This is a genomic window from Celeribacter ethanolicus, assembly GCF_001550095.1.
GTDB classification, from domain to species: Bacteria; Pseudomonadota; Alphaproteobacteria; order Rhodobacterales; family Rhodobacteraceae; genus Celeribacter; species Celeribacter ethanolicus.
In genome coordinates this window covers 1-55,800 of sequence record NZ_LRUC01000052.1, presented here as the reverse complement: position 1 = coordinate 55,800, position 55,800 = coordinate 1, and the positions used below count along the sequence as shown (strand labels likewise).

Annotated in this window: 57 protein-coding genes (1 of these 57 only partly in view); 31 read left to right on the top strand and 26 right to left on the bottom strand. The window is 61.8% G+C overall.

Annotated elements, in window-relative coordinates; all coding sequences use genetic code 11:
- The 5 genes from NH195_RS19820 to NH195_RS19800 form a co-directional block, all read left to right on the top strand.
- A protein-coding gene (locus tag NH195_RS19820) for an ABC transporter permease (protein ID WP_066711188.1) crosses the window boundary here: on the top strand, positions 1–27 show its 3' end. Its footprint begins 807 nt before the window's first position; the window shows 27 of its 834 coding nt (coding positions 808–834); the start codon falls outside the window, past its left edge; the stop codon is at positions 25–27.
- Between the two features lie 45 nt (positions 28–72).
- Entirely contained in the window at positions 73–630 is a 558-nt protein-coding gene (locus tag NH195_RS19815; RefSeq protein WP_066711186.1) for an OsmC family protein, read from the top strand.
- 73 nt (positions 631–703) lie between these two features.
- A complete protein-coding gene (locus NH195_RS19810) occupies positions 704–1,816 on the top strand; it encodes an acyl-CoA dehydrogenase family protein (RefSeq protein WP_066711184.1) in 1,113 nt (370 codons plus the stop codon).
- An 89-nt stretch (positions 1,817–1,905) separates the two neighbouring features.
- Complete coding sequence (cynS, locus tag NH195_RS19805; RefSeq protein WP_066711182.1) at positions 1,906–2,358, top strand: cyanase; 453 nt, start codon at positions 1,906–1,908, stop codon at positions 2,356–2,358.
- 51 nt (positions 2,359–2,409) lie between these two features.
- Positions 2,410–3,636 carry an NAD(P)/FAD-dependent oxidoreductase gene (locus NH195_RS19800; RefSeq protein ID WP_066711179.1) on the top strand — a complete coding sequence of 409 codons (1,227 nt, stop codon included), beginning with the start codon at positions 2,410–2,412 and terminating at the stop codon, positions 3,634–3,636.
- A 19-nt stretch (positions 3,637–3,655) separates the two neighbouring features.
- On the opposite strand, the gene NH195_RS19795 is transcribed toward NH195_RS19800, so the two are convergent.
- From NH195_RS19795 to NH195_RS19735, 13 genes are read right to left on the bottom strand one after another with little or no spacing between them, the layout of a single operon-like run.
- On the bottom strand, positions 3,656–4,150 hold the full coding sequence (locus tag NH195_RS19795; RefSeq protein ID WP_066711177.1) for a ferritin family protein: 495 nt from the start codon (positions 4,148–4,150) through the stop codon (positions 3,656–3,658).
- Entirely contained in the window at positions 4,147–5,955 is a 1,809-nt protein-coding gene (locus NH195_RS19790) for an FAD-dependent oxidoreductase (RefSeq protein ID WP_066711175.1), read from the bottom strand. Before NH195_RS19790 ends, NH195_RS19795 begins: the two co-directional genes overlap by 4 nt.
- Before the next feature lie 6 nt (positions 5,956–5,961).
- Positions 5,962–7,140, bottom strand: coding sequence for an NADH-quinone oxidoreductase subunit D (locus NH195_RS19785; RefSeq protein WP_066711174.1), 1,179 nt, complete (start codon positions 7,138–7,140; stop codon positions 5,962–5,964).
- A complete protein-coding gene (locus NH195_RS19780; RefSeq protein WP_066711173.1) occupies positions 7,140–7,697 on the bottom strand; it encodes an NADH-quinone oxidoreductase subunit C in 558 nt (185 codons plus the stop codon). The genes NH195_RS19785 and NH195_RS19780 overlap by 1 nt, the downstream gene beginning before the upstream one ends.
- A gap of 2 nt (positions 7,698–7,699) precedes the next feature.
- Positions 7,700–8,389, bottom strand: a complete 690-nt coding sequence (locus tag NH195_RS19775; RefSeq protein ID WP_202906538.1) for an NADH-quinone oxidoreductase subunit B — start codon at positions 8,387–8,389, stop codon at positions 7,700–7,702.
- Positions 8,390–8,393: 4 nt separating this feature from the next.
- Complete coding sequence (locus NH195_RS19770; RefSeq protein WP_066711171.1) at positions 8,394–9,311, bottom strand: respiratory chain complex I subunit 1 family protein; 918 nt, start codon at positions 9,309–9,311, stop codon at positions 8,394–8,396.
- Complete coding sequence (locus NH195_RS19765) at positions 9,308–12,433, bottom strand: proton-conducting transporter transmembrane domain-containing protein (RefSeq protein ID WP_066711169.1); 3,126 nt, start codon at positions 12,431–12,433, stop codon at positions 9,308–9,310. The genes NH195_RS19770 and NH195_RS19765 overlap by 4 nt, the downstream gene beginning before the upstream one ends.
- The gene (locus NH195_RS19760) at positions 12,427–12,786 is read right to left on the bottom strand and encodes a sodium:proton antiporter (RefSeq protein WP_066711167.1); all 360 of its coding nucleotides are present in this window, start codon (positions 12,784–12,786) and stop codon (positions 12,427–12,429) included. The genes NH195_RS19765 and NH195_RS19760 overlap by 7 nt, the downstream gene beginning before the upstream one ends.
- A complete protein-coding gene (locus NH195_RS19755) occupies positions 12,783–13,496 on the bottom strand; it encodes a Na(+)/H(+) antiporter subunit B (protein WP_066711165.1) in 714 nt (237 codons plus the stop codon). Before NH195_RS19755 ends, NH195_RS19760 begins: the two co-directional genes overlap by 4 nt.
- The gene (locus tag NH195_RS19750) at positions 13,493–13,744 is read right to left on the bottom strand and encodes a hydrogenase subunit MbhD domain-containing protein (RefSeq protein WP_066711163.1); all 252 of its coding nucleotides are present in this window, start codon (positions 13,742–13,744) and stop codon (positions 13,493–13,495) included. Before NH195_RS19750 ends, NH195_RS19755 begins: the two co-directional genes overlap by 4 nt.
- The gene (gene mnhG, locus NH195_RS19745; protein ID WP_066711161.1) at positions 13,741–14,079 is read right to left on the bottom strand and encodes a monovalent cation/H(+) antiporter subunit G; all 339 of its coding nucleotides are present in this window, start codon (positions 14,077–14,079) and stop codon (positions 13,741–13,743) included. The genes NH195_RS19750 and mnhG overlap by 4 nt, the downstream gene beginning before the upstream one ends.
- Positions 14,076–14,339, bottom strand: a complete 264-nt coding sequence (locus NH195_RS19740) for an MrpF/PhaF family protein (RefSeq protein ID WP_066711159.1) — start codon at positions 14,337–14,339, stop codon at positions 14,076–14,078. Before NH195_RS19740 ends, mnhG begins: the two co-directional genes overlap by 4 nt.
- Positions 14,332–14,871, bottom strand: a complete 540-nt coding sequence (locus tag NH195_RS19735; protein ID WP_081424040.1) for a Na+/H+ antiporter subunit E — start codon at positions 14,869–14,871, stop codon at positions 14,332–14,334. Before NH195_RS19735 ends, NH195_RS19740 begins: the two co-directional genes overlap by 8 nt.
- Positions 14,872–15,187: 316 nt before the next feature.
- On the opposite strand from NH195_RS19735, the gene NH195_RS19730 reads away from it, so the two are divergent.
- Positions 15,188–16,141 (top strand): 2-hydroxyacid dehydrogenase, encoded by a 954-nt coding sequence (locus tag NH195_RS19730; RefSeq protein ID WP_066711157.1) that lies wholly within the window; start codon positions 15,188–15,190, stop codon positions 16,139–16,141.
- A gap of 128 nt (positions 16,142–16,269) precedes the next feature.
- On the top strand, positions 16,270–16,578 hold the full coding sequence (locus tag NH195_RS19725; protein ID WP_238379814.1) for a hypothetical protein: 309 nt from the start codon (positions 16,270–16,272) through the stop codon (positions 16,576–16,578).
- Positions 16,579–16,696: 118 nt separating this feature from the next.
- On the opposite strand, the gene NH195_RS19720 is transcribed toward NH195_RS19725, so the two are convergent.
- The 3 genes from NH195_RS19720 to NH195_RS19710 form a co-directional block, all read right to left on the bottom strand.
- A complete protein-coding gene (locus NH195_RS19720) occupies positions 16,697–17,368 on the bottom strand; it encodes a L,D-transpeptidase (RefSeq protein ID WP_066711153.1) in 672 nt (223 codons plus the stop codon).
- Between the two features lie 224 nt (positions 17,369–17,592).
- Entirely contained in the window at positions 17,593–21,228 is a 3,636-nt protein-coding gene (gene nifJ, locus NH195_RS19715) for a pyruvate:ferredoxin (flavodoxin) oxidoreductase (protein WP_081424039.1), read from the bottom strand.
- A complete protein-coding gene (locus NH195_RS19710; protein ID WP_081424038.1) occupies positions 21,221–22,888 on the bottom strand; it encodes an NAD(P)-binding protein in 1,668 nt (555 codons plus the stop codon). Before NH195_RS19710 ends, nifJ begins: the two co-directional genes overlap by 8 nt.
- Positions 22,889–23,216: 328 nt before the next feature.
- Between NH195_RS19710 and NH195_RS19705 the strand changes: the two genes are divergently transcribed.
- The 15 genes from NH195_RS19705 to NH195_RS21855 all read left to right on the top strand — a co-directional run bounded on the left by NH195_RS19705 (position 23,217) and on the right by NH195_RS21855 (position 36,999).
- Positions 23,217–23,900 carry a TetR/AcrR family transcriptional regulator gene (locus NH195_RS19705; protein ID WP_066711151.1) on the top strand — a complete coding sequence of 228 codons (684 nt, stop codon included), beginning with the start codon at positions 23,217–23,219 and terminating at the stop codon, positions 23,898–23,900.
- The gene (locus NH195_RS19700; RefSeq protein ID WP_066711149.1) at positions 23,893–24,855 is read left to right on the top strand and encodes an HlyD family secretion protein; all 963 of its coding nucleotides are present in this window, start codon (positions 23,893–23,895) and stop codon (positions 24,853–24,855) included. Before NH195_RS19705 ends, NH195_RS19700 begins: the two co-directional genes overlap by 8 nt.
- Positions 24,852–25,793 carry an ABC transporter ATP-binding protein gene (locus NH195_RS19695; RefSeq protein ID WP_066711147.1) on the top strand — a complete coding sequence of 314 codons (942 nt, stop codon included), beginning with the start codon at positions 24,852–24,854 and terminating at the stop codon, positions 25,791–25,793. Before NH195_RS19700 ends, NH195_RS19695 begins: the two co-directional genes overlap by 4 nt.
- Complete coding sequence (locus tag NH195_RS19690) at positions 25,790–26,935, top strand: ABC transporter permease (protein WP_066711146.1); 1,146 nt, start codon at positions 25,790–25,792, stop codon at positions 26,933–26,935. Before NH195_RS19695 ends, NH195_RS19690 begins: the two co-directional genes overlap by 4 nt.
- Before the next feature lie 206 nt (positions 26,936–27,141).
- Positions 27,142–28,395 carry an imelysin family protein gene (locus tag NH195_RS19685; RefSeq protein ID WP_066711145.1) on the top strand — a complete coding sequence of 418 codons (1,254 nt, stop codon included), beginning with the start codon at positions 27,142–27,144 and terminating at the stop codon, positions 28,393–28,395.
- Positions 28,396–28,499: 104 nt separating this feature from the next.
- On the top strand, positions 28,500–28,739 hold the full coding sequence (locus NH195_RS19680) for a (2Fe-2S)-binding protein (RefSeq protein ID WP_066711144.1): 240 nt from the start codon (positions 28,500–28,502) through the stop codon (positions 28,737–28,739).
- Positions 28,740–28,742: 3 nt separating this feature from the next.
- A complete protein-coding gene (gene bfr, locus NH195_RS19675; RefSeq protein WP_066711142.1) occupies positions 28,743–29,228 on the top strand; it encodes a bacterioferritin in 486 nt (161 codons plus the stop codon).
- A gap of 40 nt (positions 29,229–29,268) precedes the next feature.
- Positions 29,269–30,798: a di-heme oxidoreductase family protein gene (locus NH195_RS19670; RefSeq protein WP_066711140.1), complete on the top strand. Its 1,530-nt coding sequence runs from the start codon at positions 29,269–29,271 to the stop codon at positions 30,796–30,798.
- An 11-nt stretch (positions 30,799–30,809) separates the two neighbouring features.
- Entirely contained in the window at positions 30,810–31,835 is a 1,026-nt protein-coding gene (locus NH195_RS19665; RefSeq protein WP_066711138.1) for an imelysin family protein, read from the top strand.
- 56 nt (positions 31,836–31,891) lie between these two features.
- Positions 31,892–32,983 (top strand): DUF1513 domain-containing protein, encoded by a 1,092-nt coding sequence (locus tag NH195_RS19660; protein ID WP_066711135.1) that lies wholly within the window; start codon positions 31,892–31,894, stop codon positions 32,981–32,983.
- Positions 32,984–33,289: 306 nt separating this feature from the next.
- On the top strand, positions 33,290–33,913 hold the full coding sequence (locus NH195_RS19655; protein WP_066711133.1) for an ATP-dependent Clp protease proteolytic subunit: 624 nt from the start codon (positions 33,290–33,292) through the stop codon (positions 33,911–33,913).
- Positions 33,914–34,178: 265 nt separating this feature from the next.
- Positions 34,179–35,450 (top strand): ATP-dependent Clp protease ATP-binding subunit ClpX, encoded by a 1,272-nt coding sequence (clpX, locus tag NH195_RS19650; RefSeq protein WP_066711131.1) that lies wholly within the window; start codon positions 34,179–34,181, stop codon positions 35,448–35,450.
- A 147-nt stretch (positions 35,451–35,597) separates the two neighbouring features.
- Entirely contained in the window at positions 35,598–35,981 is a 384-nt protein-coding gene (locus tag NH195_RS19645; protein WP_066711129.1) for an NADH:ubiquinone oxidoreductase subunit NDUFA12, read from the top strand.
- Positions 35,981–36,442 carry an outer membrane lipid asymmetry maintenance protein MlaD gene (mlaD, locus tag NH195_RS19640; RefSeq protein WP_066711127.1) on the top strand — a complete coding sequence of 154 codons (462 nt, stop codon included), beginning with the start codon at positions 35,981–35,983 and terminating at the stop codon, positions 36,440–36,442. Before NH195_RS19645 ends, mlaD begins: the two co-directional genes overlap by 1 nt.
- Positions 36,439–36,999 (top strand): DUF2155 domain-containing protein, encoded by a 561-nt coding sequence (locus NH195_RS21855; protein WP_081424036.1) that lies wholly within the window; start codon positions 36,439–36,441, stop codon positions 36,997–36,999. The genes mlaD and NH195_RS21855 overlap by 4 nt, the downstream gene beginning before the upstream one ends.
- Here NH195_RS21855 and aat read toward each other — a convergent pair.
- From aat to accB, 3 genes are all read right to left on the bottom strand, one after another.
- The gene (gene aat, locus NH195_RS19630) at positions 36,962–37,591 is read right to left on the bottom strand and encodes a leucyl/phenylalanyl-tRNA--protein transferase (protein ID WP_066711277.1); all 630 of its coding nucleotides are present in this window, start codon (positions 37,589–37,591) and stop codon (positions 36,962–36,964) included. The two genes, NH195_RS21855 and aat, sit on opposite strands and share 38 nt — an antisense overlap.
- 86 nt (positions 37,592–37,677) lie before the next feature.
- A complete protein-coding gene (gene accC, locus NH195_RS19625; RefSeq protein WP_066711125.1) occupies positions 37,678–39,024 on the bottom strand; it encodes an acetyl-CoA carboxylase biotin carboxylase subunit in 1,347 nt (448 codons plus the stop codon).
- A gap of 11 nt (positions 39,025–39,035) precedes the next feature.
- Positions 39,036–39,524, bottom strand: a complete 489-nt coding sequence (accB, locus tag NH195_RS19620) for an acetyl-CoA carboxylase biotin carboxyl carrier protein (RefSeq protein WP_066711123.1) — start codon at positions 39,522–39,524, stop codon at positions 39,036–39,038.
- A gap of 295 nt (positions 39,525–39,819) precedes the next feature.
- Between accB and NH195_RS19615 the strand changes: the two genes are divergently transcribed.
- Both NH195_RS19615 and preA read left to right on the top strand, forming a co-directional pair.
- Complete coding sequence (locus tag NH195_RS19615) at positions 39,820–41,157, top strand: NAD(P)-dependent oxidoreductase (RefSeq protein ID WP_066711121.1); 1,338 nt, start codon at positions 39,820–39,822, stop codon at positions 41,155–41,157.
- 3 nt (positions 41,158–41,160) lie between these two features.
- Entirely contained in the window at positions 41,161–42,462 is a 1,302-nt protein-coding gene (gene preA / locus NH195_RS19610; RefSeq protein ID WP_066711118.1) for an NAD-dependent dihydropyrimidine dehydrogenase subunit PreA, read from the top strand.
- Between the two features lie 225 nt (positions 42,463–42,687).
- Here preA and NH195_RS19605 read toward each other — a convergent pair whose 3' ends face one another.
- Positions 42,688–43,254, bottom strand: a complete 567-nt coding sequence (locus NH195_RS19605; protein WP_066711116.1) for a hypothetical protein — start codon at positions 43,252–43,254, stop codon at positions 42,688–42,690.
- 158 nt (positions 43,255–43,412) lie between these two features.
- Positions 43,413–44,045, bottom strand: a complete 633-nt coding sequence (locus NH195_RS19600) for a TetR family transcriptional regulator C-terminal domain-containing protein (protein WP_081424035.1) — start codon at positions 44,043–44,045, stop codon at positions 43,413–43,415.
- A 285-nt stretch (positions 44,046–44,330) separates the two neighbouring features.
- Between NH195_RS19600 and NH195_RS19595 the strand changes: the two genes are divergently transcribed.
- The 6 genes from NH195_RS19595 to NH195_RS19570 all read left to right on the top strand — a co-directional run bounded on the left by NH195_RS19595 (position 44,331) and on the right by NH195_RS19570 (position 50,937).
- Complete coding sequence (locus tag NH195_RS19595) at positions 44,331–45,581, top strand: Zn-dependent hydrolase (RefSeq protein ID WP_066711114.1); 1,251 nt, start codon at positions 44,331–44,333, stop codon at positions 45,579–45,581.
- Between the two features lie 105 nt (positions 45,582–45,686).
- The gene (hydA, locus tag NH195_RS19590) at positions 45,687–47,138 is read left to right on the top strand and encodes a dihydropyrimidinase (RefSeq protein WP_066711112.1); all 1,452 of its coding nucleotides are present in this window, start codon (positions 45,687–45,689) and stop codon (positions 47,136–47,138) included.
- Between the two features lie 95 nt (positions 47,139–47,233).
- Complete coding sequence (locus NH195_RS19585) at positions 47,234–48,010, top strand: ABC transporter ATP-binding protein (protein WP_066711110.1); 777 nt, start codon at positions 47,234–47,236, stop codon at positions 48,008–48,010.
- A 181-nt stretch (positions 48,011–48,191) separates the two neighbouring features.
- Positions 48,192–49,055 (top strand): ABC transporter permease, encoded by an 864-nt coding sequence (locus NH195_RS19580; RefSeq protein WP_066711108.1) that lies wholly within the window; start codon positions 48,192–48,194, stop codon positions 49,053–49,055.
- Positions 49,052–49,888, top strand: a complete 837-nt coding sequence (locus NH195_RS19575) for an ABC transporter permease (protein WP_081424034.1) — start codon at positions 49,052–49,054, stop codon at positions 49,886–49,888. Before NH195_RS19580 ends, NH195_RS19575 begins: the two co-directional genes overlap by 4 nt.
- A gap of 65 nt (positions 49,889–49,953) precedes the next feature.
- Positions 49,954–50,937, top strand: a complete 984-nt coding sequence (locus NH195_RS19570) for an ABC transporter substrate-binding protein (protein ID WP_066711105.1) — start codon at positions 49,954–49,956, stop codon at positions 50,935–50,937.
- 77 nt (positions 50,938–51,014) lie between these two features.
- Here NH195_RS19570 and NH195_RS19565 read toward each other — a convergent pair whose 3' ends face one another.
- Together NH195_RS19565 and NH195_RS19560 are read right to left on the bottom strand one after the other, a co-directional pair.
- The gene (locus tag NH195_RS19565; RefSeq protein WP_066711103.1) at positions 51,015–51,608 is read right to left on the bottom strand and encodes a PRC-barrel domain-containing protein; all 594 of its coding nucleotides are present in this window, start codon (positions 51,606–51,608) and stop codon (positions 51,015–51,017) included.
- 126 nt (positions 51,609–51,734) lie between these two features.
- Entirely contained in the window at positions 51,735–52,196 is a 462-nt protein-coding gene (locus tag NH195_RS19560; RefSeq protein WP_066711100.1) for a MarR family winged helix-turn-helix transcriptional regulator, read from the bottom strand.
- An 82-nt stretch (positions 52,197–52,278) separates the two neighbouring features.
- Here NH195_RS19560 and NH195_RS19555 point away from each other — a divergent pair, with 82 nt between their 5' ends.
- The gene (locus tag NH195_RS19555) at positions 52,279–52,602 is read left to right on the top strand and encodes a DnaJ family domain-containing protein (protein ID WP_066711098.1); all 324 of its coding nucleotides are present in this window, start codon (positions 52,279–52,281) and stop codon (positions 52,600–52,602) included.
- 19 nt (positions 52,603–52,621) lie between these two features.
- Here the strand turns inward: NH195_RS19555 and NH195_RS21365 are convergent, their stop codons facing one another.
- From NH195_RS21365 to acs, 3 genes are all read right to left on the bottom strand, one after another.
- Positions 52,622–52,792, bottom strand: coding sequence for a hypothetical protein (locus tag NH195_RS21365; protein WP_155846249.1), 171 nt, complete (start codon positions 52,790–52,792; stop codon positions 52,622–52,624).
- On the bottom strand, positions 52,789–53,508 hold the full coding sequence (locus NH195_RS19550) for a hypothetical protein (protein ID WP_066711096.1): 720 nt from the start codon (positions 53,506–53,508) through the stop codon (positions 52,789–52,791). Before NH195_RS19550 ends, NH195_RS21365 begins: the two co-directional genes overlap by 4 nt.
- A gap of 402 nt (positions 53,509–53,910) precedes the next feature.
- Positions 53,911–55,800 (bottom strand): acetate--CoA ligase (gene acs / locus NH195_RS19545; protein ID WP_066711094.1); only part of this gene is annotated, 1,890 nt, incomplete at its 5' end.

The window sequence follows — 55,800 nt, the reverse complement described above, 5'->3', positions numbered from 1 at the left end:
AACTGGGTGCGCTCCGATTGGCACTAAACCCCGCACCCGCAACCTTTAACCCACCAGACGAAAGGAATTCCCATGTCTGAACCCGTAACCGCTCTCACCGGCTGTCTTGCGCCGGATGTTGACGGGCTGGACCCGATCTCGAAAGAGGGGCTGGAGGCGCTGATCGCCTCTGGCAAGGCCAACCCGAAGGCGATCAAGACGCTGAAATGTAAAACCGTCGCGGAAGGTCGTTTCCGTCACGCCAACTACATCCGCGATCTCGAACCCTACATCGTGGACGAGCCGCCGGGGCTTCTGGGCGACGACACCGCGCCGAACCCGTCCGAGGCGTCTCTGGCCGCTCTGGGCTCCTGTGTGGCCGTGGGTCTCCACGCCAACGCCATCGCCCGCGGCATCAAGATTCAGAAGCTTGAACTCGAACTTGAAGGCGATCTGAACATCACCGCCGTCTGGGGCACGGGCGACGTGTCCGAGAAACCCGTCGGATTCACCGATGTGCGCATCAAGGTCGATATGGAAGCCGATTGCCCGCAAGAGGAAATCGACGCCCTGATCGCCCATGTCACGCAATGGTCGCCGGTGTTCAACACCTTCTCGCGCCCTGTGAACATGATCGCCGAAAGCGTCTGACGCATCCGGGGGCCGTCCGAGAGACGCGCATAGGGCGGCCCCCGCTTTGAAACCCAACCTCTGGAGAGATGAGATGAACGTCGCCACCTCCCTCACGGCTTACGATTTCGATGAGATCGACCGTATTTCCCGCGAAGATCTCGCAAGCATCGTCCAAAAGATCGACGACGAACGGATCTACGCCGAAGACATCATGCGCGCATACGGCAAGGCCGGCGCTTACGGCACCCATGTGGGCGGGATTGACGGCAATGTCGATCTGACCTCGGCGGTTCTGTCCATGGCGCGGACCTCTGAGGAATGTCTTTCGACCGGCTTCTGTGTCTGGTGTCAGGACACGCTGGCCTGGTATATTTCCTCGTCTGACAACGAATTTCTCAAATCCGAGATCCTGGCCAAGGTGATCAAGGGTGAAGCCCTCGGCGGCACTGGCATGTCCAACCCTATGAAGGCCATGGGCGAGATCGAAAAGATGCGCCTCAAAGGCACCAAGGTCGAGGGCGGTTATACCGTCAAGGGCCTCTTGCCTTGGGTCTCCAATCTGGTCGAAGATGGTTATTTCGGCTCGATGTTCCATGTGGATGTCGAGGGCGAGGACGTCCCGAAACGCGTCATGGCGATTTTCCATGCCGGGTGGGAGGGGATCAAGCTCAAACTCGACCACGACTTCGTCGCCATGGGCGGCACCGCCACTTGCAACGTGCAATGCCGCGACGTGTTTGTGCCGGATGAGTATATCCTCGGCGATCCGGCGATGGAGTTCGTCAAACGCATCCGCCCCGGTTTCACCATCCTGCAATGCGGTATGGCGGCGGGGATCATCAAGAATTGCATTGAGCTGATCGAACAGGTCGAGGCGCCTTTGGGTCATGTGAACCAGTATCTCGACAAACAGGCCTCTGACCTGCGCGCCGAGTATGACGCGCTGGTGGCTGAGGTCTTGGAGCTGTGTAAAACGCCCTATGACCTGTCCGATGCCTTCTACTTGCGTGTGCTCAAGGCGCGTTTGCGCGGCGGCGAGTTGGCCATGGAGACCGCGCATTGGGCGCAGCTTCACATGGGCGCGCGTGGATACGTCACCAACGGTGCCGCGCAACGCCGCCTGCGCGAGGCCTATTTCGTCGGCATCGTCACCCCCGCGACCAAGCACCTCAAAATGCTGATCGCGCAAATGGAATCCGCCTGAACCCCTTCCAAAGACTTTCTACACCCGGTCGGACGCCCCCCCCCCGTGTCCGCCCTCTCTCAACCTGTGTCTCAAGACGGAGAAAACACATGACCACCCGTGCAGAACTCACCGAGAAAATTATCGCCCACAAGGTGTTCAACGACATCAAATGGGCCGATGTGGCCGCGGCTGTCGGCCAGTCCAAGGAATGGACCACCGCCGCGCTGATGGGCCAGATTTCCCTGACCAAAGACCAAATTGCCAAGGTCGACAACGCCATGGGGATCAATTTCTCGGACGAGGAAGTCGCCCTTTTGATGACCGTGCCTTACCGCGGCTCTCTGCCGAGCGCCGTTCCGACCGATCCGCTCATCTATCGCCTTTACGAGGTGGTGAACGTCTACGGCACCACGATGAAAGCGCTGATCGAAGAGGAATTCGGCGACGGCATCATGTCCGCCATCGACTTCACCATGGACATCTCCCGCACCGAGGATCCGAAGGGCGACCGGGTGAAGATCGTGCTCGACGGCAAATTCCTGCCCTACAAAATGTACTGATTTTTGCGGGGCGCGGGGCAATCCGCGCCCCTTTCTATCCGAGGAAAAACCATGACGCATATCGCCGTGATCGGAGCGGGGCAGGCCGGGTCTGCGCTGGCCGCCAAACTGCGGGCTTTGGGCTATGAGGGGCGGTTGAGCCTCATCGGCGCGGAACCTGTGCCGCCCTATCAACGCCCGCCTTTGTCAAAGAAATACATGTCCGGCGAGATGGAGTTGGAGCGGTTGTTCCTGCGGCCCGAAAGTTTCTATGCGGAGCAGGGGATTGATCTCCTGACCGGCACGCGGGTGAGCGGCATTGATCCCGAGACGATGGTGATCACCTTTGCGGACGGGACGGAGATGCCGGTCGATCAGATTGCGTTGACCACCGGGGCTGACCCGATCTGCCTGCCGCCTGTCATGGGCGGCGGGGAGGGCGTTTATACCATGCGCTCGCTTGCGGATGCGGACGCCATGGCGCATGAATTCACCCCCGGACGGCGCGTGTTGATCGTCGGCGGCGGTTATATCGGGCTGGAGGCGGCGGCGGTCGCGGCGCTCAAGGGGCTTGAGGTCACTTTGGTCGAAATGGCGCCGCGCATTCTGGCGCGGGTGGCCTCCGAAGAGACCGCCGACTGGATCAAAACCATGCACGGATCGCACGGTGTGGATATTCGGGAGGGCTGTGGCCTTCAGGGACTGAGCAAAAGCGCCGCGAGCTTCTCTGCGACCCTATCCGACGGCACAGCCTTGGAGGTCGATTTCGTGATCTGCGGCATCGGCGTGCGGCCCGGAACTGCGCTGGCGGAGAGGACGGGGGTCGAGATCGACAACGGCATCAAAGTGGACGAGTTTGGCCGAACCTCGCATCCCAAGATTTTTGCGGCGGGCGATTGCGCCTCCTTCCCGTGGAAGGGCGCGCGCATCCGGCTAGAGAGCGTGCCGAACGCAATCGAACAGGCGGAGGCGACGGCGGCCAGCATGCTGGGCCAAGGTGCGCCTTATGTCGCAAAGCCGTGGTTCTGGTCGGATCAATATGACGTCAAATTGCAGATCGCCGGACTCAATACCGGGTTCGACGATGTTGTGGTGCGCCCCGGCGACAAACCGGGGACGCAAAGCCATTGGTATTTCAAAGGGGCGGAACTGCTCGCGGTCGATGCGATGAACGACCCGCGCGCCTATATGCAGGGCAAGCGCTGGATCGAGGCCGGACAATCGCCGGAGAAAGCCGCCTTGGCGGACATGGGCGTGTCTCTGAAATCCGTGCCGGTGATGGGCGTGGAACTCGCCTGACTGCTGAACCGGGTGGGGCTCACGCCTCGCCCGAATGCACCAGATCGTCGTAGATTTTTTCAAGCTCTGCCTTGTGCTCTGCTTCCTCCTTGGCGAGAAAGACAAAAGCGTCTTTCAGCGGACCTTCAGGTGCGGTTTCGGCCAGTTCGGTATATTGCTCCATCGCCGCATTCTCGCGCCAGAGCGCGTATTGCAACACAGCCTGATCGTCCGGCGCTTCGCCCAGATCGGGGGAGTGCACGCAATCGGAGAATTTGGTGTCGGCACTCGGACGGTCGATCTTTTGCGACATCACCTCCGAGACTTTCGGATCATTGGCGAGCTTGGTGAAGAGATCGACGTGGCCCTGTTCCTCCTCGGCCAGTTCTTCGACCAGCCAGCGGAAGTTCTTCGACACTTTCGGGGCGAGCGCGGTGTAGAAATCGCGTGCCACGATCTCGAATTGCGTGGCCGTGGTCATGATCTCGCGCACGGTGGTCACGTCGCGCAGTTTTTCCTTGTTGGCTTCACTCATTGCACGGTCCTCCCGGCTTGCAGATACAGGTTGATGCTGGCGGCGATCCGGTGCCCGTCGGCCACCGCGTTGATCACGTCCGGCCCGTTGACTGCATCGCCCCCGGCCCAGAGCCACGGCTCGGACGTGCGTCCCGCTGCATCGGTTTTCAGAGAACCGCGGTTCCAGTCCAGCGCTTCGGTCAGCGCCTCACCCAGAAGCGAGATATCGGCTTGCTGGCCCGTGGCCTCGACGACCATCCCGGCGGGGAGCACGACGTTGTCCTGCTCATAACTCGGATCGAACCGGCCTTTTTCGTCCCAACCGGGCACCACTTGCCAGGTCCGCAACCCGCAGACACAGCCCGCGTTGTCGCCCTCTTCATGCAGGGTCATCTCCTGCGGCGCGCGCAGTTCGATGATTTCGACGCCTTCTTCCAGCGCTTCCTCGATCTCTTCGGGGTCGGCGCGGAACATGGAGATGTCTTTGCGGGCACAGACCGTGGTGCCGACCTGACCGTATTTCTGTTTCTGCAACCGTGCCATGGTGCGGGCGATGTCCATCGCCACGTTCCCGGCGCCGATGACCACGGCCTGTTCGGGGACAGGGATGTCCTTGCCCTCGGTCACGCGGCGCAACAGGTCGATGGCGTTTTCCGCCCCCGGCGCGTCACAGCCCGGAATGCGGGTCGAACGGCTGGATTGCAGACCGATGGCCATGACCACCGCATCGTAATCGCGTTTGAGATCCTCCATCGAGATGTCGGTGCCGACGCGGGTATTCGTGCGGATTTCGACGCCCATTTCACGGATGACCGCAATGTCGCGATCCAACGCATCATAGGGCAGGCGGTATTCCGGGATGCCGTGACGCATCATGCCGCCGGGTTCATCGAGCGCCTCGAAGACCACGACCTTGTGACCTGAACGTGCCAGATCGTAGGCGGCGGTCAGACCGCCGGGCCCCGCACCGATCACCGCCACCGATTGACCGCTCTCCGGCATGTCGGGTTTCCTGATCAGCTCAAGCCGGTGCTCCAGCGGCACCTCGTCGATGATGTGGCGTTTGAGCCAGCGGATGGCGATCGGGTCGCCCTCATGCACGGCGGCGCAGGTTTCTTCGCATTTATGGGTACAAACGCGGCCACAGACCTCCGAGAACGGGTTGGTTTCATAGAGAAGTTCCACGCCCTTGTCGTAATCCCCGTCGCGCACGGCGGCGATGTAATTGGGGATGTCCATGTGGGCCGGGCAGGTGGAGACGCAGAGCCCGCATTCGACGCAGCGGTCGGCTTCGGCCATGGCTTCGGCGCGCTCGTAGCCGTGGATCATCTCGGCGAAGCTGTCGATCCGCACTTCGGGCTCCATGGTCGGCATGTCGATGCGCTCGACTCCCGTCAGATGGCGGATGTTGTCTTCGCGGTGATAGCCTTTTTCCGCATCGTCCCAGGATTTCTTGTCGACCCCGGGGATGAATCGGAAGGCGTTCGGGTCGCTGTCCACCCATGTGTATTCGTTCGACATGGTGAGCGAGCCAGTCATGCAGACATCGACGCAGAGCGCGCACCAGCAGCAGCGGCCATAGTCGATCATGGGCCTAAGCCCGCTGTCGCCGTTTTTCGGGTCAGAGACCGGCACCATGTCGATGGCGGCGTTCTGACAGATCGCCTCGCAGGAGCCACATCCGATGCAGCTGTCCATATCGTTCTTGTGAAAGCCCCGGTAGCGATCGGCGGCTTCGCGGGTGAACGGATCCTTGATGGTGACCGGGTCGCTGATCACGTGTTTCCACGCGGTGAAGGGGGAGAGTGCGTCACGCAATGACATGTCGGGTTACCTCTCTATCTCGGGCGGATAGGTGTGCAGCGACACCATGAGGGCCGCGACGTCGGAAATATTGGTGCCAGGGATCAGGTGCTCCAAAAGCGCCATGGCATGGGTGTATGAGGGCCCCCTGACATTGATCCGGCGCGGATAGCCGGAGCCGTCGGTCACCAGATAATAGCCGAATTCACCACGCGAGCTTTCGCCCTTGATATAGGTCTCGCCACGCGGGATTTTCCAATGCAGCACATTCGGAAGCTTGCTCATCACCGGGCCGGATTTCGGCATTTTTTCAAAGATTTGCCGGATGAGGCGAATGCTTTCATGCAGGTCTTTATAGCGCACCAAGGTGCGGGCGTAGATGTCGGATTTCGTCTCCGTGTGAACCGTGAAATCGAGATGATCATAGACAAGGTAAGGACTGTCCTTGCGCACGTCTTTCGCCACACCGCCGGCGCGGGCATTGGGGCCGGTGACGCCGTAGCGCTCGAACAAGGCCGGGTCGATCACGCCGACGCCCTGTGTCCGGGTTTTGAACACGGAGCTGTGGAACATCAGATTCTCGGAATCCGCGAGGTATTTCTCGGCGATCTGAAGCACCTCTTCCATCCGGGCCTCGAAGCCCTCGGGCAGATGCCCGCGCACGCCGCCCGGCAGGATGAACATGTGATAGACCCGCGCGCCGGTCAGTTCCTCGAACCGATCCAGCATCAGGTCGCGCACATAGGTCAGCCATTGCCCGACAACGCCAAGCCCCAGCGCGCCGGAAATGCCGCCCATGGCCATCATGTAGCTGTTGAAGCGGCCCATCTCGAGGATGAGCGTGCGGATCCAGTTGGCCAGCTCCGGCACTTCGATGCCCGCCAGTTCTTCGACGGCGGCGGCATAGCAATATTCGTTGAAATCCGGCTCCGGGACACAGACGCGGCAGACGATGGGGAAGACCTGAATAAAGGTCCGCCGTTCCATGAGTTTCTCAAAGCCGCGGTGCAGATAGCCGACATGGGTTTTGCCGTCCACGACCTCATCGCCGCAGACGGTGAGTTCGACCGACATATTGCCGGTGATGCCCGGGTGGTTCGGCCCGTGCCAGAGTTTCAGATATTTGCCGGTCTCAAGATCAATCTCAAGCTTGCCGTCGGGGCCGGGCTGGGGGTATTGCGAGCGGTCGGGTTGGAAGGAAAACATCACTCGGCCTCCTTCAGATAGTTCGGATAAAGCGCTTTCTTCATGTGATCGCGCGGGTCATGGGTCTTGCGGCCGGGCAGGTCGTTATAGGTCTGCTGGCTATAGGCGAGACTGTCGAAATCGCGCCGGTAGGGGGGCAGGTCGGTCCAGCCCTCCAGGATGAATTCCTCGTCGACGCGGGGGGAGCCGGGGAAGTTGATGCCGAACATCTCGTTCAGCTCCCGTTGATAGGTCGCAGCCGTCGGCCAGAGATCGTGGATCGTGTCGCCCGTGGTGGCGCCCGGCTCGTCCTCGCGCTCCAGCATGACCCGCAGGCCCAGCGTCAGATTGGCCTCGCGGTTGTTGATCAGATAGGTGAGCTGAAACAGCCGCTCTTCCAACCAGTCGACGGCGGTCAAAAGCGTCAGATGGGTGAAGCCCTCGACATCGCGCAGTTCCGTGAGAATGGCACGCAGCTCATCGCGTTTCACGGTCACGAAACACAGATCATCACGCTGGAACGTCGGCGTCCCGAAATGGTAGCGATCTTTGAGGCGGTATAGAATCTCTCTCATCATGCTCACCAATTGTAATCCGGCATGTCCCAGTCCTTGATCACCGCCTTCTGGTTGGCTTTGTAGCGATCGAAGTTCTCGGCATAGTCATTCGCGCCCTCGGCCTTGCCGGAGCGGATGCGTTTTTTCAGTTCCATGAACCCGTGCAGCAAGGCCTCTGGGCGGGGCATGCAGCCCGCGACATACATGTCCACAGGCAGGTAATCGTCGAGCTGTTTGATGGTGTTGTAGCTGTCCCAATACATGCCGCCGTTGATCGTGCACGACCCAAGCCCCATGACATATTTCGGCTGCGGCATCTGCTCATAGGCGCGGATGGCACGTTTGAGGGTTTTGACCGAGAGATAGCCGGAGATCACCAAAAGGCTGGCCTGACGCGGGGTCGGGCGCCATTGGATGCCATAGCGATAGGCGTCAAACCGGGGCGTCATCAGCGGGCGCATCTCAATCGCGCCGCAGCCGGTGCCAAAGCCCAGAATCCAGAGCGAATTGGACCGCGCCCAGTTGTAGAAATCCTCGACGATTTTCGAATAGGCTTTCGGATGCACTTTCGGCCGCGCGTCACAGAAGTAATCGCGCAGAGGCTCGATCTCGATGGTTTGCCCATCGGGGGTCGTAACCGAACGGGGTTTTAACTCCTCGCGCATCGGGACCGGGTCGGTGTTCTTGCGGAACTTGTCGTCAACGTCTTTCATGAGATTACACCACCAGAATGGCGAGGACGCCGATCGGCAGCCCCCATTTGAGGAAGAAACGGATGCTCTGTTCGACCCGGAAACGCGGGTGCACGACGCCGATCACGACGGAGACCATGTAGAGGCAGAACACCTTGATCGCGAACTCGGCCCAGCTTGTGGCGCCACCGAAGAACAGGTTCATGTAGATGACCACCTTGGCGACCGGGAAAAGCGCGCGGTTGGTCTGCATCAGGGCAAGATAGGACGAATGATACTCGGTGGGCGGGCCGATGGGGATTTCCTGCGGCGCCATCGCTACGTCAAAGGGCGAGCGCATCATCGTGCCGACAAAGGCGATCATCGCAGCGACGGTGGCAATCGGGTTGGTGAACAGCGTCCAGTTAAAGATCGAGCCCTGCTGGGCGGCGACGATTTTGGTGATGTCGAGCGTGCCATACTGGAGCGAGAGCGCATAGACACCCAAAGCGAGCGGCAGTTCGGCCATGGTGACTTGCGCGAGGCCGCGAGAGACGCCGATGGCCGAATGCGGATGGCCGCTTTCGCCCGCGCCCAAGGCCATGCCCAGCGTGCCGAAGAACACGAAGTACAAGGCAAGGATCAGATCGCCCGCATAGGAGAAATTCTGATGCCACTCGGAGCCGTAGATCGTCGGCACGAACATCAGAAGGCCCACGCCGCCGGTCAGCCGGAAGACCGGCCCGAGGTAATACATTACGCCATGGGAAATCTTGGACCGGAGCGCGATGTTCTTGAGCAAATCGACGTAGTTCTGCCAGACCGGGATGCCATAGCGCCCGCCGACCCGCGCGCCGATTTTGCGCACAACGGCGGTCATCACCATGCCGTAGTTGATCACGATGAAGAGGGTCAAAAGGGCATAGCCGACCTGCGCCCATTGGAAATTCGGGAAGTCGGTCATGACGAGGCTCCCATGCTGATCAGGTAGACGGCGATGACGAAGAGCAGGAGCTGCACGGCATAGGTCTGGCCGTTGCCAGTATAGAATTTACGAGCGAATTCGGCGGTGCCATGAAGTGCGTTCGACACGCCGGTCCAAAAGCTCGTGGACACGGGCATCTCAAGGAACCCCATGGCTTTGCGATAGGGCGCAAAGAAGTTCCATGCGAAATGCGTGGTCTGCGGTTTGAACGGACGTTCCGCCGAGAAGACGATGTTGAATTGCTTCACGCGCTGGGCGTTGTGGTTCATCCAGACGAGCAGCAGGAGCACTGTGACGAAGACCGCGATGATCACGCCCCAGATCGCCACCGGGTTCCATGTGCCGTATTGGCTGTCGATGATCCGCCCCGTCCAGACCAGCGGCCGGTCGCCAAAGAGCGTGCCGATATAGCCATCGACGCGCTGGAGGATCATGCCGGGGAGGGCTGCGAAGGCGATCAGGAAGGCGACGAAAATCATCTGCGGCAGGAGGATCCAGAACGGGGCTTCTTTCACCTTGCGCAGCTCGTCTTTCGGCTGACCGAGGAAGATCGTGTGGATCAGCCGGAAGAGATAGAGAAAGCCCACGGGACCGGCCATGAAGATCAGGATCATCGGCAGGCGCAGATCGGTGGTCATGATCGCATTGTAGAAAATCCAGCGCCCGCCAAACCCCGACAGCGGCGGCACGCCCGACATGGCGATGATGCCGACGAGGACGGAGACAAAGCTATAGGGCATGAGCGTGATCAGCCCGCCCATTTTGTACATGAGCTTGGTGTGGGTGCGTTCTTTCACGCCGCCGACGGCGAGGAAGAGCATGCTCTTGTAGACGAAATGGTTGATCGCGAACATCATGGCCAGAAGCCAGCCGAGATGGTTCATCAGCGCGAGACCGAAAAGTGCATAGCCCATCTGGGAAATCGAGCTATAGGCCAGAAGCCGTTTGGCGTCTTCCTGAAAGGCCGCGAGCACCGCGCCGATGAAGGCAGAGATGGCACCCAGCCAGACCAAAACGACCGTGAGGTCTACGCCGTAAAGCTCTTGCCGTCCCATTTCCATGACCAGAACGAAGAGCCCGAAGAGACCGGCTTTGAGCAAGATACCGGAGACCATCGGCGAGACGTCTGTCTCGGCCTCGGCATGCGCGCCCGGAAGCCAGATGTGAAGCCCCATGGTGGCGGTTTTCGTCAGGAACCCCGCCGCCAGCAGGACAAAGACATAGGGCGCAAGCTCGGGGGCCACTTCGGAGAGGTCTTCGAGATAGAAGGTGTAATGGCCTTCCGCCGCGATGGCGAAGCCTGCGAGCAGGGCGAAAGCGCCGCCTAAGGAGAAGGTGATATAAGAGAGCGCATGGGGTTCGCTGTTAGCCCCGCGCAGGATCAGGAAATAGGACCCGACGGTGAGGAATTCCCAGGCCGCGAAGAACTGAAAACTGGTGGTTGAGGTGACCAGAAGCGCCATGCCGGCGAACATCAGCATCGCGGGTGTGTAGAACCCCATGCGACGGCCCTTGGCGTGGAAGGAGGCCAAAAGCAAAAGTGCGCCGCCCAGAACCATGATGGTCAGGAAGATCATCCGCAGCGGATCGAGCCCGCCAGTCGAGGTGACGTACCAGACCACCAGCCCGGCAATCGCGATCACGTTTTTGATCCGCGCGGGCAGGATGTCGAGCGGCAGGAACAGAAGCGCAAAGAGGAAAGGTACAACTGTCACCAGATTGTCGAAGCCTGACAGGGGCCCCCAGACAAAGCTCAAAACCCAACCCGCCGTCATGGCGATCAGAACGACGGTTTCATGGCTGAGGTTATAGGCGAGCGGGAGGGTGGCTTCGCGTTTGATCGCCATGCCGAACCAGCGAAACAGCACGGCGGCCTCAATGAGCGCCGCGATCAGGAAGATCGCCATCAGCGGGTAGTCGGCATACTCCGCCATGGCATGGACCAGCGTCCATTTGGCATAGAAGGCGGGGAAGGGCGGCAGGCCCGAGAGCATGGCGATGAATGTGGCAAAGGCCACGACCAGAACCGGGTTCTGTCGCAGCGCTGCCCAATCGGTGAGCTGCCGCGCTTTGACCATGCCGGAAAGCCAGAACAACCCGGCCTTGGCGATGGCATGCGAGATCAACAGACCACCCGCGACATAATACAGCCCCACGCCCCAGTCGGCCCCATAGCCCACGACCATGAGCACAAGCCCGATCTGGCCGACGGAGGAATAGCCCAGCAGGCGGCGGCCGTGATCCTGGGCCAGCGCGAGGACATTCGCGCCGACGAAGGTTACAAGGCCGATGCCGGTCGCAAGCGGCGCCCAGTCGGGACCGGAGGCTTCGAACAGTTTCAGAACGGCAAAGAGCGTGGCCGTTCCGGAGGCGGCGGAAAACAGCGCCGAAAAGCCAGGATGGGCGGATTCGTAAATGTCCAGGGCCCAGCCATTGGCAGGGAAGGGTTTGAGTTCGAGGACCAGCGCGATCAGCACGAGGAACATCGCCAGAGAAGCCCCGGTGAAGCCCATCGGTGTGGCGGCGATGTCGTCGATGTTGAGCGAGCCGTTGGCATGATAGGTAAAGATCACGCCGATCAGCAACAGGATCGAGATGACCTGCGACACGATCAGGTATTTGAACCCGGCTCCCAGCGCGCGGGTGTCCTGCGACAGCAAAACCAGCCCGGCGGAGGCAATGACGATCAGCTCGATGAAGACGAAAAGGTTGAACAGATCGCGCGTCATGATCAGGCCCGACAGCGCCATGATCAGCACCAGAAGAACCGCCATCGACTGCCGCCCGAGCCGCATCAGATCGCGGCGCATGAAGACGGCGGACAGGAGCCCGATGAGGGCGACAACGGAGGCAAGGGTTGCCTCCGGCAAGCCCATGCGCAGGTTGATCGCAAAGGGCGGACGGGCGTCTGCTGTATAGATGTCAACCGGCTGCACCTGTCCAAGCGCCAGAGAGACGGTCCAGGACAGGGCCACGAAGCTCATGAAGCCAAGCGCGGCCACGGTCACGTAAAAGGCCACGCGTTCGGAGGTGTCGCGCAGAAGCCCGAGGAGGAAGGCCGCCCCCAAGCCGGCCACAAGGATCAGAAGAGGGCTTACCATTTCAGCTCCGTAAACTCAGAGATGTCGAGGCTGCCGCGGGCGCGGAACAGCCGGTAGGCGTAGGCGAGCATCAGGGCGGTGACGCCGAGGCCGATGACGATGGCGGTGAGGACCAAGGCTTGCGGCACCGGGTCGGTGATGCGGCTTGCGGCCTCCGCGACGGGGATGGTGTCGAGGATCGGGGCTTCGCGTCCGGGCAGGTAGCCGACGGCCACCAGCACCACGTTGACGCCGGTGTCGGCGATGGTGAAGCTGACGATCATGCGGAGGATGTCGCGGTTCGTCAACGCGCCGTAAAGCCCGAGAAGAATGAGCAGAAATCCGGTCGCAAGGGAGATTTGAACGAGGTTCATTGCGAGTCCTCCGTTGCTTCGAGCGAAGTCAGGATGGAGGAAAACTCCGCCCCCACTTTCAGCCCGATCAGGGCATAGATCAACGGGATCGCCCCGGCCGAAAGGATCGAGCCGAAGCTGCCCAAAGGCAGGATGCGGTTGTCCAGAAAGCCTCCGGCGAAGAGCATGCCGAGAAGGCCGAGGATCACATAGGTGAGGCCTGCGGAGCTTTCGATCCGGGAGATCAGCCGGTGCGAGAAGCGCTCTGCCGAGTCGGACAAAAGCATCAGGAGCATGGCCGAAGCCACGATCGCGCCGCCCTGAAAGCCGCCGCCGGGGGTCAGGTGGCCGTTGAGGAAGACGTAAGCACCGAAGAGCAGGATGACGGGGACGAGCATCCGCGTGCCGGTCGTGAGCAATTCGCCCGAGGGCAGGAAGCCGGAGCCGGAGCGGCCTTTCGGCGCTTTCGAATGCGCCAGAACCAGCCCGACGATGGCGGCGGTCAGGAACAGAACCGTCACCTCGCCCAGCGTATCAAGGCCGCGATAGGTGACGATGATCGCCGTCACCACGTTCTGCGCGCCGGTGTCCTGAACCGTCTGGCTGGCGTAATAACTGGCGGAACGGTTCAGGGTCTCGTCCGGCGTGTATCCTGCGAACAGCGCGTAGAAGACTGAGCCAAGAAGGAGCAGAAGAACGAGGGGGATGGCTTTGCGGGTGGTGAAATTCATTTCGTGCCCTCCCTGCGGATGCGCCCGAGGACGAAGAAGAAGAGGAAGGTGGTGAGGCCAGAGCCGATGGCGGCCTCTGTCATCGCCACATCGGGCGCGGCCAGAAGCAGGAACATCACAGATGCGAAGAGGGACACCAACCCGGCGGACAATACTGCGACCACGGTGGAGCGGGTGACAAGCGCGATCACCGCCGCGCCGAGGCTGGCGACGGCCAGAAGTGCTGCCATGAAGGTCAGAAGCGTCATGCCAGATCCTCCGCATCGTCCGCGAGCGCGTCTTTCGAGGCCACGGGTGCGACACCGGCACGATGCGCGGCACGGGCGAGAACCTGAGAACTCAGCGGGTTGGTGAACATCAGGAACAGCATGATCAGCAGGAGCTTGACGGACCACGCGGGGGAAATGAGCGCCGCGCCCAGAAGCACGAGAAGCGTGCCCAGAGTGGTCGCTTTGGTGCCGGCCTGAATGCGGTTGTAGACATCGGGCATGCGGACAAGGCCCAGACCGCCCAGGGCCAGAAACAGGGTGCCGCCCAAGAGAACCAGCGCGCCCAATGTGTCGAGAAAGCCGGACAGGATCATTCTTCGCCTCCTTCCAGATAGCGGGCGGCGGTAATGACGCCGAGGAAGGACAGGAGCGCATATACCAGCGCCACGTCGAGATAGATCGACCGCCCGGTGATCAGCGCGGCGAGCACGATGCCAGTGACGGAGATGATCGTGAGCGCATCGAAGGCCACGACGCGGTCGGTGGCGCGGGGGCCTTTGATGAAGCGCCACGCGGCAAGGCCAAAGGCTACGGCGGCGATGAGAGCTGCAAGCGAGAGGAGGAGGTCAGCCATACATCTTCTCCAGATAATGTTCGAAGCCCGCGACGATCTCTTGCGTGGCGACCTCGTGGTCGGTGTCTTTGGCGACGACCCAGTGGATATAGAGGTGATCGCCCTTGATCTCGCAGGTCAGCGTGCCCGGCGTCAGCGTGATCGCGTTGGCGAGCAAAAGCCGCCCGACCGGATCGGTGAGCTTGGTGCGCACTTTCACGATGGCGGGTGCGATGGGGAGCGACGGGGTGAGGACCAGCCGGGCAAGGGCCAGATTGGCCTTCACCAACTCCTTGAGGAAATACCCGATGAACAGAAACGCCGCGCCAATCCCCGCGGGCGTCAAATTGAAGCCGGACAGAAAGGACAGATCACGGGCGAAGACCATCGCGATCAGCCCGGCGACGATCACGCCAGTGACAAGGGTCGCGGGAGAGAGGGAGCCGTTCAGCATCAGCCAGAACAGCAGAAGCGTCGTGAAAAGCCGTGTCGCCAGCCGTCTGAGCGGCGGGGGGGTGGTCGGGCCCGGTAGGGAAATGTCCGTGTCGCTCATGAAAGCGGCCTCCGAATGGGGCAAACCTTCTCCACCCGGTGTCGCGGGGCTGCGACCGGTGCGATCCGAAAACATGGCATGTTGCAGACAGAGACCATGACGTGGGAGGAGTGTTCGCGCTGTCCTGCGGCGGTTAGACCACATATTCAAAGATCTTAATTTGACTTCGGACAAAGAAATGCGGTTTTTTGCCCCCGGAGAGGTGTTTTCGGACGGTTTTTTCGCTCTGCCTGTCGGCATCGGTTTCCATAGGCGTCGGGATCGCTTAGGAAAATGCACATGGCGCTGTTGCGCCGGACGACAGAGAGGCTGCGCCATGACACATCCCGCGATTCTGATTTCCGCCCCGTATTTCACCGAAGATGAAAAGGCCCGGATCGAGGCGGTGGGGCCGGCGGTGCTGGCCGGAACGCCCGAGGCGCGCGCGGCGATGCCGGAGGCGGCGCGTCTGGCGATCCGGGCGATTGCCAACAAGGGGCACAAGCCGATCGACGGAGCGGCGATGGACCTGTTTCCGAACCTCAGGGTGATTGCGCAATTCGGCGTGGGCTATGACGCCATCGACGTGGCGGCGGCCAGTGCACGCGGCATCACCGTGACCAACACGCCCGATGTGCTCAATGAGGATGTGGCCGATCTGGCGCTGGCGATGATGCTCGCTTGGTCGCGGGAGATCGTAAAGGGGGACGGCTGGGTGCGAAACGGCACATGGGCCTCGGGCAAGGAGCTTCCGCTCAATCGTAAGATGTCGGGCGCGACCGTGGGGATTGCGGGCATGGGCCGGATCGGGCGCGCCATCGCGGATCGCTGTGCCGCCTTCGGCATGGAGGTGCATTATACCTCGCGCCGTGCCAAGGACACGCCAGAGGGCTGGACCTATCACGGTGAGGATGTGGTGTCGCTGGCGAAAGCTGTCGAATGGATGGTCGTGGCTGTCGTCGGGGGCGAGAAGACCAGGGGCTACCTGTCCCGCGCCGCGATTGACGCCCTCGGACCGCGTGGCGTGGTGATCAACATCGCGCGCGGCACCTGTCTCGACGAGGAGGCCTTGATCGAAGCGCTGGAGGCGGGCCGGATCGCGGGGGCGGGGCTCGATGTGTTCTATAACGAGCCCAATGTCGATGCCCGGCTGATCGCGCTTCCGAATGTGCTTTTGCAACCGCATCAGGCCTCGTCGACAGTGGAAACCCGGCGCGCCATGTCGATTGCGCAATGTGCCAATCTCAAAGCCTATTTCGATGGGGAACCTTTTCCCTCTGCGGTGAATTGATCCTGAGGGCGCGGCCTGACGGCAACGCTTCCGACCGTTTTCCCGGACCATGAGGTGGGGCGAGGGAAGAGGTTTGACTGGGCAACAGAACTGGCAAAACATATAAAACATAAGGGGTAAGACCGGGTATGACGATCACGAAAGGAACAGATCGGATGAAACATCTTCTGGTGCTTGGCGGGCTTCTGGCCTTGGCGGGCTGCGCGACGCCGATGCCGAAAACGACGGCGGACGGATTTTTGACAGAGGTGCCGGAGGCTGTGATCGCGCTGGCCGCGCCCTATCAGAATCTCTCCGCCGTGCAACTCAATCCGGCGGATGGCTGCTATTGGTATTCGCATGAGGGGCCGGTCGAGAACACGATGCTGCCGCTGCGCGCCGAGGATGGCCGCGTGATCTGTGCGCAGGCTCCGGAGAAGCTTGAGACGGCGATGTGAGCCTTGTCCGGCGGGCATGAACCGGGCGCTATGGCGCGGGAGAAATGAAAAGGCGGTGGAGCAATCCACCGCCTTTTTCGCAGGTCTGGTTCGTGAGCTTTCGCGCGCGGGATGCGGCTCAGCTCGTCGCCGTCACGTAATGTTCGGCCGGGTAAAGATGCGCCACAGAACCGGTGTCGACACGCTCGTAGAGGTCGATGACATGGGCCATGACCATGCGCACACAGCCGGAGCTGGCCCGCGTGCCGATGGAACGCGGGTAGGGCGTGCCGTGGATGCGCAGGTAGGTGTCGCGATTGCCGACATAAAGATAGAGCGCGCGCGAGCCGAGCGCGTTGCGCGGCCCCGGCTCCATACCGTTCGCGTATTGCGCATAAATCTCCGGCTCGCGCTTGATCATGTTGGCGGTCGGCGTCCAGGTCGGCCATTTCGCCTTGCGCTTGATCGTGTAGGTGCCCGGCGTGTAAAGTCCGTCGCGCCCGATCGCCACGCCGTAGCGCATCGCAGTGCCACCGTCCTCGACGAGGTAGAGATAGCGCGCCACGGCATCGACATGGATGTCGCCCGGCGTCAGACCGGATTTCGCCTCGACCCGGCGCGGCAGGAAGCGGGTGTGCAGCCCCCAGGGGTTGGTGGTTTCGAGATCGAAGCCTGCGGGCGTCACCTGCGCGTCCCAGGCATCCCAGTCGCCTTTCCCGGCGGCCATCGCGGGGGAGCCCGCCACCGTCCCGAGCGCCGTGGCAGAAAACAGCGCGGTGGAGGTCTGGATGAAATGGCGGCGTGTCAACATGGCAGGGTCCTTTTTAAGACATCTTTCTGGGCGGAAGAGCAGCTTTCCGCATTGGATCATACCTAGGGGAAACCCGCGAAAACGCAAGTTGTTCCGGGGAGGTGTCGGGAATGTATCGACGAGCGTGACTTCAAGGATGCAATCGGTTGGACGCAAGCCCTGGCGCGGACACGCGGATTTCAAAATGGCCCCCGGTCAGAATGACCTGACCGGGGGCCATTGCGTCAGAACGATCCGGTTCCCATCACCCGGCTCGGGTCCGGGCCTTTTTCCATCTCGGCAAATTCCTCATAGGTGCGGTATTTGTCCAGGATGCCGGATTGCGCCATTTCCAGAAGCTCGGCGGCTTCCTCGGGGCGCGATTGCGTGAGCTGGCGGTAGCGCAGTTCGCCGTAAGCGTAATCCTTGAACGGCAAGGTCGGGCGCGGGCTGTCGAGCATGAAGGGCGGCGTGCCCGATCCATGCAGCGCCGGGTCGTAGCGCAGCAGAGGCCAATAGCCGGATTTCACCGCTTTTTGCTGTTGGTTCAGACCTTTGCGCATGTCGATGCCATGGGCGATGCAATGCGAATAGGCGAGGATGATCGAGGGACCGTCCCATGCTTCGGCTTCGCGGAAGGCGCGGAGCGTTTGCTGCGGATTGGCGCCCAGAGCGACCTGCGCGACGTAGACATTGCCGTAAGCGATGGCTTGCAGTGCCATGTCTTTGCGGTTGGTGCGCTTGCCGGCGGCGGCGAATTTGGCGATGGCGCCCAGAGGCGTGGCTTTGGAGGCCTGCCCGCCGGTGTTGGAATAGACCTCCGTGTCCATCACGAGGATGTTGACGTTGCGGCCCGAGGCGAGGACGTGATCGAGCCCGCCATAGCCGATGTCATAGGCCCAGCCATCGCCGCCGACGAGCCAGATGGCGCGTTTGACGAGATGGTCGGAGAGCGACAGGAGGTGTTCGATGTCTTCAGTCCGGGGGAGTGCAAGGAGCTTGGTTTTCAAAAGCCCGACACGCTCGCGCTGGGTGCGAATCTCGGATTCGCGGACCTGCGGGGCGGTGAGGATGGCATCGACAAGCTCTTGGCCCACATCGGGGGCGAGCCGTTTGAGAATGTCCTGCGCCAGAGCGGTTTGTTTGTCGGCGGCAAGGCGGAAACCAAGGCCGAACTCGGCGTTGTCCTCAAAAAGCGAGTTGGCCCAGGCCGGACCACGGCCCTCGGCGTTGACGGTCCATGGCGTCACCGGAAGGTTGCCGCCGTAGATCGAGGAACAGCCGGTGGCGTTGGCGACCATGAGCCGGTCGCCGAAAAGCTGCGACAGCAGTTTGACATAAGGTGTCTCGCCGCAGCCCGCGCAGGCGCCGGGGAATTCGAACAGCGGTTCGAGGAACTGAACGCCGCGCACATTGGCGAAATCGACGCGGGAGCGGTCGTTGACCGGTAGGCTTTCGAAGAAGGCGATATTTTCGCGCTCGCGCTCGGGCAGGTCTTCTTTCAGGTGCAGGTTGATGGCTTTATGCGTCGGGTCGTCTTCGGAAATCGCCGGGCAGGCCTCGATGCAGAGACCGCAGCCGGTGCAGTCTTCGAGGTAGAATTCCAGCGCGAATTCCGCGTCCGGATAGCCGCGGGCGTTGACCGGCGCGGATTTGAAGCCCTCGGGCGCGTTTGCCAACAATTCTTCGTCGAAGTATTTCGCGCGGATGACGGAATGCGGGCAGACGAAGGAACATTGGCCGCATTGGATGCATTCGTCGGCGATCCAGACCGGGACCTCGTCGGCGACATTGCGTTTTTCCCAGGCGGCGGTGCCGGAGGGGAAGGTGCCATCGACAGGCAGGGCGGAGACGGGGATGTCATCGCCGATGCCTTCCATCATCTTGGCGGTCACGTCGCGCACGAATGTGGGCGCGTCGTCGGGGACGAGCGAGGGACGTTCGATCACGCTGGTGGGCGCGGCGGGCACGGGGATTTCGTGCAACCCGGCCAGCGCGCCATCGACGGCGGCGAAGTTTTTCTCGACCACCTCGCGGCCTTTTTTCGCGTAGGTCTTTTCAATCGCGTATTTGATTTTCGCGATGGCTTCGTCGCGCGGCAAGACGCCGGACAGCGCAAAGAAACAGGTCTGAAGGATCGTATTGGTGCGCCCGCCAAGCCCCAGCTCGCGCGCCGCCGTTGTGGCGTCGATGGTGTAGAGTTTCAGCCCCTTGTCGATGATCCCCTGCTGCACGGAACGCGGCAGCCGATCCCATGTGGCCTCGGCGCCATAGGGCGAATTCAGGAGGAAGGTCGCACCGGGTTTCGCGAGTTTCAAAACATCCATTTTCATCAGGAAATGGAACTGGTGACAGGCGACGAAATTCGCGGAGGCGATCAGATAGGGCGCCTCGATCGGTTCCGGGCCAAAGCGCAGATGGCTTTCGGTGACGGCGCCGGATTTGTGGCTGTCATAGACGAAATAGCCCTGCGCATAGTGGTCCGGTTCGGCGGCGATGATCTTGACCGAGTTCTTGTTGGCTCCGACCGTGCCGTCGGCCCCGAGACCGTAGAAGACCGCGCGGACCACGTTGTCTTTTTCGATGTCGTAGGTCGGATCGACCTTCAAAGAGGTGAAGGAGACATCATCATGGATGCCGACGGTGAAATTGGTTTTCGGTTTGTCTTTCAACAGGTTGTCGAACACGGCTTTGACCTGTGCCGGGGTGAAATCCTTGGACGACAGGCCATAACGCCCGCCGATCACGCGTGGCATGGTGTCCCGCGTGCCGATCGCGACGGCTTCCGCGAGGGCCGAAACCACATCGAGATACAAAGGCTCGCCTGTGGTGCCCGGCTCTTTCGAGCGGTCGAGCACGGCGATTTTCTCGACCGTGTCGGGCAGAACGGCAAACAGATGTTTGGCGGAGAAGGGCCGGTAGAGCCGCACCGCGATCATGCCGATCTTCTCGCCCTTGGCCGTGAGGTCCTCGACGGTCTCGCGGATCACATCGGTGCCCGAACCCATGGCGATCACCAGGCGGGTCGCATCGGGCGCGCCGGTATAGTCGAAGGGGCGATATTTGCGGCCGGTCATCTGGCCGAGCTTGAGCATCTCGCTGTCGACGATGTCCGGCACGGCGGCGTAAAAAGGGTTGGCGGCTTCGCGCGACTGGAAGAACACGTCGGGGTTCTGCGCGGTGCCGCGGATGAACGGGTTTTCCGGAGAAAGCGCACGTTTGCGATGCGCGCGGACCAGATCGTCGTCGATCATGGTGCGGATTTGCGTGTCGGGGATGAGATCGAGCGTGTTGACCTCGTGCGAGGTGCGGAAGCCGTCGAAGAAATGGATGAAGGGAATGCGCGCCTTGAGCGTGGCGGCATGGGCCACCAGCGCCATGTCATGGGCTTCCTGAACGGAAGAGGCGGCGAGCATGGCAAAGCCCGTTGAGCGCGCCGCCATCACATCGGCATGATCGCCGAAGATCGAGAGCGCGTGTGTCGCCAGAGAGCGCGCTGCGACGTGGAACACCGTGGGCGTCAACTCGCCCGCGATCTTGAACATATTGGGCAGCATCAGCATGAGGCCCTGAGACGCGGTGAAGGTCGTGGTCAAAGCGCCCGCTTGCAGGGAGCCGTGAACGGTCCCTGCCGCGCCGCCTTCGGATTGCATCTCCTGGATGACCGGAATGTCGCCCCAGATGTTGTGCACACCCTGCGCGGTCCAGTCATCGGCAAGCTCCGCCATCGGCGACGACGGCGTGATCGGGTAGATCGAGCAGACCTCATTCACCCGGTAGGCGATATGGGCCACGGCGGCGTTGCCGTCCATCGTGGCATGGCTGTGCGTGGCCTCGCGGGTCTCATTGGACGGCGGCGTGATATGTTCATGGTCAAGCATGGGAGATCTCCGCGGTATCAGCAATCATTTCGAGGGCGTGGCAGGGGCATTGATCGAAGCAGGACTGGCAGCCCGTGCATTTTTCCGGGTCGATCTCATAGCCCTTGCCGGTGCCGAGTTTGACGATGGCGTCCTCGGGGCAGGCGGCATAGCAGTTGTCGCATTCGTAACAGGACCCGCAGGAATAGCAGCGCGACGCCTCATAGCGGGCTTCTTTTTCCGACAGGCCGCTCAGAACCTCGTCGAACCCTTCGCGTTTGCTGGTGGCCAACGCCGCTTGTTCTTTCGGGTCCACATCCGAGTAGACCGGCAGGTGCAGCATGTCGGCGGTGACGAGTGCGGGTGGCTCTTCTGCGACATAGGTGGTGCCCGCAAGCCAGGCGTCGATATGGCGTGCGGCGAGTTTGCCGTGACCGGTGGCGATGGTGACCGATTGCTGATCCGGCACCATGTCGCCACCGGCAAACACGCCTTCGCAGCCGGTCATGCGGTTCTCATTCACCTCGACGGTGCCGTTCCAGCTAAACTCCAGTCCGGGGACGGATTTGAGGAAGGTGCTGTCGGTCTCCTGACCCAGGGCCAGAACCACGGCATCGGCGGTCAGCGTCTCGAACTCGCCTGTGGGATGTGCCTTGCCGTCGGCGCCAATCTCCATGCGCTCGACCTTCAATTCATCGCCGTCGATCTCCTTGATCGTGGTCAGCCATTTGATTTTAACGCCCTCGGCCATGGCCTCGTCGGCCTCGAACTCATGGGCGGGCATGTGCTCACGGTCGCGGCGGTAGACGATGAGGGTTTCCGTGGCACCCAGGCGTTTGGCGGTTCGCGCCGCGTCCATCGCAGTGTTGCCGCCGCCGTAAACTACGACGCGGCGGCCCAGAAGCGGGGCTTCGCCTTTCGAGGCGTCGGACAGGAGGTTGACGGCGTCGAGGATTTTTGGCGCTTCCTTGGCCGGGATGTCGACATGTTTGCCCGCGCCCGCGCCTATGGCGAGATAGACGGCATCGAAACCGCCTTCGGATTTCTCGGCCATCAGGTCGGTGACCTTGTGGTTCAGCGTGATCTTGACGCCGAGAGCCTCGATCCGGGACACATCTTGGGCCAGCTCTTCGCGCGGCATACGGTAGGCGGGAATGCCGAAATGCATCATGCCACCCGCGACCGGACCGGCCTCGCGGATTTCAACCGCGTGACCGAGCCGCGCGAGGTGATAGGCGCAGGACAGGCCCGACGGACCTGCGCCCACGACCAAGACCTTCTTGCCCGAGGGTGGGTTCACCGCTTTGAATTGCCAGCCTTTTTCATTGGCCATGTCGCCCAGGAACCGCTCGACGGCGTGGATCGACACGGAGGTGTCGACTTCGCCGCGGTTGCAGCCGGTTTCGCAGGGATGATAGCAGACCCGGCCATGCACGGCGGGCATCGGGTTTTGCGCGGTCAGGATCTCCCAGGCCTCGCGATAACGCCCGGCGGTCGCCTCCGCCAGCCATTCGCGGATATTCTCGCCCGCCGGACAGGCCGCCGCACAGGGCGGGGTCAGGGTGACATAGGCGGGGATCTGGCTGCGGATCGGACCTGTGCCCGTGGTCTTGGTCTGATCCACCAGCGGCGTGAAATCGGCGCGTTTGGTGCCGGGCTTCTTCTCGGCGTTCTGAGTCATGGCTTGGCCTTTAATAGAGTCTGGCGCTTCGTGTGCGATCTTATGCGTTATGCGACGGGTGTCGCGACTTTGGGGCACCATTGCGGGGAACCGTGCCCGGGGCGTTGATATATATCAAGCTTTGCATGGGTTTGCACCGTCCCGCAACTCTATGATTTTATCTCACTTTTCTTTGAAACGAAATGTCGCATCGGGTGGGCAACTTTTAGGCGTCGCGCATGAAACTTGCGTGACAGGTCGGGATCGCGACCGCTCTTTACTTTTGGGGTGAAATTAAATAAATGACTGGTCAGTTAGTTTTTCAGATGCGACTCGGAGGGGCGCACTCATGTCGGATCGGGAAGAGGCAGGCGGGGAGGCTTCCCCGAAATTTCGTCGCCGCAAGGAGGCGCGGCCCGACGAGCTTCTGGACGCGGCTCTCGATCTTTTCACAGAACAGGGGTTCGACCGCACCACGGTGGAACAGATCGCGCGCCGGGCAGGCGTTTCGAAAGGTGCGCTCTATCTCTATTTCCCGTCGAAGGATGCGGTGATTGAAGCGCTGGTGGACCGCGCCGTCGGCCCTGTTGTGGGCGAGGTGGTGATCCAGATCGAGCGCTTCGAAGGCGATCCGCGCGTGCTTCTGAAACGCTTCGTGCCACTCTTTGCAGCCCGCCTGTCGGACCCGCGCATCGTGGCCGTGCCGAAGCTCGTGGTGCGCGAGGCGGTGTCGCATCCGCGCCTTGCCGAGATGTATCGCGAGCGGGTGATCGGACGCGTTCTGCCCGCGCTCGCCACGCTGTTCAGACAGGGCGTCGCGGGTGGTCATATCCGTCCCGTCGACCCTGAGATGGCGGTGCGCAGCCTTCTGGGGCCGGTGCTCATGCATGTGATTCTGGCCGATGTCTTCGGCATTCGGGCCGAGGGGGTGACACCCGGGGACATCGGCCTCGCGCGGCTGTTCGACACCCATCTGACCATTTTCTGCGCGGGGCTCGATCCCGCTCCCGTACAGGAGGCCCCCCATGGCTGATCTTCCGAGCTGGTTCGTGTCCATTGTTGCGGCGATTTATCCGGGCTTCAACCCGCCGCCCGCGCATGTCTACGATGGCTATATCGAGGGTGAGTTCACCTATGCCGCCGCCGCGACGGCGGGGCGGATCGAGGGCATCGGCGTGACCGAAGGCGATCAGGTCGGCAAGGGGGCGTTGCTTTTCGCGCTGGAAAGCAAACAGGCTGCGGCGGCGCTGCGTGCGGCTCAGGCGCAACTGGCGCAGGCAGAGGCGACTTTGGACAACCTGTCGACCGGCTCGCGCGAGGCGGAGATCGCGGTGACGCGCGCCTCTCTCGATCAGGCGCGGGTGGCGGAGGACATCGCGACGACCCGGCTGGAGCGCGGGCAGGCGCTTTTGGCGCGGGGGGCGACGACGCAGGCGGGGGTGGACGATTTGCAGGCCGCCGTGGATGAGGCGCAGGCGGCGGTCGCCCAGCTTGAGGCACAGTTGACGGTCTCGGAACTTCCGGCCCGCGATGCCGAACAGCGCGCGGCGGAGGCGGCGGTGGCGGCGGCTCAGGCGCAGGTCGATCTGGCGCGCTCCGATCTCGATGACCGGCAGGTCTACGCCCCCGTGACAGGGCAGGTGGAGAAGGTGTTCTACGAGATTGGCGAAGTCGCAGGCGCGGGCACGCCGGTGGTCTCGATCCTGCCGCCCGATCAGATGACGGCGCTGTTTTTCGTGCCGGAGGCCGAACGCGCGGACCTCTCGCCGGGGGGCATCGTGGAGATCTCCTGCGAGGGCTGTCCTCCGGATCTGACCGCGAAGATCACCCGGCTGGCATCCGACCCGCAATACACCCCGCCGATCCTCTACACGAGCGATCAGCGCGGGCGTCTGGTCTACCGCGTCGAAGCGGAGGTGGTCGACCCGGAAGGCGTTCTGCCCGGTCAGCCAGTGACGGTTGATGCCCGGGCGGCGGTGCAGGAATGAGCCGCGATCTGGCCATATCGGTCAAAGGGCTGACCAAGATTTTCGGGGATCGCAAGGTCGTGGACGGCTTCGACATGGAGGTCGAGAAGGGCACGATCTATGGCTTTCTCGGACCGAACGGATCGGGCAAGACGACGACGATCCGCATGATGTGCGGGCTTCTGACGCCGGACGGGGGCGAAGGGCACTGCCTCGGTCTCGACATCATCCGCGACAGTCGGGCGATCAAGAAACGTGTCGGCTACATGACGCAGAAGTTCTCGCTCTATGAGGACCTCACCATCGCAGAAAATCTCGACTTCGTGGCGCGGATGTTCGGGATGAAGAACCGCAAGGCGATTGTTGCCGAGGCGGTGCGCGATCTCGGGCTCGAGGGGCGGGCGGGGCAATTGGCGGGGACGCTCTCGGGCGGCTGGAAGCAGCGGCTGGCACTGGCGGCCTGCATGATCCACGACCCCGATCTGTTGCTTTTGGACGAGCCGACGGCAGGCGTTGACCCGAAGGCGCGGCGCGATTTCTGGAATGAAATCCGGCGGTTGGCGGCCAGGGGTGTCACGGTGCTGGTCTCGACGCATTACATGGACGAGGCGGTGCAATGCGACCACATCGCCTATATCGCCTATGGCAAGAAGCTGATCGACGGGGCGGCGGGTGACATTCCCGGCCAGATCGGCCTTTCGACCTTTGTCGTCACCGGGCCGGAGCTGACCGCGCTGGAAGATCGGCTTGAGGCCGAGGGCGCAGCGGGGCAGGTGATCCGCTTCGGCGCAGAGTTGCATGTCTCCGGCACGGATCGCGCGGCGCTTCAGGCGCTGGCGGAGCGGGAGCGCGCGCTGGGCACGCATGAGTGGGGGGAGAAAAAGGCGGGACTCGAAGAGGCGTTTATCTATCTGATGGCGGGGGCGAAGGACAATTTCGGTGCGGAGGTCTTGGCATGACCCGCAAAGGTGATCTCTTTTCTTTCGCGCGCTTTCTTGGCGTTCTGGTGAAAGAGTTCATCCAGATGAAACGTGACCGGGTGACCTTCGGCATGATGATCGGCATTCCGGTGATGCAGCTTCTGCTTTTCGGCTATGCCATCGACACCGACCCGCACAACCTGCCGACGCTCGTGGAGGTGGCGGACGAAAGCCCGGTGGTGCGCAGCCTGACGGCGGCGATGGACACCTCGGATTACTTTGATTTCATCGGTATTGTGACCTCGGCGGACGAGGGTGAAGAGGCGCTCAAGGATGGCACAGCCTCTGTCGTTCTGACCGTCCCGCCGGAGTTCGAGCGCGACATGATCCGTGGCCTCACGCCCGAGATCCTGTTGACCGTCGATGCCTCCGACCCGGTGGCGGCAGGCGGGGCGATCGGGGCGATGAGTGGCGTGGTGGAAACCGCCATGGCGCAGAGCCTCACCGGGCCGCTCGCAGGTGCGGCGGCGACGCCTGCGCCCTTCGATCTGGTCGTGCATCGGGCGTTCAATGCCGAACAGCAGACCTCGACCAATATCGTGCCGGGGCTTTTGGCGATCATCCTGTCGATGACGATGATCCTGATCACCGCCGTCGCTATCGTGCGCGAAAGCGAGAAGGGCACGATGGAAAGCCTGATTGCGACGCCAGTCCTGGCTGCCGAAGTGATGTTGGGCAAAATCCTGCCCTATGTCTTTGTCGGCTATGTCCAGACCTTCGTGTTCCTGCTGGCGGCGCGGGCATTGTTCGATGTGCCCTTCTCCGGGTCGTTTCTGGCGTTTTTCGCCGGGTTCAACCTTTATATCGTGGTCAATCTGGCCATCGGCTTTCTGGTTTCCACTGTGGCACGGACCCAGATGCAGGCCATGCAGCTGTCGTTCTTCACCATCCTGCCGACCGTGCTTTTGTCCGGCTTCATGTTCCCCTTCGCGGCCATGCCCGGTTGGGCGCAGGCTCTGGGGACGGCGATTCCCGCGACGCATTTCCTGCGTCTCGTGCGCAAGGTGATGCTCAAGGGGGCGGGCTTCCCCGAGGTTGCCTCCAACATGGCGGCGATTGCGGTGATCCTGCTGGTCGTGGTGGTGGTGGCGCTGCGGCGGTATCGGCAAACGCTTGATTGAGTTCGGGAATTTTCCGAGATCCATGCGGTGTGGGGCGACCGGTTGTCGTCGGGTCACGGAAGTTTCATATCCCTATCAAAACAATCAGGATTGACTTATCCGACCAAAGAAGTCAGTTACTTCGGGAGTGCGTGACACAAGATCACGCGGATCGGAAGACCTGTCCGCGCCACGGGCTGCGGATGCCAGAATAGGGACAAGACCTGATGAAACGTATGATGACGGCCGTGATCGCCGCCGCCCTGCCTGCCACCGCCTTCGCGGGCGAAGCCGAAGTGGTGACCAACTATGCCAATATCGCCGAAGCCACCTATGGCGACGCGCTGATCAAGGCACAGGAGCTGGATGCGGCCATCGCCGATCTGATCGCCAAACCGTCCGAGCACACGCTTCTGGCTGCGAAAACCGCCTGGATCGCGGCGCGCGTGCCCTATCAGCAATCCGAGGTCTTCCGTTTCGGCAATCCGATCGTCGACGACTGGGAGGGCAAGGTGAACGCCTGGCCGCTCGACGAGGGGCTGATCGACTATGTCGACGGTTCCTATGGCGGCGCCACCGACGAGAACCCGCTGGCGGTCCTCAACGTGATCGCCAACCCGACCATCGAGATTTCCGGCGAAGAGATCGACGCGACCGAGATCACGCCCGAGCTTCTGGCCGAGACGCTGCACGAGGCCGATGAGGTTGAGGCCAACGTCTCGACCGGCTATCACGCCATCGAATTCCTGCTCTGGGGGCAGGATCTGAACGGCACCGATCACGGGGCTGGTACGCGGTCCTACACCGACTACCTGACCGGCGACGAGTGCACCGGCGGCCATTGCGACCGTCGGGGCCAGTATCTGACGGCGGCGTCCAAACTGCTGGTCTCCGATCTGGAATATATGGTGGCGCAATGGTCCGAAGGCGGTGAGGCGCGCGAGACCGTTCTGGCCGATCCGGCGGCGGGCGTGACCGCGATGCTCACCGGCATGGGATCGCTGTCCTATGGCGAGCAGGCGGGCGAACGCATGAAGCTCGGCCTGATGCTGAACGACCCGGAGGAAGAGCATGATTGTTTCTCCGACAACACCCACAACTCGCATTTCTATGACGGCGTGGGCATTCACAACGTCTACACCGGGCAATATGTCCGCGTCGACGGCACGCTGGTGAAGGGCGAGAGCCTTGAGGACCTGCTGGCCTCGAAAGATCCGGCGCTGGCCGCCGATCTGACCGCCGCGGTGGATCATTCCGTGGCCGAGCTGGGCCAGATCAAGGCTGCCGCCGAAGCCGGGTTCTCCTATGACCAGATGCTGGGCCGTGGCAACGAGGCCGGTGAAGAGCTGATCATGACCGCTGTCGATGCCTTGGTCGCGCAGACCCGTGTAATCGAACGTGCTGTGGCTGTGCTAACCGCGAGTGAGATTGAAGTCGAAGGCTCCGACAGCCTCGACAACCCGGAAGCCGTCTTCCAGTAAATCTTGGCGGACAGGCCGGGGGTGACCTCCTTCCGGCCTGTTCCTTTCGAGGCTGGAGGCAACCTGTCGGGCAGTTCTTTTGCCGTCGTTTCTCGGAGGTGCATATGATCGTCTGTTCCTGCAATGTCATCACGGATCGCGACATTCATGCCGCGATCGACTGGATGCGGGCGTCCGACCCGGAAACGATCATCACGCCGGGTAAGGTGTACCGCGCTTTGGGCAAGGCGGCGGATTGCGGCGGCTGTATGTCGCTTTTCCTTTCCACCATGCGCCAGAATGCTAACCTTGAAGTGCCCGCCGAGTTGCGCGGGCTCAAGGATTACCGTTTGCAGAGAGGATAAGCCATGAAAGGCGACGCGAAGGTCATCGAGTACCTGAACGCAGCACTCCGGTCGGAACTGACCGCGATTTCCCAGTATTGGGTGCATTTCCGGCTCCAGGAGGACTGGGGCCTCGCGAAGATGGCGAAGAAGTCGCGCGAGGAGAGCATCGAGGAGATGAACCACGCCGACAAGCTGATCGAGCGCATTCTGTTTCTCGAAGGCCACCCGAACCTCCAGAAACTGGATCCGCTCCGGATCGGCGAAACCCCGAAAGAGACGATGGAAGCGGATCTGGCGGGCGAACACGACGCGCTCACACTCTATCGTGAGGCGCGGCTCTATTGCGAATCTGTCGGCGATACGGTTTCCAAGAACCTCTTCGAAGAGCTGATCACCGACGAGGAAGGCCATGTTGATTTTCTCGAAACCCAGCTCGACCTCTACGCCCGTCTTGGCGAGCAAGGCTATGCGCTGCTCAATGCGGCACCGATGGACGAAGCCGAGTAAGGCCGCTCAAGCCCTCGCTTCGGTTCTGGCCCTGTCCCTCATGGGGCAGGGTGTTTGGGCTCAGGAAGGGGCAGAGGGGCTGCCGACATCCGATCCGCACCTGCCGACCGTGCCGCGCACGCAGGAGGAACGCGCGCGCGTCGCCAGTGTCACCGCAACGCCGGACAGCTTCATGGCCCCCGAAGCCTTCGAGACTCATCCGGGCGGCGCGGGCACCGTGACGGACACCGGCGACGACACGGCCTTTACCCTGCCGCCCGCCAACCTACCCTTCGAGAGCAAGCTCGATTTCGAGCTGGGCAATGCGCTTTTTGCCAAGCTCTGGGTCTCGTCGCCGTCCTCGACCAAGGCCTCCGACGGGCTTGGGCCGCTTTATAATGCGCGGTCGTGTCAGCGCTGTCATGTGAACGACGGGCGGGGCCATCCGCCGGAGCACCCGGACGACGACCGGACCTCGATGTTTCTGCGCCTTTCCGTGCCTGCGGGGGATGCGCCTCTGACGGCGCTTGAGGCCTATCTCGCCCATCTCGACGGGGACGATGCCACCCCGCGCACGCGCCCCGTGCCGGGATATGGCACCCAGTTGCAGGATCTGTCGCTTGCGGGATTCGCGCCCGAGGGGCGGATGGAGATCGCCTATGAGGAGATCCCCGTCACGCTTTCGGGCGGAGAGGCAGCATCACTGCGCAAACCTTTGTATTCGATTTCGAATCCGTCTTTCGGGGCGTTGCCCGGAGAGGTGCAAATCTCTCCGCGCGTGGCCAATCAGATGATCGGTCTGGGCCTTCTGGAGGCGATCCCGGCGGAAGATATTCTGGCGCTGGCCGATCCCGACGATGCCGATGGCGACGGCATTTCCGGCCGCCCGAACCTTGTCTGGTCGAAGCGGTACGATCAGGTTATGCTCGGACGCTTCGGCTGGAAGGCGGGCGAGCCGACCGTCGAAGAACAATCCGCCGCCGCCTTTCATGGCGACATCGGGATTTCCTCGCCGCTCTTCCCGGAGCCTGCGGGCGATTGCACGGTGGAGCAGGTCGCGTGTCTGAACGCGCCGAACGGGGCTGGAGATGCCCGCGGTGACGAGATCGACCAGACCGGTATGGATCTCGTGACCTTTTACGCCCGCAACCTCGGCGTACCGGAGCGCCGCGATCTCGACGCGCCGGCGGTGCTCTGGGGCAAGGCGTTGTTCCATGACATCGGATGCGCCTCCTGCCATGTGCCGAAACATGTGACCGCCCGGCTCGAAGGCACGGACCATGCGCCGCAGTCGTTTCAGTTGATCTGGCCCTATACCGACCTGCTCCTGCACGACATGGGGGCGGGGCTGGCGGACGACCGACCCGAGCACCGCGCCACCGGGCGCGAATGGCGCACGGCGCCGCTCTGGGGGATCGGTTTGACGGCGCGGGTTTCAGGGCATACCACCTACCTGCACGACGGACGGGCACGCAGCCTTCTGGAAGCGGTGCTCTGGCACGGGGGCGAGGCTGAGGCCGCGCGCGACGCCGTGGTGGAGTTGCCGCCGGAAGACCGTACCGCGCTGATCCGGTTTCTCGAAAGTCTCTGAAGGAGCACAAAATGCGCAGACTGGCCGCTCTCTGTTTCCCGCTCATGCTGGCCGTGCCTTTCGCCAGCCCCATGGCCGCCGATCCGCTGAACGACGCTTTGCAGCGCGCGGTGAACACGCATACGGTGCCCGCAGTCGAGCGCTTTGCCGGGGCCAGCCATGCCCTGTCCTACACGGCGGCGGACAACTGCCTGCCGGAGGCGGTGAAACCGGCCTATAACGCGGCGTTCGACGCCTGGATGGGGCTTCAGCATCTGCATATGGGGCCGGTCGAGGCCAACGGGCGTATCCTCGCCATCGCCTTCTGGCCCGACAAGAAGGGGCTGATCCCGCGCACCCTGTCCGGGTACATCGCGGATGAAGACCCGGTGATCGACGATCCCGAGGCCTTTGCCCAGGCCTCCATCGCGGTGCGCGGGCTGTTTGCGCTGGAATACATGCTTTATGACGATCAGTTCGACGGCTATGAAGACGGCAGCTATTCCTGCCATCTGGTGCAGGCGATTGCCCATGATCTGGGCCGGATGGGGCAGGCGATCGAGGCGGAATGGACCGCCGACGACGGCTTTGCCCTGACGCTGTTGCTGGCGGGCGAGGCGCCTCATCCGCTTTATCTCTCCAGGATGGAGAGCGTTCAGGCGCTTTATACCATGCTGACCTCCGCGCTTGAAGTCACCCGCGATCAGCGCATCGGGCGGTCGATCGGCACGTTCGAGAAACCCCGCCCGGCACGGGCCGAGGCCTATCGCTCCGAGCGCTCCCAGCGCAACGTGGAACTGATCCTGATGGCGACCCGCGATCTGGCCCGCAAGCTTGCCCCCGGCGAGATGCCCCTGTCCGAGGCCGCTTTCGAGAAGACCATCGCGCTGGTGGAGGAGCTGGACGATCCCGCCTTCGCAGGCGTTGCGGACCCGATGGGGCGGCTCAAGGTCGAGATCATCGGCCAGAACATCACCACGATCCTTGGCCATCTCGCCAATGAGGTTGGCGCGCCTCTGGGCGTCTCCGCCGGGTTCAACGCCTCCGATGGCGACTGAGCGACACGACTGACACAAAACCGACACAAAAACAAAAAGATACTGGACAACAGACCATGACATCCCGCCGTACCTTCCTTAAAGCCGCATTGGCCGCCACCGTTGTGCCGCGCCTGAGCTGGGCCGATGCCGGATCGCCCGCCTATCTTGGTGCGGCCAAGGACGCCTCTGGCGATTACGTGCTTTACGGGCTCGATGCGCAGGCGCAGATCCTGTTCCGCGCGCCGCTCCCGGCCCGGGGACACGCCGCCGCCGCGCACCCTTTGAAACCCGAGGCCGTGGCCTTTGCCCGTCGTCCCGGCACCTTCGCCGTGGTGGTCAATTGCGCCACCGGGCGGATCACCCACCGGCTGGATGCGCCGGAGGGGCGGCATTTCATGGGGCATGGGTTGTTTGTTCAGAATGGCGATCTGTTGCTGACGCCGGAGAACCATTATGCCGAGAAACGCGGCATTCTGGGCATCTGGGACCGACGCAAAAACTATGCCCGCGTTGGCGAGGTTCCGACCCATGGCATCGGGCCGCATGACGTGAAACAACTCTCCGATGGCACGCTTGTGGTTGCCAATGGCGGCATCTTTACGCATCCCGACATCGGCGAGGGGCGACAGAAGCTCAACATCGACGTGATGGAGCCGTCGCTGGTTTATCTCTCGCCGGACTATGCACTGGTCGAAAAACATGTTCTGGCGCCCGAGCTGCATCAGAATTCGATCCGCCACCTGTCGCTTGCCCCCGACGAGCAGGTCGCCTTTGCCATGCAGTGGGAAGGCGACGAGAGCGAAACCGTGCCCTTACTCGGTCTGCACCGGCGCGGAGAAGCGGTGGTGCTGGCGGAGGCCGATCTTGGCGAGCAATATGCGATGAAGGGCTACGCGGGATCCGTGTCGCATTCCGGCGATGGCACCGAGGTGGCGATCAGTTCGCCGCGTGGCGGGCGCATTCACCGGTTCGATGCCGGGGGGAATTTTCTTGGGGCTGTGGTGCGCGGCGATGTCTGCGGGCTCGCGCCAATGGGCGATGGCTATCTCGGCTCCGACGGGTTCGGCGCGCTTCTGGCGATGAAAGAGGACATGCGGCCTCTGAATGCGGTTCCGGGGCTGGCGTGGGACAATCATCTCGTGGCGCTTCCGGAGCTGGCGGCCTGAACTGTCTGTCAGACCCGGTCGATAAAAATTTGCAAAAATTTTGTCCAAATTTGAGGCAAAGCGGCAACACCGGACGCAAGTAATTGTGTCCGGGGCAGTGTTCTGTGATGCAATAGATCATTAATGCATTGTTTTTAAAATTAAATATCGGATTCGTTCCGGCTGGCCCCCGGCAAAGGCGGGGGCTCTGGCACACAGCGGCGTTCGCCCAAGGTTCAGGCGCTCTTGCAGCCCCCCCGGTCCAACACTAAGACTCAGGTAACACTTCCGCGCTAACACATCAGTTGACACAACAGGCAGGGCCCGATGAAAGATCCGATTGATACCTACATGAACACCCTCGTTCCCATGGTGGTCGAACAGACGAGCCGTGGTGAGCGGGCCTATGACATCTTCTCGCGGCTCCTGAAAGAGCGTATCATCTTTCTCAACGGCCCGGTGCATGACGGCATGTCCTCGCTGATCTGCGCCCAGTTGCTGTTTCTCGAGGCCGAGAACCCGAAAAAAGAAATCGCCATGTATATCAACAGCCCGGGCGGTGTCGTGACCTCCGGTCTGTCGATCTACGACACGATGCAATACATCCGTCCGAAGGTCTCGACGCTCGTGATGGGGCAGGCGGCCTCCATGGGCTCGCTTCTCCTGACCGCTGGCGAGAAGGGCATGCGCTTCTCGCTGCCGAACTCCCGCGTCATGGTGCACCAGCCTTCGGGGGGCTACCAAGGTCAGGCGACCGACATCATGATCCATGCGCAAGAGACGCAAAAGCTCAAGGATCGCCTCAACCAGATTTATGTGAAGCACACGGGGCAGGAACTCCAGACCGTGGTCGATGCGCTCGAGCGCGACAATTTCATGTCGCCCGAGGATGCGAAAGACTTCGGCCTGATCGACGAGATCGTCGAAAGCCGCGCGCCGGTCGAGGACTGAGACGGGCTTTGAAAACAAACGGCGCGGCGGGCTGAAACAGTCCGGCGCGCTTCGCCCGTCAAGGCGCGGTGATTAAGGCGAATGGGATTTTGCCATTGTGCCTGAAAAACCGCTGTCCTACACTTTCGGGGACAAATGCGAAATTCGGTCTCCCTTCGGGAGGCCTGCGGCTCAAGGGGACCTGAGCCGTGACGAGAATACCCGTCCGGGTCGCACCGGTCGGAGAGGCAACGTTAGAGAGCCCGCCCGGGCTCAGGGGAATGTGATGAGCAATTCGTCCAGTGGCGACAGCAAAAATACGCTCTACTGCTCGTTCTGCGGCAAGAGCCAGCACGAGGTGCGCAAGCTGATTGCGGGTCCGACCGTTTTCATCTGTGACGAATGCGTCGAACTTTGCATGGATATCATCCGCGAAGAGACCAAGACCTCCGGGCTGAAATCCTCCGAAGGCGTGCCCTCGCCGCAGGAAATCTGCCAGGTTCTGGACGATTACGTGATCGGTCAGGCGCGCGCCAAACGCGTGCTCTCGGTGGCCGTGCACAACCATTACAAACGTCTCAACCACGCCGCGAAAGGCGCGGGGGACATCGAGCTTGCCAAGTCGAACATTCTGCTGATCGGCCCGACCGGTTGCGGCAAGACGCTTTTGGCCCAGACGCTGGCACGCATCCTCGACGTGCCCTTCACCATGGCCGACGCAACCACGCTGACCGAAGCCGGTTATGTGGGCGAGGATGTGGAAAACATCATTCTCAAGCTTTTGCAGGCGTCCGAATATAACGTCGAGCGCGCGCAGCGCGGCATCGTCTATATCGACGAGGTCGACAAGATCACCCGCAAATCCGACAACCCCTCGATCACCCGCGACGTGTCGGGCGAGGGCGTGCAGCAGGCGCTCTTGAAAATCATGGAAGGCACCGTCGCCTCCGTGCCGCCGCAGGGTGGGCGCAAACACCCGCAGCAGGAATTCCTCCAGGTCGACACGACGAACATCCTGTTCATCTGTGGCGGTGCCTTTGCCGGTCTCGACCGCATCATCGCGCAGCGCAACAAGGGCACGGCGATGGGCTTTGGCGCCGATGTGAAGGACAATGACAGCCGCGGCGTCGGTGAGCTGTTCAAGGAACTCGAGCCCGAAGATCTGCTGAAATTCGGCCTGATCCCGGAATTCGTCGGACGTCTGCCGGTGCTCGCCACGCTCGAAGACCTTGACGAAGACGCGCTGGTCACCATCCTGACAGAGCCGAAAAACGCGCTGGTGAAACAGTATCAGCGCCTGTTCGAACTGGAAGATGCGAAACTGTCCTTCACGGAAGAGGCGCTCACGGCCATTGCCAAACGCGCAATCGAGCGCAAGACCGGCGCGCGGGGGCTGCGCTCCATTCTCGAGGACATCCTGCTCGACACGATGTTCGAACTTCCGGGCATGGACAATGTAACCGAGGTGGTGGTCAACGAAGAAGCGGTGACCTCGCCCGCGAAGCCGCTGATGATCTATTCCGACGAGGAAAAGAGCAAGGAAGCGACCGCGTCCTGAGATCTGAAACCCCGCCCCGATCGGCGGGGTTTTGCTTTGGCGGGGCGGGCCGTTTCGAAAACCCGCAAGGCGTGGCGCTCCCCTCTGGACCTCCGCGCCCGGATGGTCCATAGAAAGACCAAGCGACATTCGAAAGGTGACGACGTCATGGGGATTTTGAACACGGCTCTGCGCTCTCTCATCTGGTGGAAAGACGGGACCATCGGCACCCAATTCTTCACCTGGCGTCACGGCGTCAAGGTCGGTGAAGACGCTCAGGGCAACAAATTCTACCGCAATGAGGCCGATACCCGCCGCTGGGTGGTCTACAATGGCGAAATCGAAGCCTCCCGCATCAGCCCCGACTGGCATGGCTGGCTGCACCATACGTTTGCGAACCACCCCGGTCACGAACCGCTCGCCCACAAACCGTGGGAAAAGGAGCATGTCGAGAACCTGACCGGTACGCCCGCCGCCTATGCGCCCGCTGGCTCCATCCGTCGCGCCCAGCCTGTCGAGCGGCGTGACTACGAGGCCTGGCAGCCGGAATAATGGCCGAGAATCCGACAGAGGTCGCGGTCGGTGCGGGCGTTATCGCGCTCGCGCTTGGCTTTCTGGTCTACGCCGGACAGGTCACTGGCTTTGGCGTCTCCGCTCCCGATCACTACAACCTGACCGCCTCCTTCCGCTCCGCCGAGGGGATTTCCACCGGCACGGATGTGCGGCTGGCGGGGGTCAAGATCGGCACGGTATCCGGGCTCGATCTCAACCGCGACACGTTTCGCGCCGAGGCGCAACTGACGCTCGATGGCGATGTGCTGTTGCCCGATGACACGGCGGCGATGATTTCCTCCGAAGGGCTTCTGGGCGGCAATTTCGTCGAACTGGTGCCGGGCGGCTCGATGTTCAATTTCGAGGACGGTCAGGTGATCGCCGACACACAGGGCTCGGTCAGCCTGATCAACCTCTTGCTGAAATTCGTCACCGGCAGTGATGAGGGGAGTGCGGAATGACGCGTTGGGTGGCTGTCATCGGGGTGGCTCTGATCGCGACCGCTCCGGCGTTTGCGCAGGAGGGCGGGTTTGACGACGATCTCGAAACCGGGCTCGACCAGATCACCATCCAGCCGCTCGACGAGGGCGATAATGTCGGTGGGTTCGGCGCGGGGGGGCTGTCTCTCGAGGATCTGCAAAATCTCCCGAACGGTGATTTCCAGCAGGAGCTGCGCGACATCACCACCGAAATTCAGGAGCATGTCGTTTCCTCTTCCGGGGCGGCGGTGCGGGCGCTCGACAAGCTCACCGGCGCGGTCAGGGATTTGACGCTCGAGACCGGGCAGAGCGCCAGCTTCGGCCGGATTGAGGTGTTTCTGGGCGATTGCCGCTACCCGGCGGACAACCCCTCGGGGAATGCCTACGCCTATCTCGTCGTGCGCGCGCAAGGCATCGAGGCGCCGGTGTTTTCCGGCTGGATGATCGCGTCCTCGCCAGCGCTCAACGCCATGGATCACCCGCGTTACGACATCTGGCCGCTCACCTGCGACATTCCGACAGCACAAGCTCAGGAGTGAGCGGGGCCGGAAGCACCGTCAAATCCGCGCGTGTTTCCAAGGCTTTGCGCAGCCGCACGCGGTACTCGGCGCGGGAAATCTCGATGCCGCCGAGGCTGGCGAGATGCTCGGTCAGGAATTGCGTGTCGAACAGGGTAAAGCCGGTGAGGCGCAGCCGGGCCACGAGATAGGCCAACACGATTTTCGAGGCACTGGGCACGCGCGAGAACATGCTTTCGCCGAAAAACGCCGTGCCAAGCGCAAGGCCATAGGTGCCGCCGACAAGACGGTCCTCGTCCCATAGCTCGACCGAATGGCCAAAGCCCATGTCGTGAAGTTCACAGTAGAGATCGAAGATTGTGGCGTTGATCCAGGTTTCCTCCCGGTCGGCGCAGCCTTCCATTACGCCGATGAAATCGCGGTTGAGCGTTACCCGGTATCGGTCCTGTCGGATCAGCCGCGCGAGCGAGCGCGAAATGTGGAAGCCGTCCAGCGGAAGGATGCCCCGGTCGCGGGGATCGACCCAGAACAGGCTGTCGTCGTCGCGACTTTCGGCCATGGGAAAGACGCCATTGGCATAGGCTTGCAGGATCAGCTCCGGGGTCAGTTCGATGTGGTTCATGACGCGAATTTGACGCGGTTTCGGGCAAAAGAAAAGGCCGCCCGGTGAGGCGGCCTTTGATCCCGGAAGGGTAGAACTCAGCCGAACTGGGCAGCGAGCCATTTTTCCAGCCAGTGGATGTTGTAATCCCCGGACTGGATGTCCTTGTCCTGCAACAGCGCGTTGAACAGCGGCAATGTGGTGTCCACACCGTCGACGATCAACTCGCCAAGCGCGCGGTTGAGCCGCGCCAGCGCTTCGTCCCGGTCGCGCCCGTGCACGATCAGCTTGCCGATCAGGCTGTCGTAATAGGGTGGGATCGAATAGCCGGTGTAGAGCGCCGAATCCATCCGCACGCCAAGACCGCCGGGCGCGTGGTATTGCGTCACCTTGCCGGGGCAGGGGGCGAAATTCGGCAGGCGCTCGGCATTGATCCGCACTTCGATGGCGTGGCCGTTGATCTTCAGATCGTCCTGCGAGAAGGACAGCTTTTCGCCAGAGGCCACGAGGATCTGTTCGCGCACGAGGTCCTGACCGAAGATCGCCTCGGTCACCGGGTGTTCCACCTGAAGACGGGTGTTCATCTCGATGAAATAGAACTCTCCGTCCTCGTAGAGGAATTCGATGGTGCCCGCGCCCTTATAGCCCATCTCGGCGATGGCCTTGGCACAGATGCCGCCAATGCGGGCGCGCTCTTCGGGCGTGATGCAGGGGCCGGGGGCCTCTTCGAACACTTTCTGGTGCCGACGCTGGAGCGAACAATCGCGCTCGCCAAGGTGGACGCCGCCGCCCTGGCCGTCGCCGAAGACCTGAACCTCGATGTGACGCGGTTTCTGGAGATATTTCTCCATGTAAACCTCGTCATTGCCGAAGGCGGCCTTGGCCTCCGAGCGCGCAGTGCGGAAAGCGACTTCCAGCTCGGCCTCGTTCAGTGCCACTTTCATGCCACGACCACCGCCACCGGCGGTTGCCTTGATGATCACCGGATAGCCCATCTCGGCGGCGGTTTTCTTCGCCGTGTCGACATCGGGCACACCGCCCTTGGAGCCCGGAACGACCGGAATGCCAAGCTTTTCAGCGGTGACTTTCGCAGTGATCTTGTCGCCCATTTGGCGGATGTGCTCGGCGGAGGGGCCGATGAAGGTCAGGTCGTGGTCCTCGACGATCTGCACGAAGGCGGCGTTTTCCGACAGGAAGCCATAGCCCGGGTGGATCGCCTGCGCGCCGGTGATTTCGCAGGCCGCGATGATCGCCGGAAAGTTCAGGTAGGACTGGGCCGAGCTGTTCGGGCCGATGCACACGGCCTCGTCGGCCATGCGCACATGCATGGCGTTCGCATCGGCGGTGGAATGGACCGCAACCGACTGGATGCCCATCTCGCGACAGGCGCGGATCACCCGAAGGGCAATCTCGCCACGGTTGGCAATGAGGATTTTATCGAACATCGGGGTGCCCCTTATTCGATGATCATCAAGGGCGCGCCGAATTCGACCGGCTGGCCGTCATCCACGAGGATACGCTTCACAGTGCCGGATTTCGGGGCCGGAATGTGGTTCATGGTCTTCATCGCCTCGACGATCAGAAGCGTCTGACCTTCGGAGACCTGATCGCCGATTTTCACAAAGGCGGCGGCACCCGGTTCCGGCGACAGGTAGGCGGTGCCGACCATCGGCGAGGCCACGGCGTTCGGGTCTTCAGACGGATCGGGAGCGTTGGCTGCGACGGAAACCGCTGCGGGGGCGGCGGCCACGGGAGCGGCGGCGACGGCGGCCGGGGCGGCCACGGTCTGAACGATGGCCTGCGGCGCGGCGCGGCTCACGCGGACGTTGAGGCTGTCGTTGTCGCCATATTCACGCATGACTTCGAGTTCGGTGAGATCATTGGCGGTGAGGAGTTCGGCAAGCGCCTGGATGAAAGCCACGTCGGCGTCGTTTTGCTTTGTCATATGTTCCACTCGGATTATGGCCCGCCCGGTTCTTGTTTTCTCGTGGGCCCGGTTTGGTCTTTTCTGTCCTCCGTATATAGGGCCTGTGACGTTGCGTGAAAACCCGATTTCGGGGGGAGATGCCGTTGCGGCGAGGCAAACTCTGCTCATGTTTTGGGCGCTTGCGCATCATTATGTGGCGCGGGCTTTGGGAAAAGACCGAAAATGACCGGGCTTAAATTTTACCGCTTGATAAAATTTCTGCCGCTGTCACGGTGAGTCACAATAAAAAGCAAGCCAACAGGGAGCAAGCCCTATGTCCAACACGCCGTTGACGCCCGGTATTCAGCCCGGACGCCTGCCTGCGGAAAGCTATCCGGCGCAGTTTTCCGATCTGCATCCGGTGCTCGATCACCATGAGGCGCTGGTCGCCGCAGATCGTTGTTACTTTTGCCACGATGCGCCCTGCATGACCGCCTGTCCGACCTCGATCGACGTGCCTTTGTTCATCCGTCAGATCCTGACCGGCACGCCCGAAGCGGCGGCGAAGACCATTTTCGAACAGAACATTCTGGGCGGGATGTGCGCCCGCGTCTGTCCGACGGAGACGCTCTGCGAAGAGGTCTGTGTGCGCGAAGTGGCGGAAGGTAAGCCGGTGGAGATCGGTCGTCTGCAACGCTACGCCACGGATACGCTGATGGCGGCGGGAGTGCATCCGTTTGCCCGCGCCGAGCCGACCGGCAAGACGGTGGCCGTGGTGGGCGCGGGGCCTGCGGGTCTGTCGGCTGCGCACCGTTTGGCGATGAAAGGCCATGACGTGACCATGTTTGACGCCCGGCCCAAATCCGGCGGTCTCAACGAATATGGCATCGCGTCTTACAAGGCGCCCGATGGCTATGCCCAGAAAGAGGTCGACTGGCTGATGCAGATCGGCGGGATTTCCGTCGTCAACGGCAAGAAGCTGGGTGACGGTCTGTCGCTCGACGCTTTGAAGGCCGAGTATGACGCGGTGTTCCTCGCGATCGGTCTGGCGGGCGTCAATGCGCTTCGGGCCGAGGGCGAAGACAAACCCGGCGTTCTGGATGCGGTGGATTTCATCTCCGAGTTGCGTCAGGCCGCAGACCTGTCGAAACTGCCCGTTGGGCGCAATGTCGTGGTGATCGGCGGCGGCATGACTGCCGTGGATGCCGCTGTTCAGGCGAAACTCTTGGGCGCGCAGAACGTCTCCATGGTCTATCGCCGGGGCCGGGCGCGCATGTCCGCCTCCGAGTACGAACAGGATTTCGCGACCTCGAAAGGCGTGCAGATTTTCTATAATGCCGCCCCTGTGGCGGTCTACGGCAACGGGGCGGTGGCCGAGGTCGAATTCGAATACACCTCCGAGGAGGGCGGCAGCCTGAAGGGCACGGGCGAGACCTTCCGCCTGCCGGCAGATCAGGTGTTCAAGGCCATCGGCCAGACGCTGGATGGCGCGCCGGAAGGGCTCGAAATCACCGACGGCAAGATCGCGGTCGATGCCGTGGGCCGCACGTCCGTGGCGGGCGTCTGGGCCGGGGGCGATTGCGCCTCGGGCGGCGAAGACCTGACCGTGACGGCGGTGGCCGAGGGTCGCGACGCCGCAGAAGACATCCACGCTAAGCTGATGGAGGGCTGAGCCATGGCCGATCTGACGAGCACTTTTTGCGGCATCAAAAGCCCGAACCCCTTCTGGCTGGCCTCCGCGCCGCCGACCGACAAGGAATACAACGTCCGCCGCGCCTTCGAGGCCGGATGGGGCGGGGTGGTTTGGAAGACGCTGGGCGAGGAAGGTCCGCCCGTGGTCAACGTCTCCGGCCCGCGTTACGGCGCGATCTTTGGGGCCGACCGGCGTTTGCTGGGCCTCAACAACATCGAGCTGATCACCGACCGTCCGCTGGAGGTGAACCTCGAAGAGATGACGCGGGTGAAAAAGGACTACCCGGACCGGGCGCTGATTGCCTCGGTCATGGTGCCTTGTGATGCGGAGAGCTGGAAGAGCATCATCCCGCGCATCGCCGAGACCGGCTGTGACGGGTTCGAGCTGAACTTTGGCTGTCCGCATGGCATGGCTGAGCGGGGCATGGGCTCTGCCGTGGGGCAGGTGCCCGAGTATATCGAGATGGTGACGCGCTGGTGCAAGGAGACGACCGACCTGCCGGTGATCGTCAAGCTGACGCCGAACATCACCAATATTCTCTACCCGGCCGAGGCGGCCAAACGCGGCGGCGCCGATGCGGTCAGCCTGATCAACACGATCAATTCGATCACCTCGGTGAACCTCGACACGTTCAGCCCTGAGCCGATGATCGACGGCAAAGGCACCCATGGCGGCTATTGCGGCCCGGCGGTGAAACCCATCGCGCTCAATATGGTGGCCGAGATCGCGCGCAATCCGGAAACGGCGGGTCTGCCGATCTCCGGCATCGGCGGCGTGACCACATGGCGCGATGCGGCGGAGTTCCTCGCCCTTGGCGCGTCGAACGTGCAGGTCTGTACGGCGGCGATGACCTATGGGTTCAAGATCGTGCAGGAGATGATTTCGGGGCTGAGCCAGTATATGGATGAGAAAGGGTTCACCTCGGTCGCGGAGATTTCCGGGCGGGCGGTTCCGAATGTCACCGACTGGCAGTATCTCAACCTGAACCATGTCACCAAGGCGGTAATCAATCAGGACGACTGCATCAAATGCGGGCGCTGCTATGCGGCTTGCGAGGACACCTCGCACCAGGCGATCGAAATGGGCGCGGACCGGACCTTCACGGTCAAGGACGACGAATGCGTCGCCTGCAACCTTTGTGTCAATGTCTGCCCGGTCGAAGGCTGTATCACGATGAAAACGCTGGAAAAAGGCGAGGTGGACGAGCGCACGGGCCGTAAGGTGGGGGACTATGCCAACTGGACGACCCATCCGAACAACGTCGCGGCCTGCGTCGCAGAATGAGGGAGCCGGCGCGGAGGGGAAACCTTCCGCGCAGCACCAAGACCCCGAAACAGCGACGGCTGTCGGGGGGGGGGCAAAATTCGGACAAAGTTTCACTGAACCCCGTGCTTTATCCCTTGGCGCGGGGTTTCTTTTGGACGTCGCTGGTCGGTCAGTGAACCGTGGGTCCCTGTTGCCATGTCCGGTCATCTGTGTAAGCCGCGCCATCCTGACGCGTGATCGGGATCACCCGCCGTAAGGTGTCCTCTGAACCGCTGCGGGACCGGCATAACGGGTTTCGGGGTCCTGAGCCTCGGACGGTGTGGCCGTCAGAGCAGTTTGGGTGTCTTTGGCGATCTTTTCGGCCCGATCCACACCCTCTGCCGTGGCTGCCGGGACCGTTCCGGTTGCCGCAGAGGCCGGAGCGATGGCCGCCTCGTCGGCAGTTTGGCTGCGTTTCGCGGCGATCTCGGCCAGAGCATTGCGCAGATCCAACTCGACCTCGAGGACAGACGCCTGAAAGGCCGGTGTCGGACCGACGAGAATGTCCTCCGGCAGGTCTTCGCCAAAGGCAAAGGTTTCCGTGTCGGAAATCGTGCTGTTCACCGCATGCGTCTGAGACGTTGCAGTCGTCTTGTTGTAGCTGACATCTGTGCCGTTCTGACCGGGAAGCTCGTTCCCTTTGGTATAAGTTGCCGTTCCGTTCAGCGCGGTTCCCGCGACTTGTGGCACGGCGGGCTCCGGTGGATCGGGAGGTTGCCGAAAGGCAAACCCACCCCCGCCGAAAGCCGGCACGCCCGTTACATTGGTCATGCTCGTGCTCCTTCTTTTCAGGAGCCCCCACCATCTTCCTTTATAAAGGGTTATGGTATCTCAAGGGTTAATACCGGCGGGAATATTTGCTCTTGGTTAACGAGAGCGTTGTTAACCAATAGCGTTCGCGAAAGACGCCTGGGACCATGCGTCGGGCCTCACGGTGTCAGCATCCGGCGGAACAGCGTGTCGAGATGGGCGCGGGCGGCTTCGAAATGGCTGTCGCCCTCAGGATGGAGGATACCGCGGATCTGGGCGTCGAAATCGGCGTAATGCTGGGTGGTGGCCCAGATCGAGAAGATCAGGTGATAGGGGTCGACCGGAGCGATGCGCCCGGCGGAGATCCAGCCCTCGATCACCTGGGTCTTTTCGTCGACCAGATCCTTCAGCTCGCCCTCGATCTTGTCCATGATATTGGGCGCGCCCTGTACGATCTCATTGGCAAAGAGGCGGCTCTCGCGGGGGTATTCCCGGGCCATTTCAAGTTTGCGCAAAACATAGGCAAGGATCTCTTCGATCGGCTCCCCCTCTGCCTGCATTTTACGCAAAGGATCGAGCCAAGTTTGCATCAAACCGTCGATCAACTCGCGGTGAATCGCCACTTTCGAAGGGAAATAATACAGCAGATTGGGTTTCGAGAGCCCCGCCGCCTTGGCGATCTGATCCAGTGTAGAGCCGCGAAACCCGTGTTGGGAAAACACGTCTAAAGCCGCTTCCAGAATGGTTTCCGTGTTCTTTTTCTGGATTCTCGTCCGTGGTTGTCGTCCCGGCATCTGGCGTTCGATTCCCATTCCATCTCCGATCTGCTGTCGTTACCGCTTATTGTTTGCCAAAAAAAGCGCCAAACATAAGTGGGAATCGCCTTAAAACCGCACTTGGGGCCTGTTTGCATGGTTTTTCGGCAAGTGCATGGTTTTGTATCTTCGCCGGGGGCTGCTAGGGTTCCCTTGACCAAATGGTCAAACCTGCAAGGCGGGAGGGCAGTGCGAGAGGGCTGAAGTGCGGACCTCATGCCGTTCTCTGGCCGGGAGGCCGTCGCTGGCAGGACCGATATGAGACATGTGAAAGGAAACCCCATGGCCGCCGCCGGTGAAAACCTCAAGATCAACTCCGAACGTCTCTGGGACAGTCTGATGGAGATGGCGAAGATCGGGCCAGGCATCGCGGGCGGCTGTAATCGTCAGACGCTGACAGACGAGGATGCCGAAGGGCGCAAAGTGTTCCAGAGCTGGTGTGAAGCGGCGGGGCTGACGATGGGCGTCGATGCCATGGGCACGATGTTTATGACCCGCGAGGGCACCGACCCCGATGCGCTGCCGGTCTACGTCGGCTCCCACCTCGACACCCAGCCCACGGGCGGGAAATACGACGGGGTTCTGGGCGTCCTGGGCGCGCTCGAGGCCGTGCGGACGATGAACGATCTCGGTATCAAGACGAAACACCCGATCGTGGTCACCAACTGGGCCAACGAAGAGGGCGCGCGGTTTGCGCCCGCCATGCTGGCCTCGGGTGTGTTCGCCGGAAAGCACACGATGGAATATGCCTACGGGCGCACCGATCTCGAAGGTAAGACCTATGGCGAGGAGCTCGCTCGCATCGGCTGGAAAGGCGATGAAAAGGTCGGTGCGCGCAAGATGCATGCGTATTATGAGCTGCACATCGAACAAGGGCCGATTCTGGAGGCCGAGGGCAAGGACATCGGGGTCGTCACCCATTGTCAGGGCCTGTGGTGGCTCGAATTCACGCTCACCGGCAAGGAGGCGCACACTGGGTCTACGCCGATGGCGATGCGCACCAACGCAGGCCTCGCCATGGCGCGAATTCTGGAGATGGTGCAAGAGGTGGCGATGGATCACCAGCCGAACGCCGTGGGCGGTGTTGGCCAGATGCAATTCACGCCGAACTCGCGCAATGTGTTGCCGGGCACAGTGGTCTTTACGGTCGACATCCGCACGCCGGACATCGCCAAACTGACCTCCATGCGCAGCCAGATCGAAGAGCGTGCGGCGAAGATTTGCGAAGAGATCGGCGTGGGCTGTTCTGTGGAACCCGTCGGCCATTTCGACCCAGTGACCTTCACGCCGGAGCTGGTGTCGAATGTGCGCAAGGCTGCGGAAACGCTGGGCTATTCGCATATGGACATTGTTTCTGGCGCAGGTCACGACGCGTGCTGGGCCGCCGCTGTGGCGCCCACGACGATGATCATGTGCCCCTGTGTTGACGGGTTGTCGCACAATGAGGCCGAAGAGATCACGCAGGATTGGGCGGCGGCGGGGACCGATGTGCTGTTGCATGCGGTGCTTGAGACTGCTGAGATCGTGGAGTGAGAGAAAGGGCGAGGGGCCAGCCCCTCGCGCTCCCCGGGATATTTGAAGACAAAAGAAGGCAGGGCGCCCATGGAAGGCACCGCCGGACCGACAAGGAGAGATGAGATGAGCAAGGTGATCAAGGGCGGCACGGTTGTCACCGCCGATCTGACCTATAAGGCCGATGTGAAAATCGAGGATGGCAAGATCGTCGAGATCGGGTCGGACCTGACGGGCGATGAAATCCTCGATGCGGAGGGCTGTTTTGTCATGCCGGGCGGGATCGACCCGCATACGCATTTGGAAATGCCTTTCATGGGCACGCATTCCTCGGATGATTTCTACGCCGGCACGCGCGCGGCTCTGGCGGGCGGGACTACCATGGTCGTCGATTTCGCGCTGCCCGATCCGGGGCAGTCGCTTTTGGATGCGATCAAGGTCTGGGACAACAAATCGGCGCGGGCTTGCTGCGATTATTCCTTCCACATGGCGATCACCTGGTGGGGCGAGCAGGTCTTTGACGAGATGAAGACCGTGACCGAAAAGGGCATCAACACGTTCAAACATTTCATGGCCTATAAGGGCTCTTTGATGGTGAACGATGACGAGATGTTCGCCTCTTTCAAACGCTGTGCCGAGCTGGGCGCGACGCCTTTGGTTCATGCCGAGAATGGCGATCTTGTCGCCGAGATGACGACGAAATTGCTGGCCGAGGGCAACACCGGCCCGGAAGCACATGCCTATTCACGCCCCTCGCAAGTGGAAGGCGAGGCCACCAACCGCGCGATCATGATCGCCGACATGGCGGGCGCGCCGCTCTATGTGGTGCACACCTCCTGCGAAGAGGCCCACGAGGCCATTCGCCGCGCCAAGATGAATGGCAAACGGGTCTGGGGCGAGCCGCTGATCCAGCACCTTGTCTTGGACGAGAGCGAGTATTTCAACGAGGACTGGGATCATGCCGCGCGCCGCGTGATGTCGCCGCCGTTCCGCAACAAAAAGCATCAGGACAGCCTTTGGGCCGGGCTTGCCTCGGGCACTCTGTCCTGTGTGGCGACCGACCACTGTGCCTTCACGACAGAGCAGAAACGCTACGGGGTTGGCGATTTCTCGAAAATCCCGAACGGGACGGGCGGTTTGGAAGATCGCTTGCCGGTGCTCTGGACCATGGGGGTAGAAACGGGCCGCATCACGATGAATGAATTTGTAGCCGTAACCTCCACTAATATCGCGAAAATCCTGAACTGCTATCCGCAAAAGGGCGCGGTTCTCGTGGGTGCGGATGCCGACCTGATTGTCATGGACCCGTCGATGTCAAAAACCATCAACGCCGAGACACAGGCGTCTTCCATCGACTACAACGTCTTTGAGGGGATCGAGGTCACGGCGCTGCCGCGCTACGTGTTGACCCGCGGTTATGTGGCGGTCGACAAGGGCGAGCTGAAGGCCAAGGAAGGCCACGGCGAATTCATCGCCCGCGACCCGAATGCGACGGTGAACAAGGCGCTGTCGAAGTGGAAAGAACTGACCGCACCGCGCCCGGTGGAACGCGCTGGCATTCCGGTGACCGGCGTCTGAGCCAAACGGCAAAGAAAAGGGTGGGGCCGTCTCAGGCCCGCCCGCACAACAGGGGACAGACCGCGAAAACGCGGCGAGTATAAAGACATTAGCCAATGAAAAAGCCAGTCATCGACGCGCAGAACGTCGATCTTACCTTTCAGACCAACGACGGGCCTGTGCATGCGCTCAAGGACGTCAATCTCCAGATCGACAAGGGGGAGTTCGTCTCCTTCATCGGGCCGTCGGGCTGCGGCAAGACCACGTTTCTGCGCTGTATCGCCGGGCTTGAGACGCCGACGGGCGGCACGCTGACGGTCAACGGGTTGACCCCGGAAGAGACCAGAAAATCAAGGGCTTATGGATATGTGTTTCAGGCGGCGGGGCTGTACCCGTGGCGCACGATTGCGGGCAATATCCGCCTGCCGCTCGAAATCATGGATTTCCCGAAGCCGGATATCCCGGCCCGGGTCGAGAAGGTGCTCGATCTGGTGGACCTCAAGGGCTTTGGCAAGAAATACCCTTGGCAATTGTCCGGCGGCATGCAGCAACGCGCCTCGATTGCCCGCGCGCTGGCCTTCGATGCGGAAATTCTCCTGATGGATGAACCCTTTGGCGCCTTGGACGAGATCGTCCGCGACAAGCTGAACGAAGAGGTTCTGAAACTCTGGGCGGCGACCAACAAGACCATCGGTTTCGTGACCCACTCGATCCCCGAAGCGGTGTATCTCTCGACCAAAATCGTCGTGATGTCGCCACGCCCCGGACGGATCACCGATGTGATCGAAAGCACCCTGCCGAAAGAGCGACCGCTCGAAATTCGCGACAGTGAAGAGTTCATCAAGATCGCCCACCGGGTCCGTGAGGGCCTCAGAGCGGGGCATGCAGAATGAGAGATTTGGCACAGACAATCCCTCCTGGCCCACGTGGCAAAGCACCGGACATGTGCCGGAGGCGTGTCGGCGACCGCGATGCTTCTTTTGGCGCCAAATGTCGCAGGGCTGATCATGGGAAACTGCCGCAGGCATGGTGGCTGAGCCCCCTTTGCCGTGAGGGTCTTGGGGAGAACCTGGCATGAACAAGATCGTCCCGGTTCTCACCGTTCTCGCCGTGATCGTGGTCGTCTGGTATGGTGCCGCGATCAAGATGAACAGCCAGTGGACCTATGATCAGGCAGCGCGGGCGGGCACGGAGGTGACCTTCGGCACGCTGGTGACAGACACGCTGGCGCAGGAGCGTCCGAAACTTCCGGCACCGCATCAGGTGGTGGCGGAGCTTTGGGACACGACGGTGGCGAAAAAGATCACCTCGAAACGCTCGCTCGTGTTCCATGGCTGGATCACGCTGTCGGCAACGCTTCTGGGCTTCGGGATCGGCACGCTGGGCGGCGTCGCTCTGGCGGTCGGGATCGTGCACAACAAGGCGATGGATCTGGGGGTGATGCCCTGGGCGATTGCATCGCAGACCATTCCCATTCTGGCGATTGCACCGATGATCATCGTGGTTCTGAATTCGATGGGCATTTCCGGGCTGATCCCCAAGGCGATCATCGCGGCCTATCTGTCGTTCTTTCCGGTCGTGGTGGGCATGGTGAAGGGGCTGCGCGCACCGGATCAGATGCAGCTCGACCTGATGAAGACCTACAATGCCTCCGGCGCGGAAACCTTCTGGAAACTGCGCCTGCCGTCTTCGATGCCCTATCTCTTCGCCTCGCTGAAAGTCGGCGTGGCGGCGGCCCTGGTGGGCACCATCGTGGCGGAACTGCCGTCCGGGGCGACACGCGGGCTTGGCGCACGGTTGTTGTCGGGGTCTTACTACGGTCAGACGATCCAGATCTGGTCGGCACTGTTCGCCGCCGCGGCGCTGGCGGCCGCGCTTGTGATCGTGGTGGGGGTGTTTGAACGGGTGGTTCTCAAGAAGATGGGGATGGCGCAATGAAACCGCTTTATGTCCTTCTTGTCCTTGCGGTCTGGTTGGGCCTCTGGTGGCTCAATACCCGGTTCGCGATGCGCAAGAGTACCCAGTGGGTCGTGCCAGTTCTGTTTGGCATCACCTTGATTCTCTTGTGGGAAATGGTGGTGCGGCTGTTCGGGGTCTCGCCCGTCATCCTGCCGGCGCCCTCGGCGATCTGGGCCCGGCTCGTGACCTCCGTGCCGATCCTGTGGCAGGATTTCGTACAGACGATCTTCAAGGGTGCACTGTCGGGCTATGTTATCGGCTGCGGCGCTGCGGTGCTCACTGCGGTGCTGATCGACCGCTCGCCGTTTTTGCAGCGCGGGCTCTTGCCGATCGGCAATTTCATCGCGGCCCTGCCGATCGTCGGCATCGCACCGATCCTTGTGATGTGGTTCGGCTTCGACTGGCAATCCAAGGCTGCCGTGGTCGTGGTCATGGTGTTCTTCCCGGTGCTGGTGAACACGGTGGCGGGGTTGCAGGCGACGGATTCGATGCAGCGCGACCTGATGCGGACCTATTCGGCGTCCTATGGTCAGACCTTGTTGAAACTGCGGCTTCCGGCCGCCATGCCCTTTGTTTTCAACGGGCTTAAAATTGCGACAACCCTGGCGCTGATCGGCGCGATTGTCGCCGAATTCTTCGGCTCGCCCATCAAAGGCATGGGGTTTCGGATTTCCACCGAAGTCGGACGTCTCAACCTTGATATGGTCTGGGCGGAGATTGCGGTGGCGGCTGTCACGGGATCGGCGTTTTACGGGCTGGTGTCGTTGATCGAGAAGGGGGTGACCTTCTGGCACCCGTCCCAACGCGGGTAACCGCATTTGCAATGGCACGGGGGGGAACGCCCCGGCCAAATTCACAACTTGGAGGTTGTAAGACGATGAAGAAACTCCTGACGAGCGCTGCCGCTCTCGCCGCCATGGCTTCCGGTGCCTTTGCGGCCGACGAGGTGACGTTGCAGCTCAAATGGGTCACCCAGGCCCAGTTCGCGGGCTATTACGTGGCGCTGGAGAAAGGCTTTTACGAGGCCGAGGATCTCGATGTGACGATCAAGGCCGGTGGCCCGGACATTGCGCCTGTGCAGGTGCTCCTGGGCGGCGGGGCCGATGTCATGGTCGACTGGATGCCGTCGGCTCTGGCGGCGCGTGAAAACGGTGCGCCGGTTGTGAACATCGCCCAGCCTTACAAGAGCTCCGGCATGATGCTGACCTGCCTGAAAGAGACGGGCATCACCGGTCCGGAAGATTTTCCGGGCAAGACGCTGGGCGTCTGGTTCTACGGCAACGAATATCCGTTCCTGTCCTGGATGGGCAAACTCGACATCCCGACCGATGGCTCCGAGGGCGGTGTGACCGTGCTCAAACAGGGCTTCAACGTCGATCCGCTGTTGCAGAAGCAGGCGGCCTGTATCTCCACCATGACCTATAACGAATACTGGCAGGTGATTGATGCGGGCATTTCCGCCGACGATCTCATCACCTTCAAGTATGAGGATCAGGGCGTGGCGACGCTGGAAGACGGTCTTTATGTGCTCGAAGAGAACCTCTCCGACGAAGCCTTCAAGGAGAAGATGGTGCGTTTCGTGAAGGCCTCCATGGAGGGCTGGAAATACGCCGAGGAGAATCCGGAAGAGGCCGCCGAGATCGTGCTCGAATACGACGAGACTGGCGCGCAGACCATGAAGCATCAGGTGCGCATGATGACCGAGGTTGCCAAACTGACCGCCGGTTCGAACGGCGCGCTGGACGTTGCGGACTATGAACGCACGGTGGCGTCGCTCCTGTCCGGCGGCTCCGATCCGGTGATCACCAAGGAGCCGGAAGGCGCCTATACGCTTGAGATCACCGACGCGGCGCTTCAGTAAGTCTTTGACATTCTGACAAAAGACCCCGCCCGGAGGACCATCCGGGCGGGGGGGTCGCCTTCAGGCGAAAGGGCGTGTTACGAATTCATCGCTTGTTCGAGGGTCATGTCGCCCTCCACTTCGGTGTAGGCGGAGACATCGACATCCGGCATGGCCTCGAGCTCGGCCTCGGTTGCGCCTTCGATCATCACGGTGCTGTCGTCGACCATGGCGAATTCGTCCACCGGGATCAGCACGTCATGCTCGCCGATGCCAAGGAAGCCGCCCATGCCCACGACGGCCATAATGCCGCCCTCGGCGGTGACGATGGCGTCGATCTCGCCGATGTCCGTGCCGTTCTCGGTCACGACCTTGGTGCCGGTGATCTCGGTCACGGTCTCATTGCCGAAGGTCGCGAGCGCATCGGCAAGTTTCTCGGCGCCGGATTTTGTGGCATCCCAGGCCTCGGATGCGGCCTCGCCGGTGGCGTCCGCCAGATCGGCAGCGCCGTCCTGGGTCTCCTGCCAGATGCCCGTGTCGGCGGTTGCGCCGGCCTCTGCATTCTGTTCGATGGTGACGTCATCGGAAGTGACCTCTGCCTCTGTCTGGCTGGTCATCTCGGCAAGCGCCGGGGTGGCCAGAAGGGTGATCGCGGTTGCGGTGGTCATCAGTTTCTGCGTCAGGGTTTTCATCGTTTTCTCCTCTCACTCATGCGTTGGCATGTGGTATGCAGAGACAATGAACGAGACGCGTGCAGGGTTCCTGAAAATTTCAAAAATCCGGACAGGGTGTGAAATTATCCAATTTTAAACAATGATTTACTTGGTTTTTATTTGGGAAAACTCCCGGTTGAGCGTGGACAGGATCTTGTAGAACCCCCGGATTTCTTCTGCCGTGAAGCCTTTGGAAAACGCCGCGATCTCGCGGGCTTCGCGGATACGGATGGCGGTGATGATGGCGCGGGCCTCTTCCGAGAGACGGTAGAGTTTCGAGGCGCGGTGGCGCGGGTTGTCGACGCGCAGGAGCTTGCCCTCATCATGCAGAATCTTGATCTCGCGCCCGACGAATTGCCGCGTCACATCGAGATGCGCGGTGATCTGCGGTGCGGTGGCCTTCCCGAGCGTGAGCAGCGCCTCAAGGATGGCGCGCTGGCCGACGGTGATGCCGGTGCCCGCGAGGTCATGCTCGACCCGCGCGGTGATGTTGCGCAGGAGCGGTCGGGTCAGTTGAATGCCTGCGTAAAGCTGATCGGCGAGGCTCATCTCTGTCATGTCTGTCATCGCGTCGTCCTTTTCTTGCGGTTGTGCGACAGGCGGCCTATATTGTCAACTAAGTTGACGAATTGAGCCGAAAGGATGCGCGATGAAATGGTCTTCTCTCAGTGAACGTCAGATCCTCAAAGCGCAGGCCGAGGGACAACTCGACAATCTGAAAGGGGCGGGCAAGCCGCTCAACACGCGCAGCGGCAATGACACGGACGCGGCGGGGTTTCGCATCATGGCGGAGGCAGGTGTGGTGCCGCGCGAATTCGAAATGCGCAAAGAGATCGAGGCGTTGAATGCGCAGTTGAAGGAGACGGTGGAGGCGGAGGCTCGTAAGGCGCTGATCCGGCGGATTGCGCAGGTGCAGCTCCGGCTCGACATCGAGGTGGAAGCGCGGCGGAAATATTACCGGACAGGGGATTGAGGAGCTGGGCTGAGGGGGATCACATCAGTGCGGCGGGGGAGAGGACGCGGGCGGTGGCCCCGGTGCGCAGCTTGAACCGGGCGAGATCGGGCGCGCGCCTTGTGTCGATCGTTCCGAGATCGAGCTTGCGCACGCCTTCGAGTTTCAGCCGCTTGATCGCCTCCCAAAGGATCAGATTGTGGGCGTTCACCGCGCGGCCGCGCGGCCGCGCGGGCCGGTATGACCGATCTGATAGGTGGCCGAGGTGCCGTGCAGGATGAACAGCATGAAGGCGTCATCCACCTCGAACAACCGTAGGGATTTCGGCGCGACATCTTGCAGAGCGAGGGCGAATTCGGGCGGCAGGCCGCGGTAATGCCGCTGCGCCTGTTGGTGTTTTTCCAACAGGAGATAGGGCCGCAAGACCGAGGGCGAGGGCGCGAGACGGGTCACATGCAGGTCTGATTTTTCGGCTTTTTTCAGGGCGTTGCGCCATTTTCCATTGAGGCCTAGGCGCATGTCGGAGAGCGGCGGGCGCAGGTCCAGTTCCACCACTTCGGGCGCGGGCGTCAGGCCGAGACGGCCGAGTGTGCCGGGCAGGCGGCTGTCCGGGCTCATGAGTTTGAGGCCAAAGGGCAGGGCGGCGCGCAGGCTTTGAACCACCGCTTGTTCGGTCGCCTTGTCGGGCGCGGCGTTGAGAAACAGCGGGCCGCGGAGCGCGACACTGATCTTGGCACCAAGGATAGGGCGATGCAGGACCTGCGCAAGGGCCACGGGTCTGCGGGCGTCCGAGATGACAAAGCGGCGGGCGTCGCGCCCGATGCGTTTCGCGGCCTCGCCATAGAGCCAGCGCTGCGACAGCGGCGCATCGACCGTGTCGGCCAGCTCCTCCCAGTGGATCTCGTCTGTGATCTCGCGTGTGTCCATGTCGGATGCTGGGCCGATCAAGGTTAAGATTCTGTGGAGGTTGCGCTCTGTGAGGGCGCTTTTTTGTGGAGAAGCCGGGATTGCGACAATTTTAATGAAATGTTGCAGGGGCAAGCCCGGGAATTAAGCGTTTGGAAGGGGTTTAGGGGCGACATTGGTGGTCTGAAACAGGAGAGGCTGCCATGCAGTGTCATAAATTTCCGAAAGACCTGAGCGCGGCGGCGGTTTTGACGCTGGTTTGGCATATTGTTCCGCAAGCGGGGCTGCGGGCGGAATGGCATCAGGTGCTGCGGTGCTGAGGCTCTGGCGTTTCTGCAAAAAGAAAGGCCGCCCGAGTGGGCGACCTTTGCGATTTTTCGGAGGTTGTTCGTGATGTGAACTCTATTGCGGTTTCGTACATCCTCACTTCTTGAGGTGATAGAGCGAATTCTGAATGAGCTCGTCGACGACCTGAGGTTCGGCGAGGGTTGAGATGTCGCCGAGGGAGCCTGTGTCGTTCTCGGCGATTTTGCGCAGGATGCGGCGCATGATTTTGCCGGAGCGGGTCTTGGGCAGGCCCGGCGCCCATTGGATGAAGTCCGGTTTGGCGATCGGGCCGATTTCCGTGCGGACCCATTTCTCCAGTTCCGCACGCAGCGCGTCGGAGGGTTCGACGTCGTTCATCAGCGTCACATAGGCGTAGATGCCCTGGCCCTTGAGCTCGTGCGGCATGCCGACGACCGCCGCTTCGGCGACCTTGGCGTGGGCGACGAGGGCGCTTTCGACCTCGGCGGTGCCCATGCGGTGGCCCGACACGTTGATCACGTCGTCGACGCGGCCGGTGATCCAGTAATAGCCATCGGCATCGCGGCGGCAGCCGTCGCCGGAGAAGTAATAGCCTTTGTATTGCTGGAAATAGGTCTCTTGGAAGCGTTCGTGATCGCCCCAGACGGTGCGCATCTGGCCGGGCCAGGAGTCCTTGAGGCAGAGGACGCCTTCGGCCTCCGTCTCGGTCATTTCCTCGCCGGTGGTGGCATCCAGAATGACCGGTTGCACGCCGAAGAAGGGCAGGGTGGCGGAGCCCGGTTTGGTCGGGATCGCGCCCGGCAGCGGGGTCAGAAGATGCCCGCCGGTTTCGGTCTGCCACCAGGTGTCGACGATCGGGCAGTTCCCCTTGCCGACGACCTCGTTGTACCAGTTCCAGGCCTCCGGGTTGATCGGCTCACCGACGGAGCCCAGCACTTTGAGCGAGGAGAGGTCGTATTTCTCGACCCATTCGTTGCCCTGGCCCATGAGGGAGCGCAGCGCTGTGGGGGCGGTGTAGAATTGGTTGACCTTGTGCTTTTCGCAAACGGCCCAGAACCGGCCGGCGTCGGGGTAGGTCGGCACGCCTTCGAACATCACGGTGGTGGCGCCGTTGGCGAGCGGGCCGTAGACGATGTAGCTGTGGCCGGTGACCCAGCCGACATCGGCGGTGCACCAGAAGACGTCGCCGTCGTGGTAGTCGAAGACGTATTTATGGGTGAGTGCTGCATAGGCCAGATAGCCGCCTGAGCTGTGGACGACGCCTTTGGGTTTGCCGGTGGAGCCCGAGGTGTAGAGGATGAAGAGCGGGTCTTCGGCATTCATCGGGCGCGGCGGGCAATCGGGGCTGGCGTGTTCCATCAGGTATTTGACGTCGACATCGCGGCCCTGCACCCAGGAGATCTGATCGCCGGTGTGCTTGACGACGAGGCAGCGGACCTTGTCGGAACAGTGCAGCAGGGCGGCGTCGGTGTTGGCCTTCAAAGGCGTGCGACGGCCGCCGCGGGGTGCTGTGTCGGAGGTGATGACGAGTTTTGCGCCGCAATCGTTGATGCGGTTGGCGAGCGCGTCCGGGGAAAATCCTGCGAAAACAATGGAGTGGATCGCGCCGATGCGGGCACAGGCGAGCATGGCATAGGCGGCCTCGGGGATCATCGGCAGGTAGATCACAACCCGATCGCCGCGCATGACGCCTTGGCTCAGGAGCACGTTGGCCATGCGGTTCACCTTGTCGGAGAGCTCCTTGTAGGTGATGTGGCGGGCGGGTTCGTTGGGATCGTCGGGCTCGAAAATGATCGCGGTCTGCAAGGATTTGCGCGCAAGATGGCGGTCGATGCAGTTGGCAGAGACGTTCAGAACGCCGTCGGCGTACCATTTGATGTCGACGCGACCGAAATCGAAACAGGTCTTCTTCACCTGGGTGTAGGGTTCCATCCAGTCGAGGATCTTGCCCTGCTCGGCCCAGAAGGACACCGGATCCTCCACCGAGCGGCGGTACAGATCCTCGTA

Excerpts from the sequence above, each read along its gene's own strand:
- NH195_RS19815 (WP_066711186.1), top strand. The coding sequence starts at position 73 with ATGTCTGAACCCGTAACCGCTCTCACCGGCTGTCTTGCGCCGGATGTT.
- NH195_RS19810 (WP_066711184.1), top strand. The coding sequence starts at position 704 with ATGAACGTCGCCACCTCCCTCACGGCTTACGATTTCGATGAGATCGAC.
- cynS (WP_066711182.1), top strand. The coding sequence starts at position 1,906 with ATGACCACCCGTGCAGAACTCACCGAGAAAATTATCGCCCACAAGGTG.
- NH195_RS19800 (WP_066711179.1), top strand. The coding sequence starts at position 2,410 with ATGACGCATATCGCCGTGATCGGAGCGGGGCAGGCCGGGTCTGCGCTG.
- NH195_RS19795 (WP_066711177.1), bottom strand. The coding sequence starts at position 4,150 with ATGAGTGAAGCCAACAAGGAAAAACTGCGCGACGTGACCACCGTGCGC.
- NH195_RS19790 (WP_066711175.1), bottom strand. The coding sequence starts at position 5,955 with ATGTCATTGCGTGACGCACTCTCCCCCTTCACCGCGTGGAAACACGTG.
- NH195_RS19785 (WP_066711174.1), bottom strand. The coding sequence starts at position 7,140 with ATGTTTTCCTTCCAACCCGACCGCTCGCAATACCCCCAGCCCGGCCCC.
- NH195_RS19780 (WP_066711173.1), bottom strand. The coding sequence starts at position 7,697 with ATGATGAGAGAGATTCTATACCGCCTCAAAGATCGCTACCATTTCGGG.
- NH195_RS19775 (WP_202906538.1), bottom strand. The coding sequence starts at position 8,389 with ATGAAAGACGTTGACGACAAGTTCCGCAAGAACACCGACCCGGTCCCG.
- NH195_RS19770 (WP_066711171.1), bottom strand. The coding sequence starts at position 9,311 with ATGACCGACTTCCCGAATTTCCAATGGGCGCAGGTCGGCTATGCCCTT.
- NH195_RS19765 (WP_066711169.1), bottom strand. The coding sequence starts at position 12,433 with ATGGTAAGCCCTCTTCTGATCCTTGTGGCCGGCTTGGGGGCGGCCTTC.
- NH195_RS19760 (WP_066711167.1), bottom strand. The coding sequence starts at position 12,786 with ATGAACCTCGTTCAAATCTCCCTTGCGACCGGATTTCTGCTCATTCTT.
- NH195_RS19755 (WP_066711165.1), bottom strand. The coding sequence starts at position 13,496 with ATGAATTTCACCACCCGCAAAGCCATCCCCCTCGTTCTTCTGCTCCTT.
- NH195_RS19750 (WP_066711163.1), bottom strand. The coding sequence starts at position 13,744 with ATGACGCTTCTGACCTTCATGGCAGCACTTCTGGCCGTCGCCAGCCTC.
- mnhG (WP_066711161.1), bottom strand. The coding sequence starts at position 14,079 with ATGATCCTGTCCGGCTTTCTCGACACATTGGGCGCGCTGGTTCTCTTG.
- NH195_RS19740 (WP_066711159.1), bottom strand. The coding sequence starts at position 14,339 with ATGGCTGACCTCCTCCTCTCGCTTGCAGCTCTCATCGCCGCCGTAGCC.
- NH195_RS19735 (WP_081424040.1), bottom strand. The coding sequence starts at position 14,871 with ATGAGCGACACGGACATTTCCCTACCGGGCCCGACCACCCCCCCGCCG.
- NH195_RS19730 (WP_066711157.1), top strand. The coding sequence starts at position 15,188 with ATGACACATCCCGCGATTCTGATTTCCGCCCCGTATTTCACCGAAGAT.
- NH195_RS19725 (WP_238379814.1), top strand. The coding sequence starts at position 16,270 with ATGACGATCACGAAAGGAACAGATCGGATGAAACATCTTCTGGTGCTT.
- NH195_RS19720 (WP_066711153.1), bottom strand. The coding sequence starts at position 17,368 with ATGTTGACACGCCGCCATTTCATCCAGACCTCCACCGCGCTGTTTTCT.
- nifJ (WP_081424039.1), bottom strand. The coding sequence starts at position 21,228 with ATGCTTGACCATGAACATATCACGCCGCCGTCCAATGAGACCCGCGAG.
- NH195_RS19710 (WP_081424038.1), bottom strand. The coding sequence starts at position 22,888 with ATGACTCAGAACGCCGAGAAGAAGCCCGGCACCAAACGCGCCGATTTC.
- NH195_RS19705 (WP_066711151.1), top strand. The coding sequence starts at position 23,217 with ATGTCGGATCGGGAAGAGGCAGGCGGGGAGGCTTCCCCGAAATTTCGT.
- NH195_RS19700 (WP_066711149.1), top strand. The coding sequence starts at position 23,893 with ATGGCTGATCTTCCGAGCTGGTTCGTGTCCATTGTTGCGGCGATTTAT.
- NH195_RS19695 (WP_066711147.1), top strand. The coding sequence starts at position 24,852 with ATGAGCCGCGATCTGGCCATATCGGTCAAAGGGCTGACCAAGATTTTC.
- NH195_RS19690 (WP_066711146.1), top strand. The coding sequence starts at position 25,790 with ATGACCCGCAAAGGTGATCTCTTTTCTTTCGCGCGCTTTCTTGGCGTT.
- NH195_RS19685 (WP_066711145.1), top strand. The coding sequence starts at position 27,142 with ATGAAACGTATGATGACGGCCGTGATCGCCGCCGCCCTGCCTGCCACC.
- NH195_RS19680 (WP_066711144.1), top strand. The coding sequence starts at position 28,500 with ATGATCGTCTGTTCCTGCAATGTCATCACGGATCGCGACATTCATGCC.
- bfr (WP_066711142.1), top strand. The coding sequence starts at position 28,743 with ATGAAAGGCGACGCGAAGGTCATCGAGTACCTGAACGCAGCACTCCGG.
- NH195_RS19670 (WP_066711140.1), top strand. The coding sequence starts at position 29,269 with ATGGGGCAGGGTGTTTGGGCTCAGGAAGGGGCAGAGGGGCTGCCGACA.
- NH195_RS19665 (WP_066711138.1), top strand. The coding sequence starts at position 30,810 with ATGCGCAGACTGGCCGCTCTCTGTTTCCCGCTCATGCTGGCCGTGCCT.
- NH195_RS19660 (WP_066711135.1), top strand. The coding sequence starts at position 31,892 with ATGACATCCCGCCGTACCTTCCTTAAAGCCGCATTGGCCGCCACCGTT.
- NH195_RS19655 (WP_066711133.1), top strand. The coding sequence starts at position 33,290 with ATGAAAGATCCGATTGATACCTACATGAACACCCTCGTTCCCATGGTG.
- clpX (WP_066711131.1), top strand. The coding sequence starts at position 34,179 with ATGAGCAATTCGTCCAGTGGCGACAGCAAAAATACGCTCTACTGCTCG.
- NH195_RS19645 (WP_066711129.1), top strand. The coding sequence starts at position 35,598 with ATGGGGATTTTGAACACGGCTCTGCGCTCTCTCATCTGGTGGAAAGAC.
- mlaD (WP_066711127.1), top strand. The coding sequence starts at position 35,981 with ATGGCCGAGAATCCGACAGAGGTCGCGGTCGGTGCGGGCGTTATCGCG.
- NH195_RS21855 (WP_081424036.1), top strand. The coding sequence starts at position 36,439 with ATGACGCGTTGGGTGGCTGTCATCGGGGTGGCTCTGATCGCGACCGCT.
- accC (WP_066711125.1), bottom strand. The coding sequence starts at position 39,024 with ATGTTCGATAAAATCCTCATTGCCAACCGTGGCGAGATTGCCCTTCGG.
- accB (WP_066711123.1), bottom strand. The coding sequence starts at position 39,524 with ATGACAAAGCAAAACGACGCCGACGTGGCTTTCATCCAGGCGCTTGCC.
- NH195_RS19615 (WP_066711121.1), top strand. The coding sequence starts at position 39,820 with ATGTCCAACACGCCGTTGACGCCCGGTATTCAGCCCGGACGCCTGCCT.
- preA (WP_066711118.1), top strand. The coding sequence starts at position 41,161 with ATGGCCGATCTGACGAGCACTTTTTGCGGCATCAAAAGCCCGAACCCC.
- NH195_RS19605 (WP_066711116.1), bottom strand. The coding sequence starts at position 43,254 with ATGACCAATGTAACGGGCGTGCCGGCTTTCGGCGGGGGTGGGTTTGCC.
- NH195_RS19600 (WP_081424035.1), bottom strand. The coding sequence starts at position 44,045 with ATGGGAATCGAACGCCAGATGCCGGGACGACAACCACGGACGAGAATC.
- NH195_RS19595 (WP_066711114.1), top strand. The coding sequence starts at position 44,331 with ATGGCCGCCGCCGGTGAAAACCTCAAGATCAACTCCGAACGTCTCTGG.
- hydA (WP_066711112.1), top strand. The coding sequence starts at position 45,687 with ATGAGCAAGGTGATCAAGGGCGGCACGGTTGTCACCGCCGATCTGACC.
- NH195_RS19585 (WP_066711110.1), top strand. The coding sequence starts at position 47,234 with ATGAAAAAGCCAGTCATCGACGCGCAGAACGTCGATCTTACCTTTCAG.
- NH195_RS19580 (WP_066711108.1), top strand. The coding sequence starts at position 48,192 with ATGAACAAGATCGTCCCGGTTCTCACCGTTCTCGCCGTGATCGTGGTC.
- NH195_RS19575 (WP_081424034.1), top strand. The coding sequence starts at position 49,052 with ATGAAACCGCTTTATGTCCTTCTTGTCCTTGCGGTCTGGTTGGGCCTC.
- NH195_RS19570 (WP_066711105.1), top strand. The coding sequence starts at position 49,954 with ATGAAGAAACTCCTGACGAGCGCTGCCGCTCTCGCCGCCATGGCTTCC.
- NH195_RS19565 (WP_066711103.1), bottom strand. The coding sequence starts at position 51,608 with ATGAAAACCCTGACGCAGAAACTGATGACCACCGCAACCGCGATCACC.
- NH195_RS19560 (WP_066711100.1), bottom strand. The coding sequence starts at position 52,196 with ATGACAGACATGACAGAGATGAGCCTCGCCGATCAGCTTTACGCAGGC.
- NH195_RS19555 (WP_066711098.1), top strand. The coding sequence starts at position 52,279 with ATGAAATGGTCTTCTCTCAGTGAACGTCAGATCCTCAAAGCGCAGGCC.
- NH195_RS19550 (WP_066711096.1), bottom strand. The coding sequence starts at position 53,508 with ATGGACACACGCGAGATCACAGACGAGATCCACTGGGAGGAGCTGGCC.